Origin of the sequence: Paenibacillus sp. PastM-3 (assembly GCF_029893965.1) — a bacterium.
Taxonomy (GTDB): domain Bacteria; phylum Bacillota; class Bacilli; order Paenibacillales; family Paenibacillaceae; genus Paenibacillus_AQ.
On the sequence record NZ_JARXXP010000012.1, the window covers coordinates 115,344 to 173,014 of the forward strand.

The 57,671-nt window shown below is 49.9% G+C and carries 55 protein-coding genes and 1 pseudogene (2 of these 56 cut by a window edge); 40 read left to right on the plus strand and 16 right to left on the minus strand.

Translation table 11 applies throughout. The features are described from left to right. Positions 1–95: the end of a MetQ/NlpA family ABC transporter substrate-binding protein gene (locus M2108_RS17755; protein WP_277470675.1), read on the plus strand. 784 nt of this gene lie to the left of the window's left edge; only the last 95 of its 879 coding nucleotides appear in the window; its start codon lies beyond the left edge, outside the window; the stop codon is at positions 93–95. Between the two features lie 184 nt (positions 96–279). Here the strand turns inward: M2108_RS17755 and M2108_RS17760 are convergent, their stop codons facing one another. After that, positions 280–528: a NifU family protein gene (locus M2108_RS17760; protein WP_277470674.1), complete on the minus strand. Its 249-nt coding sequence runs from the start codon at positions 526–528 to the stop codon at positions 280–282. Between the two features lie 82 nt (positions 529–610). On the opposite strand from M2108_RS17760, the gene M2108_RS17765 reads away from it, so the two are divergent. Beyond that, positions 611–865, plus strand: a complete 255-nt coding sequence (locus M2108_RS17765) for a YuzB family protein (RefSeq protein ID WP_068726503.1) — start codon at positions 611–613, stop codon at positions 863–865. 17 nt (positions 866–882) lie between these two features. Here the strand turns inward: M2108_RS17765 and M2108_RS17770 are convergent, their stop codons facing one another. Together M2108_RS17770 and mqnE are read right to left on the minus strand one after the other, a co-directional pair. Further along, positions 883–1,944, minus strand: a complete 1,062-nt coding sequence (locus M2108_RS17770) for an NAD(P)/FAD-dependent oxidoreductase (RefSeq protein ID WP_277470673.1) — start codon at positions 1,942–1,944, stop codon at positions 883–885. 29 nt (positions 1,945–1,973) lie between these two features. After that, positions 1,974–3,080 (minus strand): aminofutalosine synthase MqnE, encoded by a 1,107-nt coding sequence (gene mqnE / locus M2108_RS17775; RefSeq protein WP_068726499.1) that lies wholly within the window; start codon positions 3,078–3,080, stop codon positions 1,974–1,976. A 267-nt stretch (positions 3,081–3,347) separates the two neighbouring features. On the opposite strand from mqnE, the gene M2108_RS17780 reads away from it, so the two are divergent. The 3 genes from M2108_RS17780 (at position 3,348) to M2108_RS17790 (ending at position 5,178) form a co-directional block, all read left to right on the plus strand. After that, a complete protein-coding gene (locus M2108_RS17780) occupies positions 3,348–3,707 on the plus strand; it encodes a HesB/IscA family protein (RefSeq protein ID WP_277470672.1) in 360 nt (119 codons plus the stop codon). Between the two features lie 119 nt (positions 3,708–3,826). After that, the gene (locus M2108_RS17785; protein ID WP_277470671.1) at positions 3,827–4,432 is read left to right on the plus strand and encodes a hypothetical protein; all 606 of its coding nucleotides are present in this window, start codon (positions 3,827–3,829) and stop codon (positions 4,430–4,432) included. A gap of 296 nt (positions 4,433–4,728) precedes the next feature. Continuing rightward, a complete protein-coding gene (locus tag M2108_RS17790) occupies positions 4,729–5,178 on the plus strand; it encodes a hypothetical protein (RefSeq protein WP_277470670.1) in 450 nt (149 codons plus the stop codon). 44 nt (positions 5,179–5,222) lie between these two features. Here M2108_RS17790 and M2108_RS17795 read toward each other — a convergent pair whose 3' ends face one another. The 3 genes and pseudogenes from M2108_RS17795 to M2108_RS17805 form a co-directional block, all read right to left on the minus strand. Next, positions 5,223–5,648, minus strand: coding sequence for a Gfo/Idh/MocA family protein (locus tag M2108_RS17795; RefSeq protein ID WP_277470669.1), 426 nt, complete (start codon positions 5,646–5,648; stop codon positions 5,223–5,225). Positions 5,649–5,680: 32 nt separating this feature from the next. Further along, positions 5,681–5,953, minus strand: a pseudogene (locus M2108_RS31440) (Gfo/Idh/MocA family oxidoreductase); the annotation flags it as partial. A 52-nt stretch (positions 5,954–6,005) separates the two neighbouring features. Beyond that, a complete protein-coding gene (locus tag M2108_RS17805; RefSeq protein ID WP_341833408.1) occupies positions 6,006–6,218 on the minus strand; it encodes a hypothetical protein in 213 nt (70 codons plus the stop codon). A gap of 295 nt (positions 6,219–6,513) precedes the next feature. Between M2108_RS17805 and M2108_RS17810 the strand changes: the two genes are divergently transcribed. Together M2108_RS17810 and sda are read left to right on the plus strand one after the other, a co-directional pair. Then, positions 6,514–7,176 (plus strand): YheC/YheD family protein, encoded by a 663-nt coding sequence (locus M2108_RS17810; protein ID WP_277470668.1) that lies wholly within the window; start codon positions 6,514–6,516, stop codon positions 7,174–7,176. A gap of 326 nt (positions 7,177–7,502) precedes the next feature. Further along, on the plus strand, positions 7,503–7,646 hold the full coding sequence (gene sda, locus M2108_RS17815; RefSeq protein WP_076112513.1) for a sporulation histidine kinase inhibitor Sda: 144 nt from the start codon (positions 7,503–7,505) through the stop codon (positions 7,644–7,646). A gap of 135 nt (positions 7,647–7,781) precedes the next feature. Here sda and M2108_RS17820 read toward each other — a convergent pair whose 3' ends face one another. Then, entirely contained in the window at positions 7,782–8,756 is a 975-nt protein-coding gene (locus tag M2108_RS17820) for an NAD(P)/FAD-dependent oxidoreductase (RefSeq protein ID WP_481856925.1), read from the minus strand. 327 nt (positions 8,757–9,083) lie between these two features. On the opposite strand from M2108_RS17820, the gene M2108_RS17825 reads away from it, so the two are divergent. Together M2108_RS17825 and M2108_RS17830 are read left to right on the plus strand one after the other, a co-directional pair. Next, complete coding sequence (locus M2108_RS17825; protein WP_277470666.1) at positions 9,084–10,277, plus strand: NAD(P)/FAD-dependent oxidoreductase; 1,194 nt, start codon at positions 9,084–9,086, stop codon at positions 10,275–10,277. A gap of 1 nt (position 10,278) precedes the next feature. Further along, positions 10,279–10,530, plus strand: a complete 252-nt coding sequence (locus M2108_RS17830) for a hypothetical protein (RefSeq protein ID WP_277470665.1) — start codon at positions 10,279–10,281, stop codon at positions 10,528–10,530. 525 nt (positions 10,531–11,055) lie between these two features. Here M2108_RS17830 and hemQ read toward each other — a convergent pair. After that, a complete protein-coding gene (gene hemQ, locus M2108_RS17835) occupies positions 11,056–11,814 on the minus strand; it encodes a hydrogen peroxide-dependent heme synthase (protein ID WP_277470664.1) in 759 nt (252 codons plus the stop codon). Between the two features lie 444 nt (positions 11,815–12,258). Between hemQ and M2108_RS17840 the strand changes: the two genes are divergently transcribed. The 3 genes from M2108_RS17840 (at position 12,259) to dnaI (ending at position 15,330) form a co-directional block, all read left to right on the plus strand. Next, positions 12,259–12,555, plus strand: coding sequence for a YuiB family protein (locus M2108_RS17840; protein WP_068726482.1), 297 nt, complete (start codon positions 12,259–12,261; stop codon positions 12,553–12,555). A gap of 252 nt (positions 12,556–12,807) precedes the next feature. Then, on the plus strand, positions 12,808–14,355 hold the full coding sequence (locus M2108_RS17845) for a replication initiation and membrane attachment family protein (protein ID WP_277470663.1): 1,548 nt from the start codon (positions 12,808–12,810) through the stop codon (positions 14,353–14,355). 18 nt (positions 14,356–14,373) lie between these two features. Beyond that, complete coding sequence (dnaI, locus tag M2108_RS17850; protein WP_277470662.1) at positions 14,374–15,330, plus strand: primosomal protein DnaI; 957 nt, start codon at positions 14,374–14,376, stop codon at positions 15,328–15,330. A gap of 70 nt (positions 15,331–15,400) precedes the next feature. Here dnaI and M2108_RS17855 read toward each other — a convergent pair whose 3' ends face one another. Beyond that, positions 15,401–15,559, minus strand: coding sequence for a YqzM family protein (locus tag M2108_RS17855; RefSeq protein ID WP_090720315.1), 159 nt, complete (start codon positions 15,557–15,559; stop codon positions 15,401–15,403). A 347-nt stretch (positions 15,560–15,906) separates the two neighbouring features. Here M2108_RS17855 and trxA point away from each other — a divergent pair, with 347 nt between their 5' ends. Continuing rightward, on the plus strand, positions 15,907–16,224 hold the full coding sequence (trxA, locus tag M2108_RS17860; protein ID WP_039876829.1) for a thioredoxin: 318 nt from the start codon (positions 15,907–15,909) through the stop codon (positions 16,222–16,224). A gap of 147 nt (positions 16,225–16,371) precedes the next feature. Continuing rightward, complete coding sequence (gene uvrC / locus M2108_RS17865) at positions 16,372–18,444, plus strand: excinuclease ABC subunit UvrC (protein ID WP_277470661.1); 2,073 nt, start codon at positions 16,372–16,374, stop codon at positions 18,442–18,444. Between the two features lie 452 nt (positions 18,445–18,896). Here the strand turns inward: uvrC and M2108_RS17870 are convergent, their stop codons facing one another. The 4 genes from M2108_RS17870 to M2108_RS17885 all read right to left on the minus strand — a co-directional run bounded on the left by M2108_RS17870 (position 18,897) and on the right by M2108_RS17885 (position 23,439). Further along, entirely contained in the window at positions 18,897–20,624 is a 1,728-nt protein-coding gene (locus M2108_RS17870; protein WP_277470659.1) for a CPBP family intramembrane glutamic endopeptidase, read from the minus strand. Between the two features lie 139 nt (positions 20,625–20,763). Further along, positions 20,764–22,329 carry a hypothetical protein gene (locus M2108_RS17875; RefSeq protein WP_277470658.1) on the minus strand — a complete coding sequence of 522 codons (1,566 nt, stop codon included), beginning with the start codon at positions 22,327–22,329 and terminating at the stop codon, positions 20,764–20,766. Further along, on the minus strand, positions 22,326–23,057 hold the full coding sequence (locus M2108_RS17880) for an ATP-binding cassette domain-containing protein (RefSeq protein WP_277470657.1): 732 nt from the start codon (positions 23,055–23,057) through the stop codon (positions 22,326–22,328). The genes M2108_RS17875 and M2108_RS17880 overlap by 4 nt, the downstream gene beginning before the upstream one ends. Next, positions 23,047–23,439, minus strand: a complete 393-nt coding sequence (locus M2108_RS17885; RefSeq protein WP_277470656.1) for a GntR family transcriptional regulator — start codon at positions 23,437–23,439, stop codon at positions 23,047–23,049. The genes M2108_RS17880 and M2108_RS17885 overlap by 11 nt, the downstream gene beginning before the upstream one ends. Before the next feature lie 229 nt (positions 23,440–23,668). Here M2108_RS17885 and M2108_RS17890 point away from each other — a divergent pair, with 229 nt between their 5' ends. The 7 genes from M2108_RS17890 to M2108_RS17920 all read left to right on the plus strand — a co-directional run bounded on the left by M2108_RS17890 (position 23,669) and on the right by M2108_RS17920 (position 33,349). Continuing rightward, entirely contained in the window at positions 23,669–25,018 is a 1,350-nt protein-coding gene (locus tag M2108_RS17890; protein WP_481857213.1) for a TrkH family potassium uptake protein, read from the plus strand. Between the two features lie 12 nt (positions 25,019–25,030). Then, entirely contained in the window at positions 25,031–25,702 is a 672-nt protein-coding gene (locus M2108_RS17895; RefSeq protein ID WP_068726465.1) for a potassium channel family protein, read from the plus strand. 408 nt (positions 25,703–26,110) lie between these two features. Beyond that, positions 26,111–27,211: a rhamnogalacturonan acetylesterase gene (locus tag M2108_RS17900; protein ID WP_277470654.1), complete on the plus strand. Its 1,101-nt coding sequence runs from the start codon at positions 26,111–26,113 to the stop codon at positions 27,209–27,211. A 45-nt stretch (positions 27,212–27,256) separates the two neighbouring features. Then, entirely contained in the window at positions 27,257–29,524 is a 2,268-nt protein-coding gene (locus M2108_RS17905; protein ID WP_277470653.1) for a helix-turn-helix domain-containing protein, read from the plus strand. Positions 29,525–29,771: 247 nt separating this feature from the next. Further along, positions 29,772–30,728, plus strand: coding sequence for an ABC transporter permease (locus tag M2108_RS17910; RefSeq protein WP_277470652.1), 957 nt, complete (start codon positions 29,772–29,774; stop codon positions 30,726–30,728). Between the two features lie 14 nt (positions 30,729–30,742). Beyond that, entirely contained in the window at positions 30,743–31,642 is a 900-nt protein-coding gene (locus M2108_RS17915; protein ID WP_068726458.1) for a carbohydrate ABC transporter permease, read from the plus strand. A gap of 57 nt (positions 31,643–31,699) precedes the next feature. Continuing rightward, entirely contained in the window at positions 31,700–33,349 is a 1,650-nt protein-coding gene (locus M2108_RS17920; protein WP_277470651.1) for a type 2 periplasmic-binding domain-containing protein, read from the plus strand. A gap of 96 nt (positions 33,350–33,445) precedes the next feature. Here M2108_RS17920 and M2108_RS17925 read toward each other — a convergent pair whose 3' ends face one another. After that, the gene (locus M2108_RS17925; protein WP_277470650.1) at positions 33,446–34,345 is read right to left on the minus strand and encodes a LysR family transcriptional regulator; all 900 of its coding nucleotides are present in this window, start codon (positions 34,343–34,345) and stop codon (positions 33,446–33,448) included. 433 nt (positions 34,346–34,778) lie between these two features. Here M2108_RS17925 and M2108_RS17930 point away from each other — a divergent pair, with 433 nt between their 5' ends. The 14 genes from M2108_RS17930 (at position 34,779) to M2108_RS17995 (ending at position 50,769) form a co-directional block, all read left to right on the plus strand. Then, a complete protein-coding gene (locus M2108_RS17930) occupies positions 34,779–35,444 on the plus strand; it encodes a succinate dehydrogenase cytochrome b558 subunit (RefSeq protein ID WP_277470649.1) in 666 nt (221 codons plus the stop codon). A gap of 80 nt (positions 35,445–35,524) precedes the next feature. Beyond that, positions 35,525–37,267 (plus strand): succinate dehydrogenase flavoprotein subunit, encoded by a 1,743-nt coding sequence (gene sdhA / locus M2108_RS17935; RefSeq protein ID WP_277470648.1) that lies wholly within the window; start codon positions 35,525–35,527, stop codon positions 37,265–37,267. A 212-nt stretch (positions 37,268–37,479) separates the two neighbouring features. Then, entirely contained in the window at positions 37,480–38,244 is a 765-nt protein-coding gene (sdhB, locus tag M2108_RS17940) for a succinate dehydrogenase iron-sulfur subunit (protein WP_277470647.1), read from the plus strand. Between the two features lie 883 nt (positions 38,245–39,127). Continuing rightward, positions 39,128–39,286 carry a hypothetical protein gene (locus M2108_RS17945; RefSeq protein WP_277470646.1) on the plus strand — a complete coding sequence of 53 codons (159 nt, stop codon included), beginning with the start codon at positions 39,128–39,130 and terminating at the stop codon, positions 39,284–39,286. 176 nt (positions 39,287–39,462) lie between these two features. After that, positions 39,463–40,842, plus strand: coding sequence for a radical SAM protein (locus tag M2108_RS17950; protein WP_277470645.1), 1,380 nt, complete (start codon positions 39,463–39,465; stop codon positions 40,840–40,842). A 21-nt stretch (positions 40,843–40,863) separates the two neighbouring features. Then, positions 40,864–42,066: a 4Fe-4S cluster-binding domain-containing protein gene (locus M2108_RS17955; RefSeq protein WP_277470644.1), complete on the plus strand. Its 1,203-nt coding sequence runs from the start codon at positions 40,864–40,866 to the stop codon at positions 42,064–42,066. Positions 42,067–42,091: 25 nt separating this feature from the next. Then, on the plus strand, positions 42,092–43,768 hold the full coding sequence (locus M2108_RS17960) for an ABC transporter ATP-binding protein (RefSeq protein WP_277470643.1): 1,677 nt from the start codon (positions 42,092–42,094) through the stop codon (positions 43,766–43,768). A 3-nt stretch (positions 43,769–43,771) separates the two neighbouring features. Then, positions 43,772–44,512 carry an ABC transporter ATP-binding protein gene (locus M2108_RS17965; protein ID WP_277470642.1) on the plus strand — a complete coding sequence of 247 codons (741 nt, stop codon included), beginning with the start codon at positions 43,772–43,774 and terminating at the stop codon, positions 44,510–44,512. Then, complete coding sequence (locus M2108_RS17970) at positions 44,490–46,127, plus strand: hypothetical protein (RefSeq protein WP_277470641.1); 1,638 nt, start codon at positions 44,490–44,492, stop codon at positions 46,125–46,127. Before M2108_RS17965 ends, M2108_RS17970 begins: the two co-directional genes overlap by 23 nt. A 366-nt stretch (positions 46,128–46,493) precedes the next feature. Further along, the gene (locus tag M2108_RS17975) at positions 46,494–47,336 is read left to right on the plus strand and encodes a DUF3891 family protein (protein ID WP_277470640.1); all 843 of its coding nucleotides are present in this window, start codon (positions 46,494–46,496) and stop codon (positions 47,334–47,336) included. A gap of 156 nt (positions 47,337–47,492) precedes the next feature. Then, on the plus strand, positions 47,493–48,227 hold the full coding sequence (locus M2108_RS17980) for a potassium channel family protein (protein WP_277470639.1): 735 nt from the start codon (positions 47,493–47,495) through the stop codon (positions 48,225–48,227). Between the two features lie 20 nt (positions 48,228–48,247). After that, positions 48,248–49,183, plus strand: a complete 936-nt coding sequence (locus M2108_RS17985; RefSeq protein ID WP_277470638.1) for a metallophosphoesterase — start codon at positions 48,248–48,250, stop codon at positions 49,181–49,183. A gap of 61 nt (positions 49,184–49,244) precedes the next feature. Further along, the gene (locus M2108_RS17990; RefSeq protein ID WP_277470636.1) at positions 49,245–49,793 is read left to right on the plus strand and encodes a GNAT family N-acetyltransferase; all 549 of its coding nucleotides are present in this window, start codon (positions 49,245–49,247) and stop codon (positions 49,791–49,793) included. Positions 49,794–50,022: 229 nt separating this feature from the next. Beyond that, complete coding sequence (locus tag M2108_RS17995) at positions 50,023–50,769, plus strand: NADPH-dependent oxidoreductase (protein ID WP_481856923.1); 747 nt, start codon at positions 50,023–50,025, stop codon at positions 50,767–50,769. A gap of 93 nt (positions 50,770–50,862) precedes the next feature. Here the strand turns inward: M2108_RS17995 and M2108_RS18000 are convergent, their stop codons facing one another. Continuing rightward, positions 50,863–51,675 (minus strand): histidinol-phosphatase, encoded by an 813-nt coding sequence (locus tag M2108_RS18000; RefSeq protein ID WP_277470635.1) that lies wholly within the window; start codon positions 51,673–51,675, stop codon positions 50,863–50,865. A gap of 57 nt (positions 51,676–51,732) precedes the next feature. Further along, entirely contained in the window at positions 51,733–52,635 is a 903-nt protein-coding gene (locus tag M2108_RS18005) for a LysR family transcriptional regulator (RefSeq protein ID WP_068726435.1), read from the minus strand. Between the two features lie 338 nt (positions 52,636–52,973). On the opposite strand from M2108_RS18005, the gene M2108_RS18010 reads away from it, so the two are divergent. From M2108_RS18010 to M2108_RS18030, 5 genes are all read left to right on the plus strand, one after another. Then, positions 52,974–53,429 carry a chemotaxis protein CheX gene (locus tag M2108_RS18010; RefSeq protein ID WP_277470634.1) on the plus strand — a complete coding sequence of 152 codons (456 nt, stop codon included), beginning with the start codon at positions 52,974–52,976 and terminating at the stop codon, positions 53,427–53,429. Positions 53,430–53,456: 27 nt separating this feature from the next. Further along, positions 53,457–54,236, plus strand: coding sequence for an SDR family NAD(P)-dependent oxidoreductase (locus M2108_RS18015; protein ID WP_277470633.1), 780 nt, complete (start codon positions 53,457–53,459; stop codon positions 54,234–54,236). 93 nt (positions 54,237–54,329) lie between these two features. Continuing rightward, positions 54,330–55,820, plus strand: a complete 1,491-nt coding sequence (locus M2108_RS18020) for a DEAD/DEAH box helicase (protein WP_277470632.1) — start codon at positions 54,330–54,332, stop codon at positions 55,818–55,820. After that, entirely contained in the window at positions 55,817–56,563 is a 747-nt protein-coding gene (locus M2108_RS18025; RefSeq protein WP_090717106.1) for an ABC transporter ATP-binding protein, read from the plus strand. Before M2108_RS18020 ends, M2108_RS18025 begins: the two co-directional genes overlap by 4 nt. A 1-nt stretch (position 56,564) precedes the next feature. Further along, a protein-coding gene (locus M2108_RS18030) for an ABC transporter permease (protein ID WP_277470631.1) crosses the window boundary here: on the plus strand, positions 56,565–57,671 show its 5' portion. Its footprint extends 114 nt past the window's final position; only the first 1,107 of its 1,221 coding nucleotides appear in the window; it begins with the start codon at positions 56,565–56,567; the stop codon falls past the right edge of the window.

The following is a 57,671-nucleotide window of genomic DNA, read 5'->3' on the forward strand; positions in this document are numbered from 1 at the left end:
ATGCAATCCAGAAGCTGGCTGCTGCCCTGAACTCTGCAGAAGCTAAGGCATTCATCGAAGAGAAATACCAAGGTTCAATTATCCCTGCATTTTAAGCTGCTGAATCACGCGGCTTCTGAATGAACAAGAGGCTGTTCCGGACAGGTCATCTGATGACCTGCGGGACAGCCTTTTTTGTACTTTGCCAGGAGTATGCGGGTTGTGGCTCGGGATGAAATCCTCTATAATAGAAAAAATCCCGCCCCCCTATTCAGGGAGACGGGACGGTATAGAACGGGATTAGAATACTTGGATAACTTCTTCCACGCCTTCTACTTCTTCAATCAGGGCGCGTTCGATCCCGGCTTTCAGCGTGATAGTGGAGCTCGGGCAGCTGCCGCAGGCACCCATAAGCTTCAGCTTGACGATGCCGTCTTCAACGTCGATCAATTCCACGTCGCCGCCATCGCGCTGCAGAAACGGACGAAGTTTATCGAGCACTTCCAGAACCTCATCATACATGGTGGTGCTTTGTACATTCTCACTCATTTCTCAATCACTCCTTTCGTAAGCTTATTATAGTACAAAAAGTTAAAAAATAAAATGGTTAGCACAGAATAAGGAGAACAACATGAGGCCAATTATTGAATTTTGTGCCAGTAATATCGGGCACGGCACAGGTCCGCTTATGAACAAGCTGGAACAGAATCCCGAATATGACGTTGTTGAATACGGCTGTCTGAATAACTGCGGAGAATGCTATCTCAGACCGTTCGCCATGGTTGACGGTGAGATCATTGAAGCCGATTCCCCGGAGGAGCTGGAGCAGGCCATTGAGGCTGCCATCAAGGAACAGGAGGCCTGGGACAGCCTCGAAATCGACTAAGCGGCCTGGCAGTCAGCTTAGCCGAAGTGCCGCTTGGACATCCAGAGCACACCGCTCTTGAGCAGGCGGGGAACCCGTCCCATTACAGAGCGGCGGCCCATCAGGCCGAACCCGGCATTCTTGCCCAGCGAGCCCAGTGTTCCCTTCAGCTTAATGGCTTGCAGTCTGGGGGTATCCCCCCGCCAGAGTGAACGGAGCACGTCTGCCACCTGTTCTCCCTGCGCGCCTGCAGCCTGTGCGCTCGGTGCAAATGGCAGGCTGGCGCAGTCACCGATCACGTATACCTCAGGATAATCAGCCAGGTTGGAGTACGGGCCGACAATAAGCCGTCCGCTGCGGTCTTTAGGCAGCTCCAGCTGCTGCACCACCTTGACCGGCTGGATGCCTGCAGTCCATACCGTTACATCCGCTGCAATCGCCTGGGTGCCGTTAAAGACGGCATCCTTTTCGACGTGGGACACCGAGATCTGCCCCAGCGTCTTAACCTGGTGCTCGCTGAACCATTCCTCTACATACCGGGACAGCTTGGCCGGAAAAGCGGACAGAACACGCTCCCCGCGGTCCAGAATGCTGATGTTCAGATCCGGACGGCTCTCGCGTAGCTCTGCAGCGATTTCAACCCCGCTCAGTCCTCCGCCCACGATACTGACTGTTCCGTAAGGCTTGATATCATTCAGGCGGCGGTAGGTTTCACGGGTGGCGGAGAAGCTCTGGATGCTGCAGGTATACTCCTCTGCTCCCGGGATACCATGGTAATTATCCGTGCACCCGAGGGCAATTGCCAGAATATCATAGGGAAGCGGCTCTCCTGATTCCAGGAAGACCAGCCGGTTGTCCAGATCAATCGAGCTGACCTCCCCGTAGCGTACAGTCAGGCGCGGATGAACCGGGAATTGGACTCGCAGATGATAGTCGTTCACAGTACCTGCGGCAAGCGCATAATATTCGGTCTTGATTCCCTGATAAGGCATCCGGTCAATCAAAACAATCTCCACATCGTGGGGCAGATGGTGGCCCAGCAATTCCTGGATCAGGGCAAGGCCGCCGTAGCCGCCGCCAAGGACAAGTAGTGTTCTCATGGGACCAGTCTTCCTTTCACATATGGCTACTATTCGTACACTTTAATTTCGTTGTAGAAGGTATCCCGTTCAACCGGAATACGGCCCGCGCCTTTGACCAGCCAGATCAGCTCTTCACGGGTCATACCCTCCGGCGTCAATGCTCCGGCGGCGTGGCTGATCCGCTCCTTCAGGATCGTTCCGTGCACATCGGATGCGCCGAAGCTCATGGCAACCTGGGTCAGCTGCACACCTATATTAATGAAGTAAGCCTTGATATGGTCAAAATTATCGAGCATCAGCCGGCTGACTGCAATGGTCTTGAGATCCTCGTAAGCAGAGTTGCGGCGCATAATACCGGCATTGCGGTTCTTCGGCTGCATGGACAGCGGAATGAACACCATGAAGCCGTTCGTTTCGTCCTGCAGCTCGCGGATCTGCAGCATATGGCGGATGCGGTCCTCCCGGGATTCAATCGAGCCGTACAGCATCGTAGTGTGTGTTCTCATGCCCATTTTGTGGGCGGTCCGGTGAACCTCCAGATATTCTTCAACATTCGCTTTATCGACCCGCATTTTTTTGCGGTATTGGTCAGACAGGATTTCCGCTCCCCCGCCGGTCAGCGACTTTAGCCCTGCCGCGCGCAGCTGTTCCAGCACCTCGCGGATGCTGAGTCCGCTGATGCGGGTGAAGAAATCAATCTCTGCTGCTGTATAAGCCTTGAGCGTTACCTCAGGGAACCGTTCGTTCAGCGCTTTGAGTGAATCAACGTAATACTGGAAGGGCACCTTATCATTATGGCCGCCGACAATGTGGAATTCGCGGACGCCCGGATGAATATGCTGTTCGACATATTGCACCATTTCCGGACCGGACAGGGTGTAGGCCCCTTCTTCGCCGTCGTCTTTGCGGAAATTGCAGAATGCGCAACGGGATTCGCAGACATTGGTGAAATACAGGCTCATATTTTCGATAAAATAAACCTTTTTCCCGTTTTTACGCAGATTAACCTCATTGGCGAGTTGACCGATCGTGAGCAAATCATCGCTTTCATATAAATAAACGCCATCTTCCAGATTTAACCGTTCTCCGCCGCGAACCTTCTCAATAATATGCGCCATTCTGGCATCGGTGTGTGGGGTTATAAGTGTAGACATATGAATTCCTCCTGAAGGTTAGACTTTCTGAACCGGCGGTTCATGAACATAAATAAAGAGGCAACCAGCCTCCGTGACAAATTTCCGAATTTTACAGATCATCGCTTAACCTATTATAAACCTCTCTCCAAAGGTGAGCAACCGCGGCGGCAGCAGTATAGTTATGACTTGAGCGAAGGGGCGGAGTGGAGTATACTGAATTTTATATAGAGTATAACTTTTAGCCGGAAGGCTTGTGACATCATATATCTTTTAGGAGGCTAGACCATGATCACAATCAGTGAAACAGCTGCAGGGCAGCTGAAGGTAATGCTGGCAGAACAGGAAGTACCGAATATGTTTCTCCGTCTTGGCGTAACAGCTGGCGGCTGCAGCGGATTTTCTTACGCAATGGGCTTTGACGATAACGAGACCGAGCAGGATGTCTACATGGATGTTGAAGGGCTCAAGGTAGTAGTCAGCAAGGACGATATCCGTTATCTGAACGGACTCGAGATCGATTTCGAAGAATCCGGCATGACGGGCGGGTTCACGATTCATAATCCGAACGCGAGTGTTACCTGCGGCTGCGGTTCATCGTTCCGTACGAAGGAAGAAGCGGGGAATCCGAGCGCGGAGCCTTGCTAAGCAAGGTATAAGAAGCCGAATAGCTTTAACACAATAATCTACAATCAGAACCTCTTGGAATGTGTACATTGCAGAATACACTTTCAGGAGGTTTTTTATTTTAAGGAGGAGATATAACGATGAGAATGCTGCCCTATGAACGGCCGACTGAGCACTATGATGAACGGATTATTGAATTGGATGAGCAAATATGTTCGTTGATCCGGCAGCGGAAGGAAGCTTCAGACAATAATCCAGGTTTTCCGCCGTTTGAGCGGATTGCTGAGTGGGCCAGACGTTATGGACTCCACGATGCGTTTCTGAAATCCTTGTTTGGCACTATGCTGAACGAGGAGCATTTCCGGCCTATGGTTGAACCTTTAGATTTCAGAAAACATATTCCCGTCCTGAGGTCAGTGGAGCAGAGGGAGCGTTTCTACACGCTGACTTCTATCCGTCAATACAGTAATGCCAGTGTAATTATCCTTAATATAGACTGGGAGGCCCCGGAGCAGACATTCGAGCGTCATGAGATCAGACAGCATTACAGCTACGAGCTGTTTATAGCGGAGGGGTATGACTGCCGGATGATGAACGGCGGTAGCAGATCGGATCACGCCTCCTACAGATTTGTGGTGTCACCGCCGTTGCCTGATGATCTGTCAGGAGTAGTATTCAGGTTTCAAGAAAGCAGTGGCCCGTTTGATAAAATGGAGGCGGGTGAAGAGGTTGTTTTTAAGATATAAGCAAGGCTGAGGATTGCCGGTCTGCGGTTTCCTTGTGCGGCAAAAAGCTGGCTGCAGATTTTAACGGACCGTAGCGGTCTTAATTTCCTGACCATAAGGTATTACACCGGGCTAACGGACCGTATTGCTTTTACTACCGGAAAATGACGCTTATCGGGACCTGTTCTATGTAAATAAAGGCGCTGCAGTCCGTTAGCCTGGCAAAATAGCCATTTTGGCGGAAATAGGATCATCTGGGTCCGTTAGCCGAAATCCGGCGGTTATGCAGCTACTGTACAACTCAGGGAGATGATGAGATGCTGACATTCAGGTACTTTAAGCGAAGCAAGGCCCGTAAGGAGCTGATGGAGCTGCAGAGAGATTTGCTTTTTTATGAGCCTCTCTATCTAGCGGTACATCCATTCCATGAATGGTTCAAAGAAAAATGGGAGCTGTTGCGTGCCAGGAGTAAAATGAAGCTGGAAACTGATTTTGACCTCTACAGAGAAGTGATATTGCATATCCCGCTGCATTTGAAGGTGTTTAAGCAGGTTATTAGGGATTACGGGGATAAGGCAGACACCAGTTATTTTGAAGAAACAATCGAATATATAGAACATTTGCTGGATACAGGCGATGAAAAACATCATTTTATGATTTTATTTGATCAAATGCAGATATTTGAGCGGGCGGAGTTTTATTTATATTTGAAAAAAAGGGAAGCAGAGCTGCAAACCCTATTGGGCATTAAAGGGGATGAAAACTAATGATTATTTAGGGGCGTCAGCGCTCGTAATCGTTCTTTACCAGTTCATCCATAACACGGCTGGTGCGGGTAGCGGTTAGGCCCGTGCTTAGAGCGGTACCGTGTCCAAGAAGCTTGTCGGTAATGGACTGGATCAGCGGCTCCCAGGCTGGAGGCATGTCCATCCGCATCCTTGACCGGGCCGAGCAGGAAATCCAGCAAATCTAGGGCATGGCTGCCCAGGTCCATAAACAGGCCGCCGCCTGAAATGGCTGGATTTAACCGCCAGTAATGCCCGTCTACAGCTTTGAGCGGTTTGGTCATATGCAGAGTGCGGACAAACCGGGGTTCGCCGATTGCACCCGAATTCAGCCACTCCTTAACCTTGCGAAAACGCGGTAGTCCTCTACGGTAATAAGCCACATACAGCGGAACACCGGCCTTCTCGCAGGCAGCCAGCATGGTCTCGCACTCTGAAGTGTCAAGACCCATGGCTTCTCGACATAGACGGGTTTACCGGCCCTTGCCGCAGCCAGTGTGTATTCCTTATGCGTAGAGGGCGGTGTGGCTATATACACGGCGTCGACGCCGGGATGGGCGATCAGCTCAGATGCACTAGAATACCAGCGGGACACGCCGTGCCGCCGTGAATAATCTGCGCATGACAGCAACAAGCTGGGAGCCTTCCGCCTTCTGGAGGCCCGGCAACTAAGGCTGACCTCCTGATACAGGTAATATAAATAAATAGTATATATAGTAGAAAAAGTTTTTGAGCGGATTAACCAGTCTATCTGCACAAGCCATCCGCCGGATTTTTCATAGAGTATATAGTGTTCTCTTAGCAGCAGGTTAAGCGGGGATAATGAATTTGAAGTTGATCATAAATACAATCAGGGCTGCGGCAAAAAGGGAAAAAGCAATACAGCCAGCCCCCAGAATCCGGCGGCGGTCGCGGATAAATCTGATGCCGAGTGCACAGACAAGGATAGTAGTACCTGCCAGAACGACAGACATGCCGACCATTGCGAACCAGTACAATACCTCGAATAATTGAGCCATCATGAAGCCCCCTCTCACATGGTAATAATACAGTTAATTATTAGGGATTTCCAGTGAAAAGGGCAGTCGGAAGCGGATGAATTTCAGATTTTGATACCAGTGAACTAATACTTGGGGCTTGGCCCGTACTGCGAATGTGTTTTTATCAAAGAATAGTACATATGCCACGGACATAAGGCCTGCAGCCATATGCCCTTTTTTGCTGTGAGCGGGCTTTACACGGACAATCATACAGGAGGGCGGCTCCTTTTTTGAGTAATCTATAGGGTAGGCTGGGATTGCGAAAGGAGAGGGGAAAATGGCGGGAAGACAACTGGCCAGCAAGTGGCTGAAAACCGAGGCGCTGCTCAGCGATTCACGGGTTGCCGGTTACATTCCGAGAACGAAAGGATATAACGCTGCCGGACTGTCAGCTATGCTGAAAGCGTATGGGAATGTTGTAATTAAGCCGATTGTAGGCGGCGGGGGGCATGGTGTGATAAAAGTGTTTCGGGACCGCCGGGGCTACGGGTTCACCTACAATCACAGCACCCGGGTATACGGCGATTTCGGATCGATGAAGCTCGCGCTTGACCGGGTGAAGCTGAGACGGCGCTATATGATCCAGCAGGGGATCTCGCTTGCCCGGATTGCCGGACGTCCGATCGACTACCGGGTTAAGGTTGTGAAAAACGGCGATCACTGGGAATTCCGATCCATGGTGGGAAGACTGGCGCGCCCGGGTTTGTTTGTCACCAATCTGTGTAAAGGCGGTACGATGATGAGCTGCCGGCATGGTCTGCGCCTTTCACTTCCAAGAATCAGTACGTCGGCCAAAAAAGCGGAAATGCGCCGGCTGACACATGTCTGCATCGAGCTGCTGGAAAGACATTTTCCGGGCATCGGCGAGCTGGGGTTTGACTATGCAGTTGATCACCGGGGCAAGATCTGGATTCTGGAGGTAAATACAAGACCGAAGTAATTAACATTTTTTTTGGGAATTGACGATAATGATAACTATAGGCTAAAATTGCGTTTAGCTATGTTGTTTATGAGGTAATATGAGGTGGAAAATTCTAATTTCTGTGAACATTTTGGATTTTTTTTACTAGCTGACCGTGTGGAAATCTCCTGTGCATAACTATTATCCCCATATTCCACTGTGTAGGAAATGGCTTTATTATCCTTACTAACAAATTATGCACAGGATTTCCACAGTAGCTTGTGGATATTAGGAACGCTTGTTCGATTTATGATAGTTTGCTATGATAGATTCAGATTCAAACAAAGGAAAGGTAGGTGAACGTTGTGGTTGAATTGTCGGATGAGATGCTGCTCGACTCTTACCAAAGAGCGATAGAGCTACAATTGGAGCATGATTTCATCGCTCTGTTGCTCGCTGAAATTCGCAAACGGAACTTACACTCTCCAGTACATGCGGTTCTACACTAGGACACATTGATTTATTTTCTGCAGCAGCTGCTTTGACTAACCGCAAGCGGCACAAAATAGGGTATCTTTTCAAGTTGAAGTGGAATCAACCTGAAAGGATACCCTTTTATTTGTTATAAAGATTACGGTTATGTGCTAAAGCTTGAGGTTGCTGCTGTGTCCCGGTGAGAGCTTGGCATCCGGATCAAGGTATACCTTGGCATTGTTGACAGCCGTAGGCGCTTCCCCGAATCCGACCGCGATCAGCTTTAGCTTGCCCGGGTAAGTAGTGATATCGCCGGCAGCGAAGATACCTGGAATATTTGTCTCCATGCGCGAGTCTACCACGATGGAATTGCTCTCGATCTTAATGCCCCAATCTGCAATCGGCCCCAGTGAGGATACAAAGCCGAAGTTGACAATTACACTGTCCACTTCAATTTCCTGTGTCTCCTTGGTTTTGATGTGGGACAGGGTCACTTTGGTGATAAATTCTTCCCCGTGCAGCTCGGTAATCTCCGTAGGGGTAATCACATTTACCTTGGAAGCCATCAGCTGCTCCACACTATGCTCATGCGCGCGGAACTTGTCGCGGCGGTGAATCAGCGTAACCTGCTCAGCGATCGGCTCAAGCATAAGGGCCCAGTCTACAGCGGAGTCTCCGCCGCCGCTGATCAGTACCTTCTTGCCCTGGAAAGCATTCAAATCACTCACAAAGTAATGCAGGTTGGCTTTCTCGAACCGGTGTGCTTCAGGAAGCTCCAGACGACGTGGTTCAAAGGCGCCAACACCCGCAGTAATAATAACAGCCTTGCTGTGGTATTCCGCCTTGTCAGTAGTTGTTACGAAGTGGCGCTCGTCCCGCTTCTCAACAGATACAACCTTCTCTTCGAGGCAGATATTGGACTGGAACAGATCCATTTGCCGGGACAGGTTGTCTACCAGCTCCTGTGCGGTGATTTTCGGGAAACCAGCCACATCATAGATATATTTTTCAGGATAGAGAGCGGCGAGCTGCCCCCCCAGCTGGGGCATGCTTTCAATAAGGGTTACCGACGCCTGGCGCATACCGCCGTAGAAGGCGGCAAACATGCCAGCAGGACCGCCGCCTATAATTAACAGGTCGCTCATAGGAACGCCGGATTGCTCTAGTGTCACGTAATATTACACCTCCGAGTGATAGTTTCAAAATGCCATACTTAACTTACCTACTCATTATAAACATTGTGGGACTGCCCTGCAAAGGCTTAAAATGGCCGGATAAGTGTGACTTTTTTTTGTATGATTATATTTGATTAAAACGATACTAAGGTTTACAATGGATATGGTTATTTTAGAAATCCTTTAAGTTTTATTGGAAATTCTCCTGAATTTAAGTGTATAAATTCACAAAAGACACTAAAATATTTTACAAAAAATAACACATAGACAGATTCACCTGTTGGAAGGAGCCGGAACATGAGCAGTATTCCCAAAATTGTCATCCTAGGCGCGGGATATGGAGGTATATTGACCGCCCAGCGGCTACAGAAAGCTTTGAATTACAATGAAGCTGATGTGACGCTGGTGAACCGCCATGAATATCATTATTTCACTACCCATCTGCATATGCCAGCTGCGGGAACGGACAGCATTGAACATACACGCGTATCTATTTCCAAGCTGATAGACGAATTCAAGATCGACCTCGTGAAATCTTCCGTGCAGGAAATCCGCACCCAACAGAAAAAAGTAATTCTTGAAGACGGCACGCTTTCTTATGACTATCTTGTTATTGCCCTCGGCGGCGAGCCGGAGACCTTCGGTATTCCGGGACTTGATAAATACGCGCTGACCATCCGCAGCATTAATTCCGTGCGGCTGATCCGCGAGCATATTGAATATCAGTTTGCCAAATACAAAAATGAAAACAACGCGCAGGAGCATATTAATTTTGTAATAGGCGGAGCGGGCTTCAGCGGCATTGAATTTGTAGCAGAGCTTGCTGACCGTATTCCTGCCCTCTGCAAGGAATATGACGTAGACCCGAGCCTGGTGAATATCTACAACGTAGAAGCTGCCCCTACGGCGCTGCCCGGATTTGCGCCTGAGCTGGTTGAGCATGCGATGTCTGTGCTGACCAAGAAAGGGGTTACCTTCAAAATCGGCGTAGCGATCAAGGAATGCCTGCCGGGCGGTGTCATTCTCGCAACCGGTGAAGAGATCAAAGCCTCCACCATTGTCTGGACCGGCGGTATCCGCGGCAACCGGCTGATTGAAGCCGCAGGGTTTGAAGCGATGCGCGGACGGGTGAAGGTGGACGAATACCTACGCGTTCCGGGGCATGACAATATCTTTATCATCGGAGACGGTTCTCTGATGATTAACCCGGAAGGGCGGCCGTACCCGCCGACAGCACAAATCGCCATGCAGCAGGGCGAATGCTGTGCCCATAATCTGGTGGCAGCGATCCGCAGCCAGCAGCCGAAGAAGTTTGTCTTCAGCAACAAGGGAACTGTAGCCTCGCTCGGCAAAGGCCAGGGTATTGCCGTAGTGGGTGACAAGACATATAAGGGCTGGACGGCAGCACAGCTCAAAAAAGTAGTCGATATGCGCTACCTGTTCATCATCGGCGGCATTCCGCTGGTGCTGAGGAAGGGAAGATTCTTCTAGGATGCGCCACTGCAGTGTACAAGTCCGCGGGCTGTTGACGCGTGAGGAGCTCGACCGCTATAATGCCCTGATTGAGGTAGGCTCCTACCTGGAGGACCAGAGCCGGTACGATCTGGCTTACCCGGTTCAGAAGGAGATAGATCTGCTTATCCAGCCGGCCATTGAACGGCTGAAGGACAAGAGCCGGGCCCGTGACCGGGCTACGGCAGAGTATCTGGAGAGCTTGCACGGAGAGAACGGCGAGGACGAATAACGTTACACGGTAGGGGGAGCCAAGCTGCTAACATGGCTCTCCCTTTACAATAGCCGCCCTTAAGGGGGGGCTTAATTCCTAACAGCAGAGAAAAAGACAACCCGCTATCCTTGACCAGGGCGGTCTTTTTTTGCGGCGGAACGGGTTTTAGAACTGTGAGGCTGAGGCATCTCCCCTTGATAGCTTTTTGAAGAAACGTCCCCTAACGAAGCGAAAGTTGTTTGCGGGATTGGGCTAAGTGTAAAAAGGTCATCTATTTCTTGGGGATACCATATAGAGGATAGGGCTAGTTGGAAAAATGCTACTTAATTTTGCTGTTCTTGCGTCCAAAGATGATTTTGGGCTGAATTAAGTGTCGATATTACAACTAATCATAAGAAATCCTGTGAAATCGAAGAATTAAGTGTCTAAAATCCAATTAGTCGTTGAGGGACATAGTACAGGAGTATTGATGAGGATCAGCCTGCGCCAGCACAAACAAAAGGATGGTCTCCCGCAGGAAACCATCCTTTTGTTTATAATAAATTACAGCTTGAGCATCTCTTCGAACGTCTCCGGTGTCAGCAGGTTGCCGACATAGAACGGGCCGAACTCACCGTAGCGGGCGCTGACCTCGTCAAAGCGCATCTCGTACACCAGCTTCTTGAACTGCAGCGCATCCTCGGCAAAAAGGGTTACGCCCCATTCCCAGTCATCGAAGCCGACGGAGCCGGTGATGATCTGTTTCACTTTGCCGGCATAGCCGCGGCCGATCAGGCCGTGCGAGTGCATCAGCTCCCGGCGTTTATCCATATCGAGCATATACCAGTTATCGGCCAGCTCGCGCTTCTTGTTCATCGGGTAGAAGCAGATATGCTTCGCCTGCGGCAGAACCGGCTTCAGGCGTGCCGCCACATGCGGGTTCTGCATCGGATCACTGCCGTCTCCGGCACTTCCGCCTGCAGCGTAGTTGCTCAGCTCGACGATACTGACGTAAGAATAAGCTTTTGTGGTATATTGGGCGAATGCAATTTTGTTAAACGCGGTTTCAAGGGCGTTCAGCGCTTCCAGGCTTTCCCGCAGAAACATCATCACGAAATCGGCCTTCTGGCCGATAATGGAATATACTGCAGTGCTTCCTTCTTTGGCTTCCTCAACCGGTCCCCATTCCTCCATGAAGGCATGCAGCTCTTCCAGGGCTACTGCGCGCTCCTCGTCATCGGCGGCTGTCCACGCCTTCCAGTCCAGTGAGCGAAAGTCATGCAGGGCATACCAGCCTTCCAGGGTCAAAGCGGCTTCGTTCATGTTCTCACTCCTTAAAAGTTTTACGAAGCATAGGCTCCGTAGAATGTACTTCGTGTAAAACTTGCTTCGAAAGCATACGCTTAGTTTTACGAAGCATAGGCTCCGTAGAATGTACTTCGTGTAAAACTCGCTTCGAAAGCATACGCTTAGTTTTACGAAGCATAGGCTCCGTAGAATGTACTACGCATAAAACTTTCATTGGAATCATTACAGCATTAGTGTTAAATCCGGTTCCAAAGCATACGCTTCTATGTATGATCCGGTTAATCTATATGCATTGTATCGCAAGCAGACGGCCAAGAGCAAACGCTGAGCCGCGGATTTGCCTGAAAGCGGATTCGAATGGCAATAATGTTCATTGCTTCGCTACATTTTTTCTAGTAAACTTACTATTAATCAGGTTTTGGTGTGCGGTTCTTTATAGAGAGAGGGGATGGCGGTACGATGGGGTTTATTCCTGTATTTGTTCTGGCCGTGTTGTTCTTTGTCATGATGTTTGGCATCGGCTTTATCCTTAATATGTTAATGAAGACCACGTGGTTTCCCGCCTACCTGTTCGTAATTGTGATCTTGCCCGTAGTGGTCTATTCTATCTGGGACAGGAACGCCATGACCCTCTGGGAGCATCTGGGCAGCTTCCATATTGTTGATTACCTGACCGGGATTGCCGGGCTCGGCGGCGCAGTGCTCAGCGGCTGGACGATCCAGAAGCTGCGTCTGGGCGGCTATAAGATGTTCTAAGTATCGAGATTATGCTGAAAACGGCTGCTATTCCTGCTAGGGGACGGCGAAGCCGTTTTTTCTATTACTGGATCAGAAAGGGAGCCGGACTTTTTTTCTTATTTTTCGCTACAGTCAGCAAGATTTCAAAAGTTGTCGATTATAGGCTGAAAACCGGGTTATTTGGTTCTTTTTTTACATTTCCGGCCGGGTGTTTTGTGATAGAATAGAAATCTGCATGAATTCGTGTAAAAAAGGGGGAGTTAACCGCAGATGCGCATGAGTAACCTGCATCATTTCACCGAACATCACCGGTACTGCGTTTCCCGCGAATTCGGTCTTAGCCATGTAGATTCACGTATGCTGGGTTCCGTCTATCAGCCGATGGTAGGAGCCTTTGCGATCAGCCTGTACAGGCTGCTGTTTGAGCATATTCCGGCTGAATCGATCGGCTATTCTGCTGTAGAGCAGCAGCGCAGGCTGTTTATGACGCTTGGCGTTGAACCGAACGAGAAAGGCCGTAAATATTTAGTGGACCAGGCTTCCCTGCTTGAGGCGGTAGGCCTGCTTGCAACCTGCCGGATGTATACGCCGGAGAATGATGATTACCTGTATGAATATGAGCTGCTGCCGCCGTTGTCACCGGCTGACTTTTTTGCGACCCAGCACCTGACACTGCTGCTGCGTGACAAAATCGGCAAGTTTGCCGTCCTGTCGCTCCGGGAGCAGTTCTGGAACCGGGAACCGGAGGACTGGAGCCACCGCTTAGCCCATAAAGAGAATATTTCCCTGCCCTTTTATGATATCTTCCAGTTAAATACGCATGTGATCGATTATGAGCTGGAGCAGGCTCTGGCTGAAGTCGCTACGGTGAAGCAGCCGGGCATCAGTCAAAGCAATGAAACGGCTATCGGGTATAGCGACATTATTCTGCGCTTTCCGCGCGAGTCGGTGAACCGGATGCACGTCGAGAAGCTGCGCTTTGACCATACCCAAATGGGTGTTATTAACTATGTGGCCCGCAAATATGATCTGGGACCGCAGGATTTATGCCGTCTGCTGGATGAGGACGGAATGTTCACGCCGGACGGCGAGGTGATTCTGGATACGCTGCAGTACAGGGCAAGCCAGCATTTCCGCCAGGATATGAAGCGCCAGGAGAAGCGGGAGATCGCTGCGGCCAAGGTTGTGTCGCTGCGTGCAGCGGCGTCGGGTGACCATGAAGAACCGGTGATTCCGCAGGAGCAGCCGGTGGAGATGGAATATTACGTTGAGGTCCCTCCGCAGTTCCTGTCCAAATGCGATATTCACCAATATAATATGATGCTGCGCAACGAGCCTTATACACGGCTGCTGCAAACCTTTTTTCCGGGAACGGTTCCGGGCCAGCTGATGGATATATTCGAGAAAATTGATCTGAACTACAAGCTGAGCGGTGAAGTCATCAATGTGCTGATCCATTATCTGATGACAATGGTGGCTTCAGGCGGAGAACAGCGGATGAACCGCAATTTTGTGGAGGCGATTGCCTCCAACATGCTGGTCAAGCAGGTCAATACCTACGAGAAGGCCGTACGGTACATCCGTGACCAGTCCAAGGTCAAAGGCAAGAGCGCTGCCTCCGGCACGGCCGGAGCAGCTTCCGGAACGCGTCAGCGTTCGTATAATAAAGGCGGCGGCCGGGCCGCGAAGCCGGAGATTCCGATTGTGACCGATGACGGAAGCGCCGGTGCCGTATCGGAAGAAGAATTCGCGGCGATGATGAAGAAAGCGGCCGAAATTAAGGCCAGCAAGAAGAAGGGCGCCCTGAGGACGCCGTAAAGAAAGCGAGGTGCAGCAATGGAGTCGATGGGCGAAGTGCTGCGTTCGATGAACAATCCAGCCCTGCGCCAGCGTTCCCGCGATCTTCAGCAGAACCTGCTGAATGATCCGCTGGTGAAGCAGCTTCAGACAGAGCACCCGGAGCTGGATGATTCGCGGCTGAAGCTTCACATGAGCCGGCTGTTCCAGTATGTGCGGGAGAGCCGGAACTGCGCGAACTGTCCGGGCCTCGAGCATTGCCCGAATGATTTTCAGGGCCATTACAGCAAGCTTACGGTGGAGAATGTAAACGGCTCGCCGGATTTGTTCGAGCGCAAGACAGCCTGTAACCTGAAGATCGCCCAGGACAGCCAGGACAGCATCCGCAGACGGATCCGCAGCTTTTACGTGGATGAACGCGTGCTGAACGGCGGTTATGATGAGATGGATATTATGGGCAAGGACCCGCGCCGGGCTTCTGCCGTAAATAAAATTTTTGATTATATTACCGGGGTAAAGGAAGACGGTCTGAGTCCGCAGGGAATCTATCTGCACGGCACCTTCGGCACAGGCAAAACCTTTCTGATGTGCTACCTGCTCCACGAGCTGGCGGTTGCCGGGTACAGCGGCGTCATTGTCTATATGCCTGATTTCATTGAGGACCTGAAGTCGATTATGCTGGACGGGCAGAAGCTGAAGGAAACCGTGGACACGCTGAAGAACTGCGATCTGCTGATTTTTGACGATATCGGTGCGGAGAATCTCAACCCGTGGGCGCGTGACCATGTGCTGGGGGCGATTCTGAATTACCGGATGAACCGCAAGCCGACCTTCTATACCTCCAATTATCCGCTGGACGGTTTGGAGAAGCATCTCAGCTTCACCAGCAAGGATGGCGAGGAGCTGTACAAGGGGCAGCGCCTGATGGACCGGATTGCTCCGTTTGTGGACGTGATTCCGCTGCACGGGGAGAATCAGCGCGGCAGAAACCGGTAGGCATTTAACAAATAAACAGCGGTGCAGGGACGGAGAGTCCCTGGCACCGCTGTTTATTGTGCCAGCCTGTTTAATCGAGAAAGACAAACTTGACTATCACCATTCCAAAGAAAACCAGAGTCATGAAGCCGGTCATTCCGAAAAAGCCGGTCATCAAATCACCCAGATCGTTGCGGGGCTCCTCATTAACATGCTCCCGCGGGTCCCGTGCCTTGGCATTGATCTCCATTGTTTCCTCCTCCTTGCCTTGCAAGACTGCACTGCAATAGGTTACAGTAGTACATGTGAGAGAAGTCATTGACAATAAATGCGTTTTCTTAAAGTATACGAACTCTCATGAGCGTTGTAAAGAAGCGATATCTGTTAAATAATTGATTTTATACAATGTAATTGTCTAAAACATTTCCCAAAAGTACTGTATCTATGTTATACTGTGGATGTGTCGGTAAATGGTAATCTGGTTATCATATTACATGAAACATTTTTTCCAGCTAACATTACGGAGTGAATTCGTTTCGGCTAGCGCACGCTATAGAGGCGTATGCAGCTCCGCAAAATTAAAGGAGGAACAATATCATGGCTATCGTAAACGTGTCTGACCAGTCCTTTGTAGGCGAAGTTGAAGGTCAGGGTACTGTAGTAGTAGATTTCTGGGCACCTTGGTGCGGCCCTTGCAAAATGCTTTCCCCGATCCTCGAGGAATTGTCCGCCGAGCTGGGAGACAGCGTAAAAATTGCCAAGCTGAATGTTGACGAGAATCCGGAAACGGCTTCCCGCTTCGGCGTTATGAGCATTCCTACCCTGATCTTCTTCAAAGACGGTCAGCCGGTGGATAAGGTTGTCGGCCTGAACTCCAAGGATTCCCTGAAGAACATCGTAGCTAAACACCAATAATAAGTAGATAACCCTACTGAATAAGATCTGATTACAAGCGCCTTCGGTTTATCCGGGGGCGTTTTGTGTGTTAAAATTACTGTAGTAAGCAGTCCCGCTGACCGGGGAAGCTTCATGAATGTGCAAGTGACAGGTGGGGGAGAAATTATGGATTATAGCGATAATATCCGCAACAAGCTGGCGCTGCTGCCGGATCTGCCCGGGTGCTACCTGATGAAGAATGAAGAGGGCACCATTATTTACGTGGGCAAGGCGAAAGTGCTGAAGAACCGCGTCCGCTCTTATTTTACAGGCAGTCATAACGGCAAGACCCAGCGGTTGGTGGCCAACATTGTTGATTTTGAATATATAGTTACTTCAAGCAATATGGAAGCGCTCATTCTGGAGTGCAATCTGATCAAAAAGCATATGCCGCGTTATAACGTGCTTTTGAAGGATGACAAGACGTTTCCATATTTAAAAATAACGAACGAAGCCCATCCGCGCCTTGAGGTGACCCGCAGGGTGCTTAAAGATAAAGCCAAATATTTCGGGCCGTATCCGAACTCTTATGCCGCCCAGCAGACCAAGAAGCTGCTTGACCGGATGTATCCGCTGCGCAAGTGCGGTGTGATGCCGAAGGAAGTGTGCCTCTATTACCATATGGGCCAGTGTCTCGCCCCGTGCGAAAAGGAAGTGCCAAAGTCGTCTTATGATGAGATTATCCGCGATATTTCGTCTTTCTTAAGCGGCGGGCATGAGGCAGTCAAAAGGGATCTGCAGCAAAAGATGCAGGAGGCGGCAGAGGAGCTGTACTTCGAGCGCGCCAAGGAGCTGCGTGACCAGATCATGCACATCGATGCCCTGATGGAGAAGCAGAAAATCAATACGGCTGATACGAAGGACCGCGATGTGTTCGGTTATGCCGTGGACAAGGGCTGGATGTGTGTGCAGATTCTATATATGCGCCAGGGGAAAATGATCCAGCGGCACTCGTCTGCATTCCCGTTCTACGGGGATGCTTACAGCGACTTCATGTCGTATGTAACGCAGTACTACAGTGAGAATCCGGCGCTGCCGCAGGAAATTCTGCTGCCGGAGCTGGTAAGCGAGGGCACCGAGAAGCCTTCGGCTGCATCCGCAGGAGCTGCAGTAGCCGCCAGCAGGCTGGCGGCGGCTGTAGGCGAGGAGGATGAAGCGTTAGCTGACGGGGCAGAGGCTGTGTCGGCTGCGGAGTATGAAGGCGGACGGGCTCTAGCCGCCTCGGAAACCGGTGAAGCCGGGACTGCGGAGGAGGCTGCTGCGCGCGAAGCTGCGGCGGCTGAGGCTACCGCAGTCGGTATGGTGGACCCGGCCGGCGGGGCGGCTGCCCTGCAGGAATGGCTGGGCCTCAAAGTGCTGGTGCCGCAGCGCGGGCTGAAGAAGCAGATGGTCGGCATGGCCTGCCAGAACAGCCGGGTAGCGCTTGATGAGAAGTTCCGGCTGATCGAGCGGGACGAGGAGCGGACCTCGGGCGCCGCATTCAGCCTCGGCCAGAGCCTGGGGCTGGAATCGCTGAACCGGATTGAAGCGTTCGATAACTCGAACATCCAGGGTGCCAATCCGGTCTCGGCGATGGTCGTGTTCATTGACGGCAAGCCTGCGCGCAAGGAATACCGCAAGTATAAGGTCCGCACCGTACAGGGTCCGGACGACTACGAAACGATGCGCGAGGTTATCCGGCGGCGGTACGAGCGGGTGCTGAAGGAAGACCTGCCTCAGCCGGACCTGATTGTGGTCGACGGCGGCAAAGGGCAGATTTCCTCGGCGATTGATATTCTGCAGAATGAGCTGGGGCTGTACATCCCGGTCTGCGGTCTGGTCAAGGATGACAAGCATAAGACCGCGCAGCTTCTGATCGGCGACTCCGCCGAGCCGGTGCCCTTGGCGCGGGACAGCCAGGAATTCTACCTGCTGCAGCGTATCCAGGATGAGGTTCACCGCTTCGCAATCACATTCCACCGCGAGCAGCGCGGCAAATCAATGGTGACCTCGAAGCTGGATTCGATCCCGGGCATCGGAGAGAAGCGCCGGAAGGCGCTGCTGAAGCATTTCGGCTCGCTGAAGAAGATCAAGGAGGCCTCCATCGAGGACTTCCGCGTACTCTCCATAGGCGAGAAGCTGGCCGGGCAGATCCTGGCTGCGCTTAATGATGAGGAACCGGCCGTAGAGGCTGTTTCGCTCAGCGAGGATGAGCAATAATATGTATTTTCGGGCTGGCCCTACGGGGCCGGCCTTTTATGATCTGCGGCTGGCGGAGGGGCAGAATGCAGGACAGTGCCCTTGATTCAGCCAAATCCCGGCTGAGCGGCAAACTGAAAGGGGAATAAAGGATAATGCAAATTGAGCGGAAATACTTATATATACAAAAAATAATCATATCAGGAGGTTGATTATGGAATACATATTGCTGCTTCCCAACTTTTTGATGGAGGTATTTACGATCGTGGTTGCGCTGGTGATTTATGACCGGTTTTTCAAGAGCAGATAAACGGAGGGTCCTGCAAACAAACAGTATCCCGCAAACAAAGAGTATTCCGCAAACAAAGAGTATTCGGCAAACAAACAGTATCCCGCAAGCAAAGAGTATCCCGCAACCAAAAAAAGGTGCTCCCGGCTGCCGTATATCAGCAGACTGCGGAGCACCTTATTTATTAACGGGAATCTAGCCCTGCGGGCTGGAGCGGCTCGTCAGGACCTTGAGAGTCCTTGCGGCCGGTCCGGTCCGGCGGATTGAACCGGTACACGATATAGCCGACAATGAGCGGCAGGAGGATGGTGACAGTACCGGCGGCTACATTTACACTCTCCCGCATGAAGATCAGGGTCATGCCGATCAGGATGCTGTCAAATACGACGTGGGCGAACATGACGGCGATAAAGCCGTAACGCAGAAAAATATAGCTGAACAGCAGCCCGATGACGGTCAGCTCAATCGGTCTTGAGATAACCGGGTAGATCGGGTACAGGGTATGCCCGAAAGCCCAGATCAGAGTCGTGATCAGGGAGGCGATCAGGGTGTTTTTGACGAGCTTTTTGAGCATCCGGATGCCGAACAGGCGGTAGACCGCTTCCTCGGATAAGCCGGCAAGCCAGGCAACAATCGGCATCAGCAGGGCGTACCTCATATTATAAGGAGACTGGCTGGCATCTGTTGTTGACCAGTTATCCAGGGTGAACGTCAAGATGATAAACATAATGGTCTGCACGCCAAGCAGGATAAGGGCCCAGATATAACCGGCGGACATGCTGTCCAGCACATATTTGCCGTACCCCGGCTCTTTGGCGCGCGGCCACGGGTTCAGCCCTTCCTCCTTGCGCCACAGCCCGTTGCCTCCGACGAGGGAGAAATAGAGCAGCGACGACATCAGCAGGCTGTAAAGGGCATAGATGATAAACATAATTACAGAGGTTACACGGGCCTCTGCGCTGTCAGAAACAGGCTCAGGCAGCATATTGTAGGTGCTGATCATCATGATGGTGAAATGGATCAAGCTTAAAGTGATGCCGCGTACAAAAGAAGTATGACTGCGCCGCAGAATGCTGAAGATCAGCGCCAGCAGGCCGAGTGCCAGCGTCGGCAGGGCATAGCCGAACAGGGTCAGCTTCGTAGCCAGCGATTTCTGGTCCTCCACGTAGGAGTCGTGCCAGGCCGGGGCGGAGAATCCGGCACGGAAATAAGACAGCTCCCCGTCCAGAAAATGAAACTGGTATTGCAGAGCAGCTTCTCCTACTTTGACGGAGCTGTCGGAATAGGCAAGACCGTAACCATCGGAATCTGCTTCAATCTGCAGCCTGGCGGGATTTGCTCCCCATAACTGCAGCCAGGGTCTGGCGAGGGTTTCCTTTTGCTGCAGGCTGAGTCCGCCGTTCACGCTGCTGTCCAGATAGACGCCTTTCGAATTCCCGGGTGCCGGCGGGTCGCCATAGTCCCATCCGTCACTTGCTTGGGCATATCCGCCCAGGGCAAAGGCGGAAACCTCGCCTGTATACATATTGAGGTCAACGGCAAGAACAGGATCGGCTTCACCGTCAGTATAAAGAACCGCATGATAGACGTCGAACGGATACCGCTGATCCAGCTTATTGTCTTTGTAGCTCTGCAAGAGCTTTTCCTGTGACATATAGCCGTAAAAGGAGGAATCGGTCTGGTAGCTTACTGTCCAGTGATCCTGGTCTGTCTCCGGATGGCCGAGCTGCTGTGCTGCGAATGCGGCCGCTTTGTCGCGGGCATCAGTCTTGCTGATCATGGATGCCGATCCCCCGCTGTAAAGCTGGGGTACAACCTGAAACATAAGGAAAACGATAAGACCGATTATACCGGCGAAAATAAGTCTTTTGGTAAGGGGCCGCTGCTGTAAAGGCTGGCCGACGGAATTCATGAAACGCCTCCTTGCATGGATTCATTTGTAGTATGCATATCTGTTTCATTATACGGGACAGGCCAGGCAGTTACAAAAAATACCTGTGCTATAGAATGCCGGCGTATCTAACTTTACATTTACGTAAACGAGCCCCGGCTTATGCCTGCTTTTTCCCGGCAGGCCGGCTCAAGCTGAGGTGATAATATCTGGCGCCTGCCGGAATACAGCAAAGTGCTGCAGGCAATCCGATCAGAGCGATCCAGCCCAGAATACTCCAGTCGGGCAAAATCCCGGTGTGCAGTTCAGCAGGCAGCGAAAAGAATTTATTCAGGAAAACACCGCCCATAAGCCCTAATAAAGATACCGGGAACATTAGAATGCCCAGCACCGGTGCTTTCATCGTATAGTATTCCAGCTGCAGCAGACACAGCATGACAGTTAACGCCAATACATAAAACAGGAAGAAATATAGCAGCCAGATCAAGGTATGAGACCAGTCCTGCAGCCCGGTTTGGCCGGCAATCAGGGCGGCAACGCTGCCGGCAACGGCCGAGAGCAACAGGATACCCATAATCCGTATTGCAGTAGTCCATACCACGGCAACACCGCTTAGCAGCAGAGCCAGCCGGCTCTGCGGAAAGCTCAGCAGCCATGGTAATTGTTTGCGCTCGCTGCTGCTGCGCAGGAGAACCCAGACGCTGCTGAAGGTAATCACCAGCCCAAACAGTGATCTCATGAGGGACAGAACTACGGATTCCACATTTGAGGTTATGCCGAAGTAAGCACCGGCTGCTACCATGGGCGGAACAGCGAGCTTCAGGCTGAGTACAGCCGGATGCTTCTCTGTCCGGCGCGTCCGGCCGGCATAGAGCCGGTACAGCATCATGAATGTGGAGGTATCCTTCTGCAGACCGGCATTCCGGCTAATCCGGAGCGTCCCGGATCCGAAACGGCGTGAAGTGCCGGAAGGATTGGAAGAAGGGACTTCCTGCCCTTCCGCTCCCAGGCCTCTGGCGGCAACCAGCAGCATCAGCAGGTGGCCAAGCGGCCAGCCGGCAGCGGCTACTGCAAGTGAAGCATACAGCATAAAACCGGGTGAGCCGGGGGCTGCTGCCTGCGCACCGGAGTACCCGGTGCCATAAATGCCGTCAGCTATAAACGGTGACATCCATAATGCAGTGTACGGAATGAAGAGCAGCAACGCTAATTTGCCCGGATGAAGAAACAGGCTGATTGCGAGTCCGAATACCACGGCAAGCGGCAGAAAAATCAGAATGAACAGTGTATATGCCGCAACCAAATAGAGAAGTTCAGCCATGGATAACGGCGGATACCAGCCACTGCGGACAGAATGAAGATACAGCATAACGGCGGCGAGGAGAACCGCAAGCGTTAACTGAAGGCTATGTCCGAGCAGACTGATCATTTTGGCATACAGCAGCTTCAATCTGGAATGGGGAAAGGAGAGCATCCAGTCGCGGGAGCCAGCGTTCATAAAGCTCACTATACTGACTGCCGAAAGGGCTGTCACAGCTGACCATACCAGCAAAGCGGCATAGATGAAGGGGATGCGTTCCGATGATCTGGAGCCGGGAAGGTAGATGCCGATTAACACTGTACCAATGACCAGAATCAGGGCTGTAAGCAGCCTGGAATATTTACCAAGTCTTGAAAGGTTATAACGGCTGTACTCCAGCCGGACCAGCGTCTTCATCGCGCTCATACGAACACTTCCCTGTAATGAGATTCGACCGATTTCCCGGAGCAGCGCAGCCTATCTACATCTTCAATGCTGCGGATCGTTCCATCGCCGATCAGGATCAGCCGGTCGAACAGCAGTTCCATTTCCCGGATGTCGTGAGTGGCAATCAGAAAGGTCCGCCGGCCGTCAGCAAGCTCGCCGACTACAGCGGAAGCAATCCGTTCGCGGGAGAGAAGATCAACACCGGTGAACGGTTCGTCGAGGATAATCAGCGGTGCTTTACGTGACAGGCAGGTCAGCAGCTGCAGCCTGGCCTCCTCGCCGCGGGACAGTGAGGAGATGCCCGGCTCCATGGAGACACTGAGCTCTGCCTGCAGCTCCTGCGCCTTGACCGGGTCCCAGTCCGGATAGATTCCGGCGGCAAAATTCAGCCATTCCCTGACGCTCAGCCAGCCGGGCAGATTGCTGCGGTCCGGCAGAAGTGACAGCATGCCGAGCTGCTCAATGCCCGCCGGCTGGCCGAAAATCCGTGCAGAGCCGGTATCCGGGGCGGCCAGTCCAGCAATAATCCGCAGCAATGAGGATTTGCCGGCCCCGTTAGGGCCAAGCAGGCCGGTCAGGCTGCCCTGGGGAATATCGAAGCTGATGCCCTGGAGAATGCTCTTTTTTCTTCGCGTAAGCCCGATTCCCCGGCACTCTACCGCCGCAGGCCCTGCAGCCGTCTCCATACTGTAATGATTAGCTGTCATGTGAATCCTCCTTATCAAATTCCAGCAATTGCGCGGCCGTGAGGCCGAGCTTTCCGGCAGCCGCCTTAAATTCCTGGATTGCCTTGCGCATAATATCTTTACGTGCCTCGCCAATCACAGCTGCATCCCTGGTGACAAAGGTTCCCTGCCCGCGGTAGGTAACAATCAGGCCCATGCGCTCCAGCTCCTGATACGTTCTGGCTGCGGTGGTAGGGTTGACGCCCCTGCCTGCGGCAAGCTCTCTTACGGAGGGCAGCCGCGAGCCGGGCGGTATATGTCCGCTGACAATTCTTCCTTGTATAGCCCAGGCAAACTGTTCGTAGATTGGCAGTGAGGGGTTGATCTGAAACGGTTCCGGCAAAAGCTCAAAGGACTGATCCATGGAATACCCCTTCCTTCTCTGACTGATTCCTGAGGTCATGTGTATGGAGGATAACCATACACTTTGTAATCGAAGTGTACCACTACACACCATACAATTTCAAGCGAGATTAATCACATTGAAAAATCAAGCTTTGTGCTGTTGGACAATAACGTATATAATTTGTATGTTTATCGGATCACAAAACAATTATTATTGCTGTCATGAAGCAAGTGAAAGGATGAGCCGTTTGGCCTCGCCATTTACCGAATTCAGATTTTTCAAGCTGTCCCCGCCTCAGATTCTGGTGGGGGGATTTGCCGCAGTCATCCTGATTGGAACACTGCTTCTGATGCTGCCCTTTGCCAGTACATCCGGCCATTCCCTGAGATTTATAGATGCGCTGTTTACGGCAACCTCCGCAACCTGCGTAACCGGGCTGGTTGTAGTGGATACCGGCTCCCATTTCAGCCTTTTCGGCCAGATTGTTATTCTGGTGCTGATTCAGATCGGCGGTCTCGGCTTTATGACGATGGCTACTCTGTTCGCGCTGCTGCTCAGACGCAAAATCTCGCTGCGCGACCGGCTGATTCTCCAGGAGGCGATGAATCAGAGCTCAATGGAGGGAATTGTACGGCTGATCCGCAGGGTGCTTGTCTATTCACTCGTTATTGAAGCAGGCGGTGCGGTTCTGCTGGCGCTCCGCTGGGCGGCGGATATGCCGCTTGGCCGTGCGTTGTATTACGGTGTGTTTCATGCCGTTTCCATGTTCAACAACGCCGGATTCGATCTGTTCGGCGATTACCGCAGCCTGACCGCTTATGCCAGTGATTCTGTAGTGAATCTGGTTGTCATGCTGCTGATTGTATCAGGCGGTATCGGGTTCATTGTGATGGCCGATCTGATTGAATACCGCAAAAGCCGCCGGCTGCAACTGCACAGCAAGGTCGTTCTGTCGATGACAGGGGCGCTGATCCTTATCGGTGCAGCAGTGATTTTTGTGTTCGAGTTCACCAACACCCGTACACTCGGTCCTCTTAACTTCGGCGGCAAACTCTGGGCCTCATTCTTTCAGGCGGTAACACCGCGCACAGCCGGTCCCAATACGGTGGACATCGCCGGCATGCGTCAGGCCACACAGTTTTTTATCATCATCCTGATGTTTATCGGCGCCTCCCCGGGCTCGACCGGCGGAGGGATCAAGACGACTACCTTTACGCTGATGATCGGGGCAGTTGTCTCCATGCTGCGTGGACGGGAAGATATTGTGCTGTTCCGTTACCGGCTTGCCCAGGAGCGGGTATTTAAGGCGCTGACGATTACGCTGCTCGCCCTGCTGCTGATTGTCACTGTGTCGATGGTACTCTCAACTACAGAAGGGCGCCCGTTCCTGATGATTCTGTTTGAGACGACATCGGCGTTTGCGACCGTCGGGCTGACGATGGGGCTGACACCGGAGCTGTCTGATGCCGGGAAAATACTGCTCTGCCTGACGATGTTTGCCGGAAGGCTTGGTCTTTTGACACTGGCCTATGCACTCGGTCCGAAACAGGGTAAACCATTGTATAAGTATCCGGAAGGTAAAATGATCATTGGATAAGGGGTAAAAGTGATGTTAAAAGCACAGCAGTTTGTTGTGATTGGCCTCGGCCGTTTCGGCTCCAGTCTGGCGCTTGAGCTGATGGCTATGGGCTATGAGGTGCTCGGAATCGACCATCTGGAAGATCGTGTAGAGGAAATGAACGGGCAGCTGACCCATGCGGTCATGGCGGATGCAACGGATGAAGGTATCATGCGTTCTTTGGGTGTGCGCAATTTCGATTGCGGGATTGTTGCCATCGGGGACAATATGGAGCGGAGTATTTTGACGGCAATTCTGCTGAAGGAATTGGGAGTAAAGCAAGTGGTTGCTAAGGCGATTACGATCCTCCATGGACGCGCGTTATCCAAGCTTGGCGTGGACCGGGTTATTTTTCCGGAAAGGGATATGGGTATCCGTGTAGCGCATCAGCTGGTTACTCCCCATCTGCTGGATTATATCGAGATTTCCAAGGACTACAAAATCGTCGAGCTGACCGTTCCCTCCTGTATGGACGGAAAAAGCCTCTCTGAGCTGAACACCCGCGCCAAGTACGGCTGCAGCATTATCGCCCTCAACCGCAAAGACGGAATTATCGTTGCCCCTACGGCCCATGATTATGTAAGCCAGGGAGATATTATGGTTGTCATCGGCTCCAATGAGAGTATCGAGGAGTTTGAAGATGGGGCGGTTAACGCGGACTAAAAGAAGGATAGAACAATAGCGAGGTTATTGTATATACTGTAAGCCCGGACGGGAGTCCGGGCCTTTTTATTTTACCGGCCAATTATTAATGGCTTCGAATACCGGCGAATAGGCAGATTTGATAGTAGTGCTGTTGACCTTGTCATTGTAGAGTCCGGTGGCCCAGATCTGGGCTTTGCCTTATAATATCTATTATTTCGGAGGATGTCCGTTTCCAACATATTAACAATTTTATAATTGGTATTTATTTGTTTTTACAAAATTTTTTTGGGAAAATTCACTGAAGATATATATTAACTGATTCTTGTAATGTTAAAATAACTGTAAGCTTGCCAATGTTTAACGGTTTCCACAATATAACTTGTAAGCGTTTAAAATTTCATCTAAATTAAAGTAGGGGGATGCAACATGAGCTTGCGTTTTGATTTTGGACCTGCCGGAGCAGCAGAAGGATACACCAAAGTATCGTCTGCAGACAGATATGATGCCGGTAAAGGATATGGTTTTACAGAGGTATCACAGGTAACGGAGCATGTCCGGGGAGAGGAGCCGCTTGCCGGGGATTTTGTTATACCTTTTAACACGGCTTTTGTTGCGGATGTGGAGGACGGGAACTATATTGTCTCTATTCTTACAGGGGATGAAGCCGCACCGTCCTGCACCACACTGAAGACCAACGGGGAAAGGCTGATTCTTAACAATTACCGGACGGTAACCGGCCAGGTCTCCCGTGAGCTGTTCGGCGTGAACGTGCGCGGCGGCCAGCTGAGGCTCCGATTCGGTGGGGTTGCCCCGCGGATTAATGCGCTGGAAATCACGAAGACGAGCGAACAGATTACGGTGTATCTGGCCGGTGATTCAACAGTAACGGATGTCGGCGATGAAAAAGGATTCCCGTTCTCGGGCTGGGGGCAGATGCTCCAATACTTTTTCAAGCATGATGTCGCGGTTGCTAATCATGCTGTGGGAGGCCGCAGCTCCAAAAGCTTCATCGGGGAAAACCGGCTTCAGCCGATTCTGGACGAGATCAAGGAAGGCGATTATTTATTCATCCAGTTCGGCCATAACGACCAGAAATGGGATGAGGCCCGCCATACGGATCCGCTCACAACCTATCCGGAGCATCTGCGCCGGTATATTGAAGGTGCGCGAGCCAAGCAGGCGATCCCTGTGCTGGTCACTTCTGTGCACCGCCGGTATTTCGATGCTGCAGGCAAGCTGACAGACACACACGGAGCCTATCTGGAAGCCGTAAGAAAGCTGGCTGAAGAGGAAGAGGTTCCGCTGATTGACCTGGCCGAGAAGAGCAGACGCCTGTTTGAAGAGGCTGGACCGGAAGCAACCAAGTCGATTTTTCTGTGGGGAGCGCCCGGGGAATGGATGAACCATCCCGGGGGTACCGTTGACAATACACATTTCCAGGAGCGCGGCAGCCTGCGCATAGCTGAACTGGTGGTTCAGGGAATAAGGGAGCTTGGACTGCAAAAGCTCATTATGTTCCTCAGATAGCTGCTGTGATCATCTGCAGGGATTAGAGATTAAGGGGGGCACACTATGAAAAAAATACCGATGATGCTGCAGCTAGCGTTAATTCTGTTCTGTATCATGGCTATTCCGACGGCCGTCCTTACCTGGTACAGCGGATCGCAGATTATTGAAAACTCAGAGGCAGCCATCGGGGAATCAACGCTTGCCGGACTTAATGCCAACCGCAAGCTGAATGAAAATGCACTGGCCAACCTGGCACAGGACACGTCACGTCTGGCGGCGACGAGTGTTTTTGACGGAATACGCAGCTTCGAGACGTACGACGAAATCAATTCCAGCTTTAATAATTACAGCCGCGGCAAGGCTGTAACAAACGAACTGCTCAATCTGAACCGCCGGGTAGACGGCGTAGCTTCTTCTTACTTTTATCTGGACGGCTCAGATTATGTAGTCTCTACGGACAAAAGTGTGACCAAGCTGGAGCGCTATGAACCGATGGATTGGGTGACCGCGGCCCTGGAGAATCAGCGGGGAATCAGCGGCGTATGGGTGCCCCGCAAGCTGGATACCGGCGAAAATGTCGTCTCCTATGTATATCCGCTTAATCGGCTGTCCTCCAACACACATGGAATCATCGTAGTGAATATGAAGGAAAGCCAGATTTTCAAATACCTGAATGCCACAGAGGTCGGTAACAGCAATAATCTGCTGCTGGACTCTGATGGCAGGGTGATTTCCTTCAATGACAAATCGCTGCTGCTGTCAGACGGTTATGAGCTGCCGTTTCTGGGTGAATTGCTGAAGCAGAATATAAATGAAGGCTACGCGTTCCGTGAACTGGACGGCAAGCGGATGGTGTATGCCTGGACCCGTTCGGCGTTATCCGGATGGTGGAACGTCAGCTGGAGCTCGCTGGATGAGATGATGGCCGATTCCCGGGAGATGCAGGGAAATATTATTCTGCTTACCGGTGCTATTATTTTGCTTGGAACCTTATTGGCTATCTTTTTTGCCACCTGGCTGTCCAGACCCCTCCGGCAGCTGGTGCGGACCATACGTTCCAAAAGCGATTTGAACGTGGCAGGCAAAAATGAGCTGGCCTTCCTGGACATGGCCTTTAAACGGATGCAGGAGGAGGAGGAGAGCCTGTTCCAGCTGCTGCAGGAGCGTGAGCAGGATACCCGGAGTCTTGCAGTTCACCGTCTGCTGCGCGGCGAAATTCCGCCGCGGATTAACGAAATTTTTCCTGAAGCTTACTACCGGGTAGTTGTTGTCTCGATCGACCGTTACAGGGTGTATGTCGGCAATACCAATGTGGAGACCCGCAGCTATCACCGTTATCTGCTCAATACAAAGTATGAGAGTCTGTTTCCGGAGCGTATTCTGGCCAGTTCTGTATACCATAACGACGGCTGTATGGTGATCGTGATGAATTTTGCGCCGGATGAGGATGGAACGGGCAGAGAACAGATCCAGCAGGTGCTGGAAACGATCCGGGACGAATCGCTTGCGCTGCTGGAGCATACTGTCACGATCGGGGTAAGCGATGTGGCGGATGCGCCTGAAATGGTGGCCGAGCGGCTGTTTGAGGCAATGGAGCTGATCAAGCAGCGGATGATCAACGGGTCTGGAAGCATTATGTACTGGGAGGATGAGGAGGAGCACAGCCGCAAATATATCGACTTTGACTGCAGTGAGCGGCGGATTCTCAATTTCCTGGATGCCGGCAACCTGGACGGGATCTTTAAGGAGCTGCAGACGATCCGCAGCCAGATCAGCGCAGAAGAGAATATTTCGTACGATAATATTATGTTCATCTATCACCAGCTGATGGGAGCGACGATCAAGCATCTGCGCGAGAATCATATCGGTACCGGAAGAATGATTGTGGGGAAGGGGAACATCTATAGCATTCTGGCTGCGATGGATACACTGGAGGAACTGGAAGAGTACCTGCATGAAATGTTCCGCGAAATCGTTCAGAGCCTCGACCACAGCCCGGGCGAAACGAATCACGGGGAACGGATCGTTCAATATTTGAAGGAGCATTACCGTGAAGAAATTGTTTTCGAGGATATGGCAAAAGAAATCGGAATCAGCTACTCCTATATGCGCAAGATTGTGTATGAGCAGACCGGTAAAAGCATGATCGATTTCCTGAACCAGCTCCGCATCGAGAAGGCCAAGGAGCTGCTGCTGGATACCGACCTGACCATTAAACAGATTGCCGCAGAGGTAGGATACTATAATCTGCAGAGCTTTAACCGCTTTTTCCGTAAATATGAAGGTATGCCGCCGAGCAGCTACAAGTCGGCCAAGAGCAAGGGCTCCTAGGAGCCCTCTCGGGGCCGGCAGCCGGCGGTTTTATTTGTTTACCTGTTAATGAAAGCGTTTTATTTTTGGGAATGCCTATCATATTTGATTATGAACAAGCTGTAAAAGCCGATAATACCGCGCTCTAATCAAATTTGATGGGGATCATCAATACTCATGATTTTCAAAACCGGATAATCGGGATACATTGGATTCACGCCGGATCACACAGCCGGCCACAAGATAAAATGTTGCAGGGGGTGAGACTTTGAAAGCTGCAAGCGCTTCACAAACCAATCAGGCCCTTTTATTAAGAAAAAAATACGGGCCGCTCTATTACTTACGCCGTGACTGGCAGCTGTATCTGCTGGTATTATTTCCGCTAGCTTTTGTAATCGTTTTCAAATACATGCCGATGACCGGGCTTGTAATCGCTTTTAAAGACTACAAAATTGCCAGAGGCTTCTGGGGCAGTGAATGGGCAGGGTTTGAAATCTTCCAGCAGATCTTCTCCAAGCCTGACTTCACACGGGCTGTGCGCAATACGCTGCTGCTCAATGTGCTTGACCTTGTATTCAGCTTCACGATGCCGATCATTCTGGCGCTGATGCTGAACGAGGTAAAGAGCATCAGGTTTAAAAGGGTAAACCAGACGCTGCTGTATCTGCCGCACTTTCTGTCCTGGGTTATTATCGGAGCGATTGCGTACCAGTTGCTCAGCGAAGGAAGCGGTGCCGTCAATAATGTCATTGAATTGATGGGCGGGACCCGCGTGCCGTTCCTGCAGGAGGATACGAACTGGCTGGTCAGCTATCTGGCCATCGGAGTATGGCACAGCATGGGCTGGGGAACGATCATCTATCTGGCCGCAATCAGCGGCATCAATCCGGAAATGTATGAGGCGGCAACCGTGGACGGGGCCGGACGCTGGAGAAAGGTATGGAATATTACGCTTCCTTCCATCCGGGCTACGATTGTAACGCTGCTGATCATGAGTCTGGGGAAAGTGATGGACGGCTCGTTCGAACGGATCTGGTCCCTGCAGAATAAGGCGACTACTGAATTCACGACCACCATACCTGTTCTAGTATACCGTTGGGGGATTGAATCGGGTAACTTCAGCCGGGCGACGGCAATCGGGCTGTTCCAGTCCGTCATCGGGATTATTCTGGTCATATCAGCTGACCGCCTGGCCAAAAAGCTTGGCGAGGACGGAATACTATAGAAAGGAGAGGAACCATGAAAGCATCAACCGTAACTCCTGCCGCAACCGGCAAATGGCGTATAGATATCTATGATCTGCTGATCAAATTCGGGCTGATCGTTGCTTCGCTGGTGTGTCTGCTGCCGTTCGTGCATGTGGCCTCCAAATCCCTTAGTTCAGATTCCTACGTTATAGCCAATAAGGTTTTTCTGTGGCCTAAAGGCTTTACCCTGGAAGCTTACAGCAAAATTTTTGCCGATGCCAGTATCCTCCGGTCCTTGTACATCTCGGTTATCGTAACCGTACTGTTCACGATTCTGGGAATGATCCTGACTATCTGCGCAGCTTATCCGCTGTCCAGAGCCCAGTTCAAGGGCCGCCGGGTCATTACCTTCATCTTCCTGTTCACGATGTATTTCAGCGGTGGGATTATTCCGGATTACATGAACATCAATAATCTGGGACTGATGGATACGATCTGGTCACTGGTTTTGCCGCTATCCTTCAGTGCATTTAACCTGCTGATCATGAAAACCTCTCTGACGAGCAGTATTCCGGTCAGCCTGGAGGAATCTGCACGGATTGACGGTGCCGGACATTTCCGGATTCTCTGGAACATTGTTATTCCGCTTTCCAAGCCGATTATCGCGACCCTGTCACTCTTTTATGCGGTTGGACGCTGGAACGCCTATCAGGACGCCTTGTTCTATATCAAGCATGCGACCGATCTGCGGCCGCTGCAGCTCAAGCTGTATTATCTGGTCATTCAGGCCAGTGAGAGCTTCCAGCTCGAAGCCACTACGGTCACGCTGAGTAATCCTGAAGTTCTGAAAGCCTCAGTCGTTGTGTTTGCTACTTTGCCTATTCTCTGCATCTATCCCTTTGTCCAGAAATACTTTGTACAGGGTGTAATGCTCGGAGCAGTCAAAGAGTAATTATATGTTTCACAGCAGTACTACTTCAATACGAAAACTATAATTGGGGGAATTGCGATGAACAAAAAAGGGTATGTATCATTATTGATGGCCTCGGTCATGACGGCCGGCATGCTGGCCGGATGCTCCGGCAACAACAATAAACAGAATGCCGCAGCCACTAACAGCCCTGCAGAGACAGCGGCAGCTACAAACGCTGCTGCCGAAGGGAAGTACCCGGATTATTCACAAGGCTTCAAAGACAAGGTTACCCTTGATATCCCGGTCTATGAGCGTGCCTTCGAAGGCTGGAATGTAACCGACAACTATTACACCCGCTGGGTGCAAAAGGAATTCGGCGACAAGTACAACATCGACGTTAACTACATTCCGATTACCCGCAAGAGCGAAGTTATCGATTATGAACAGCTGCTGGCGTCACACAAAGCTCCGGATATTATTTTCCACTACGATATGCCGCAAGCGCTTACTTACTACGGTGAAGATGTTATGCAGGAGCTGGACTGGGCTGAAATTGAAAACTATGCCCCGACTTACTGGTCTAGCATGGGTGAGACCATCAAGCAGTACGGTATTGTTGACGACAAAAACATCTTCTTCTATGCAGCCCGTCCTGAAGCCGATAACTTCACTACTATCATCCGTAAGGACTGGGTAGAGAAGGTGGGTATGAAGGTTGAGGATCTGACCTCCCTTGAGAAGTACAATGAGATGCTCGTGAAATGGAAGGAAGCCGGACTCGGTGTAACCGGAGGCAGCCTGACTGCCAACAGCTTCAACTATAACTATGCCTTCCGTGACTGGCCGATTGATGCAAACTATCGTGCGCTGTATTCCGACCTGAGCGTAGCTGACTTCACTACTAAGGAAACAGAGTTATGGCTGCGTAATCTGAACTATCAATACAATAACGGACTCATTGATAAAGAATTCTATCTGCGCACTGACGAGCAGAAAATCAAATCGGAATTCGTTTCCGGCAAAACAGGAACCTTCGGCCTCTATCTGACCAACAATACGGATGTCATTAGTGCCACACTGGCGAACAACCCGGATGCGGAATTTGCGATCGTGCCTCCTTACGCTGGTGTTCCGGAAGGCAAGCAACCGCAAGGGCGTGCCTACTGGCCATTCGGCTTCATCATGGGGATCAACTATGAAACTACCGACGAAGAACGCGCTGCAGTCTGGATGTACCTGGAATGGCTGAGCCAACCGGAGAACCTGTTCAAGTTCCAGAATGGTGTTGAAGGCGAGAACTACACGCTTGATGCAGAAGGTATTGCAGTTAAGAATCCGGATTTCAAAGGTGAGTCTGTACTGTCCCAGAACAATAACAAAGACTACTGGGGTCTTGTAACAGAAATCGCCCAGTATCCTGATCCTGAGAAAACACTCAAAGCGAACCTGCGCAACTGGGCACCTGCCGGCTATGAATATCTGGCTGATGATCTGGTGAAATACTATAATGAAGTAGCTGAATTCCGTACACCGGATGCTATGTTCACTACTGTACTGGAGAAAGTTAATGAATACAAAGCAGACCTTAATACTCTCTTCCAGGAGCTGTATGTGAAGATTGTACTGGCTCCGGAAGCTGAATTTGACGCCAACTATGAAGCAGCGAAGAAGACCTACCTGGATGCAGGCTACCAGGAAATCCTCGACGAGAAGCAAAAGGCAATTGATGCAGGCCAGTTCCGTTAATCCGGGAGCACCCCTGTATAACTGAACAGCGCCACAGTTAAACCGTCCCCGGCGGGCCGATCCATAGCGATATGGAGGCCTGCCGGGGATTTGTTGTTATTCGCGGCCGGCGAGGAACACTTCCTCTGTAACCTGTACCAGGCAGCGGGCAGCTGTGCTCAGCCCGCCGCTGCTCGGATAGATCAGGCAGGTAGTGCGCTGGGTCTGCTCCAGCTCTTTAATGTGCAGGGAGACCAGTCCGCCGCCGTTCAGCAGCTCCGGGCGCAGATAGGACTTGGGCAGGAGCGCGGCGGCCTTGATCGTCGGCAGCAGCCGGACGATCGCCTCGAAGGAGTCAATCTCCATCCGCACATCAGGATCGGTCCCGCAGCGCTGGAACAGCTCGTCGGTCATACGGCGGTACCAGGTGCCCTTGGAGAAGAGAATCATCGGCAGCCGGCTGAGATCATCCATCGTCAGCTTGGCGTTCAGGGTCAGCGGATGATGCTCGGAGACAACGAGCCGGAGCTGGTCCTCAAACAGCGGGATGCAGCGCAGGCCCGGCTCCTGGATGGAGGAGGCGACAATGCCGACATCGCTCCGGCCTTCGCTGACCGAGGAGACGATCTCATGCGTCCGGCCGGTGATCAGCTTCAGCTCGGCAGCCGGATATTTCTCCATGTAGGCGTTAACAAGCGGCGGCAGCGTTGTCTGCAGGGTGGTAAGGCTGGCCCCCAGGGTGACGAGCTGCGGCTCGCCTTCTTTGAATTTGGACAGGGCTTCAAGAAATTTGGAACGCTGCTGGCGCTGTTCAAGCGCATAAGTATAAGTAAGTCGTCCCACCTCAGTCAGCTCCAGCCGTTTGCCAAACCGGTTGAACAGGGTAACGCCGAGGCGTTCCTCCAGCTTGGAAATTTTGCGGGACAGGGCAGGCTGGGACAGATTGAGCTGGCGCGAGGCCCGGTTGAGGCTAGAATGCTCTACAACCGCGGCAAAAATGTCCAAATCATCGAACATAAGGGTTCTCCTTTGACCAATCTAGGGTAATGCTGATACTGTACGCTCATTGTCTATGGATGAAAGTGACAATACTCATAGCATAGCTGCCATTAAAAGCTTGTCCTGAATAGCAAAAAGGCAGTATACCCGGGAAATTCCTGCGCTAAATGAGAATTATTATCATATTAAAAATATTCTTATGCAAATATAGTATAACGATTAATAATTAGATTGCAATTCCCTTATAAGAGAAAAAAGAGTAACATAAAAAGTGACACAAGATATTCACATATTGTGAATGTTAGAGCAAAGTCCGGGAAAACAATGGATAGCGGTGAAAATAGATGTCTGGTGAGCTGACGAGGCCTTTCTTCCCCTGTTTCAACTGTACTCCCGGCGGTGTATGCTCATTAATGAAAACGCTGTTTTAATCGGAAAGGGGACACTTTGCATGAGAGGATTTTATTCCAGAAAGATTCATTCCTTGCTCGGCGTTATCCCGCTCGGATTCTTCTTCATTGAACACATGATGACGAATTTCGCGGCAGTAGAGGGTGGCGCTTCAGGCTTCACCGACAGTGTGCTATGGCTGAACAGCCTGCCGCTTGTCTTCTTCCTGGAATTGTTCGGGATCTGGCTTCCGCTGCTGTATCACGGGGTCTACGGATTGTATATCGCATACCAGTCCAAGCCGAACCTGAGCCGCTTTAACCTGGAAAGAAACTGGCGCTATACCCTGCAGCGGATCAGCGGCGTCATTACCTTTGTCTTCATTGTCTGGCATATGTTCGAGACGCGTTTTCAGGTTGCCGTAGGCAATGTTGAACACGAGGAGCTTGGCGGCGTCATGCATGATATCGTGACCCAGCCGCTGATGCTGGCGATTTATGTGATCGCTATTATTGCAGCCTGCTTCCACTTCTCCAACGGCCTGTGGTCCTTCCTCATCAGCTGGGGAATTACCGTCGGCCCGCGCTCGCAAAGAGTGTCCTCAATACTCTGTCTCGGTCTTTTCGTCATCGTAACCTTTATGTTCCTGATCTCGCTGTTCACGTTCCGTGACAGTGAATTCCAGACTGCGGCCAGTGCCGCACAGCATCTCCGCACCCTGCTGTAAGCGGCGATGTCTGTTTCAGGAGACGGTTTTGTATGAACCTATATTAATTGTATCCCTACAAAACTTTAGGAGGAACTCTCATGGCATCAGCCGATATCATTATCGTGGGCGGCGGGCTGGCAGGCCTGATGGCTACCATCAAGGCAGCGGAAGCCGGCGCACATGTTCATCTATTCTCTCTCGTTCCGGTCAAAAGATCGCACTCGGTCTGCGCACAGGGCGGCATCAACGGGGCCGTCAATACGAAGGGCGAGGGTGACTCGCCCTGGGAGCATTTTGACGATACCGTCTACGGCGGTGACTTCCTGGCGAACCAGCCTCCGGTCAAGGCGATGTGTGAGGCGGCGCCGGGTATAATCCACCTGATGGACCGGATGGGCGTCATGTTCAACCGCACGCCGGAGGGGCTGCTCGATTTCCGCCGGTTCGGGGGAACGAAGCGCCACCGGACGGCTTTTGCCGGGGCAACCACCGGCCAACAGCTGCTGTACGCGCTTGATGAGCAGGTACGCCGCTGGGAGGCGGAAGGCCTCGTAACCAAGAGCGAGAACTGGGAGTTCCTCTCGGTTATTCTCGACGACGCGGGCGTCTGCCGCGGAATCAGCGCACAGAATCTGAAGACGATGGAAATTCAGACCTTCCCGTCCGATGCGGTTATTCTGGCCAGCGGTGGTCCGGGGATTATTTTTGGCAAAACAACCAACTCGGTTATCAATACAGGAACTGCCGCCAGTGCGGTATACCAGCAGGGTGTGCATTATGCTAACGGTGAGTTCATTCAGATTCACCCGACGGCGATTCCCGGCGATGACAAGCTGCGGCTGATGTCGGAATCGGCGCGCGGCGAAGGCGGACGCATCTGGACCTACAAGGACGGCAAGCCATGGTACTTCCTGGAAGAGAAATATCCGTCCTACGGAAACCTGGTGCCGCGTGATATTGCGACCCGTGAGATTTTCAACGTGTGTGTGGATCAGGGCCTGGGCATTAACGGCGAAAATATGGTCTATCTCGATCTGTCGCACAAGGACCCGAAGGAGCTTGACGTTAAGCTCGGCGGTATCATCGAAATCTATGAAAAATTCATGGGGGATGACCCGCGCAAGATTCCAATGAAGATTTTCCCGGCGGTCCACTACTCCATGGGCGGCATGTGGGTTGACTACAACCAGATGACCAACATTCCGGGACTATTCGCCGCGGGTGAATGTGAATACCAGTATCACGGCGCGAACCGTCTTGGCGCGAACTCGCTCGTCTCGGCGATTTACGGCGGTATGGTATCGGGGCCGAAGGCCGTGGAATATATTAAAGGGCTTAAGAAGTCCGTACAGGATATTCCGTCCAGTGTATTCGACAGCTTCCATAAGCAGCAGGTTGGCAAATACGAGTCCCTGCTGAGCATGTCCGGTACAGAAAATGCCTATGTGATCCACAAAGAGCTGGGCGAATGGATGACTGCCAACATGACCGTGGTGCGCGAGAACAAACGGCTGGAGGCGACCATCGGCAAAATCAAAGAGCTCAAGGAGCGTTACGGCCGTATTAACATGAGTGATACTTCGCGCTGGAACAACCAGGGCGTAGCCTTCACCCGCCAGCTGTGGAACATGCTGGAGCTGGCCGAGGCGATGACGCTGGGGGCGCTGCTTCGCAATGAGAGCCGCGGAGCCCACTACAAGCCGGAATTCCCGAACCGCAACGATGAGGAGTTCCTCAAGACGACCAAAGCAACCTGGACACCGGACGGCCCGCAGATTTCCTACGAGGAAGTGGATGTTTCGCTGATCCCGCCGCGGGTGCGTGATTATTCCAAGGACTAAATATAATGGCGTATGCTTTCGAAGCCAGTTTTGTACGAAGGAAATCAGAGGAGTAACGCTCACAAAACTAAGCGTATGCTTCCGAAGCGAGTTTTGTACGAAGGAAATCAGAGGAGTAACGCTCACAAAACTAAGCGTATGCTTCCGAAGCGAGTTTTGTACGAAGGATACCAGAGGAGTAACGCTCACAAAACTTTTAGGAGGTAACCGATATGGCGGAAACAGCTACAGCTCCCAAAAACGTGAAATTTATCATTACCCGCCAGGACGAACCGGAGAGCTCGCCCTATACAGAGGAATTTGAGCTGGCCTACCGGCCGGGGATGAACGTAATCAGCGCTTTAATGGAAATCCAGCGTAACCCGGTTAACGCAAGCGGCAACAGTACGGTGCCGGTCTGCTGGGACTCCAACTGTCTGGAGGAAGTGTGCGGGGCCTGCTCGATGGTAATCAACGGCAAGCCGCGCCAGGCCTGCGCCGCTCTGATCGACAATCTGGAGCAGCCGGTGCGGATTGAGCCGATGAAGACCTTCCCGGTAGTGCGCGACCTTGTTATCGACCGCAGCCGGATGTTTAATGCACTGAAACGGGTCAAGGCGTGGATTCCGATTGACGGTACGTATGATCTGGGTCCGGGACCGCGGATGGCCGAGAAAAAACGCCAGTGGGCTTATGAACTGTCCAAGTGCATGACCTGCGGCGTCTGCCTGGAGGCCTGCCCGAACGTTAACGAGAAGACGAATTTCATCGGGCCGGCTGCGATTTCCCAGGTGCGGCTGTTCAACGCCCATCCTACGGGCGAAATGAACGCTGACGACCGCCTGGAAGCGCTGATGGAGGACGGCGGGATCGACGGCTGCGGTAACTCGCAGAACTGCGTACGCGCTTGTCCGAAGGGCATTCCGCTGACCACCTCGATTGCCGAGATCAACAAACAGACCACGAAGCATATGTTCAAGCGCTGGCTTGGTGTGTAGCTTGAACAAAATGAACTGAAACGGGAGTGTTCTACAAGTCTCTATGGCTTGTGGGATGCTCCTTTTTTATGTGCTCTCGGCATGGGAGATAACTCGGCGGTGAAAGTCTGCTACAGGCTTGGCAGTAGGAACTGTTGGCGAAAGGAAAGTTAGGGGTGTCCTCCGTGAGTCGGAATCGTAGAAAGCCGGAGGCAAAACCTAGGTCTGCCGAACGTAAAAAGGGTGTATATTCGCATCCATGGTCAATCTCTCACCAAAGTAAAGAAGAAGTTGAAAACACTCACAAGCCGCGATCAGGACAGGAATGTTTGACATGTGATGGAGAAAGTAAAAGTCTAAACTCGCGACAAAATCGGCTACTTCTACAGAACTGAACTGGTAAAAAATATATTTTACAAATTTGGGTGTGTAGAAGGCCCTGAATGTACATCTGGAAAAAGTGAAAGAAGCCTAAACCAAAGGTGAAGATCCTGAGAAAACCGGAAATACCGGAGTGGAAGGCCTATCAATGGGGGGAACCTCAGCCTGGCCACTGGAGAATGGTTTGGAGCTCGGTGCTGTCCCATTCCATAACAAACGAAAAGCTCACACAGGGTCGGGTATTATGGTTTCCCTACTACTAAAATTGCACTTATGCAGTTTAACTGACGTATACCGAACTGTACTACGGTGGTGTGAGAGATCGGCTGCTCAGTTAATGAGCAGTCTCCTACTTGTTTAATTCCGAATTGGCCTTGTGGATAAAATGAACACTTTTATTGAACACGGAAAAATCTTTGTATTGGTAATTAATCGATTTTGACAAAAATATGTATATTAAAAGAATCTATTGATTTAAATGTAATTAAACACTAAAATAAGGAAAAAAAGGAGGTGGGAAAAAATGGAACAAATGAATAATGTTACACCACAAAGTGGCTGGACTTGCTCTATTAGTTGTTCAGGACCATGTTTCGTAGCTTGTGCTGCTGGAGCAGCGACTGGACCAGCAGCCTTGGCAATTGTTACCGGCTCATTCTATTACACTTACTATGCAAGTTAAGGAATTATGTAATTTTACTTAGAAGGATTTTTAATCAGTTATCGCTAAATTGATTTCTGTAATTACAGGAGACATATAGAACTGAACTAGGAGATAGACCCTTTTTTGGGGCGGCGGCTTGGTTCTATATGTCTACTAAATTATTGTAACCAGTAACAAAATTGAGGAGGATTTAAATGAGTGATAGAGGATTTTTTTTTACTACAGCTCAGGGAAACACTTATTATTATGACGACTATTCAAGCAATGTAAGATTCCAGGGGAAAAATGGAGGGGATAATTTCAATTTTGGAGATATGCAATTACAAGGGAATTTACCGAATAAGAAAAGCTTAGAGAATTATTTAAATAACAATAGTGGAAGCCAACTTATTCTTTTAACCACTGAAGCTTGCAATATAAGATGTACATATTGTGTATACTCTGGAAATTATGAGAATCAGAGAAGTCATAATCGTGAAAACATGAGTGTAGATACGGCAAAAAAGGCTGTAGATAAGTATTTAAGCAATTTTAAACAAAGAAAGTTCAAAAATCCTTTCGATAACCCTCTTATTGCTTTTTATGGGGGAGAGGCTTTTCTTAATTATGAATTAATGAAAGAAATTGTAGTTTTTTCAGAGGAGAAGTATAGCGGTAAAATTCAGTTTTCCACGACAACTAATGCCATACTGCTAAACGATGAAAAAATTCACTTTTTGGCGAAACATTCATTTATTCTATCAGTCAGTTTAAACGGCGATAGAGATGAGCACGACAGAATGAGAGTATTTAAAGATGGGGCAGGTACTTTTGATCTTGTAATGAAGAACCTACTTAGAATTAGAGAATTGTATCCAGACTATTATAAAGAATACTGTCAGTTATTAATAACTATTGATACAGGTACGAATTTGATGAGAATGAGAGAATTTCTTAAAGAAAATGAAAAAGTTCTTCCTAAAATAGCCAGGGTTTCGCAAGTAGGAGCATCTTTTACTGATTGGTATGACCGCTACTCTACAGAAGAAAAAGAGATTTTCATGCATTCATTCGATGAATTAAAGTCAGTTTATGTTAGTCAAGTCAGATCTCCGGAGGGGATTGAGGCAGAAACATTTTTGAAAATATTATTTAGTGTTCCAATGTTTTCGATACTGAATCGTTCCAGAAATATTCCTTTTCAGAATAGACGTCCTGATTTTCTACCGTACACTGGAGCTTGTGTGCCAGGAGAAAAAATTGCCGTAGATACAAATGGTAATCTTCATGTATGTGAACGAGTAAATCAAAGCAGACCCATTGGCGATGTTGAAAGCTGGCTAAGCATACCTTCTATTTCAAAAATGCTGGAAGACTATCAGGCCAAGATAACAAAGAATTGTCCGAATTGTCCTGTTCAAAGTCTTTGTGATATATGCTACGCAGGAGTATTGGACGGTACAGGGGAATTTGACAAATCTAATATGAAACCTAATTGTCAAGAAATTAGAAAGCATGTTCAAAAACAGTTCGCGGAAATCTGGAGTATTATGGAGGAAGGTGTGCTGGCAGAAGAATTAATTCCAAATTTTTAATTATTGAATAGGGGTGCTTAAATGAAATTTCTTATACTTAAAAGTAATTGTGCAGTTGTTACAGGCGAGAATGGTTCGTTCATGTATGATTTGAGTCATAAAAATTATTATTCACTCGATTTGTTGCACACTGAAATTCTTAATAATATTAAAAAGGGAAAATGCATTGAAGAACTAAATAACCTTTTTGATCAGAATATTGTGAACAGCTTCACTAATAAATTGATTGAAGGTAATCTTGCAGAATTGTCTGATTACTTTTACATAGAGGAAATATCCCGTGTTGGACATGCAAGACCAGTTAATAATATTCAATTGAATACCTGCTATATTGAACTGCCTTCCTCATGTGCAATGAGTTGTAAAAGTTGTAAGAGCTTAAAATTATTCAGCTGCCTTACGTGTAGTAGCCCCACTGTAACCAGTGCTGAGTTAGATATGAAATTTTATAGAGGGCTGTTGTCTGATGTATTAAAAATGTCGGTACAAACACTGATTTTTCATGGTGGGGATCCATTGACTTACGGGGATAAATTCTTAGAACTACTTCAATATGCTCGGGAAAATGCGGATGAGAATGTTAGAATTATAGTAAAAACGAATGGTGAAATTCTGAATGACAAGATGATGAGCCACTTTATTGAATTTAAGATTAATCCTCTATTTGTTTTGAGATATTCAAAAGAAAACGAATACCAAAATAACTTGCCGCTGAAATTATCCGAGATTTTTCAAGGATTCTTTAATCATAAACTTCAGTATTCCTGTAATATTGTTCTGGATTCTCCAGCCCAATTGGAAGCAGCAATTCAAAAGTTAAGCGATTACAATTTTAGTGATATTTCAACAAGTATACTGATTAATGAACACAATTCTTTGAGAAGCTACGCTAGTATTCAATTCTCTGAAAAGCTTTTTCATAATTTTATGCTCAATAAAGATTTACATCCTTGCCTAATGGGTGTAATAGCTATTACAGCTGACAGAAAGGTTATTCCATGCCCTACAATGGTAAATCATCCGTTATTAGATTTGGAACAATCACATCTTTTAGAATTATTCGAGGATCCAGAAATAATAAATCAATTTTGGCGGTTTTCACTTGGAAAAATTGAGAAGTGCAAAGCATGTAAAATTAAATATTCCTGTGTGGATTGCAGATCTGTAGAAGAAGCATTAAGTAAAGATCTGTATAAGAAAGAAATTTGTTATCTAGGAAATTAAAACCTGAATGCGGAGCTTGATAACGATGTTAAAGAATTATGTGAGATTTCTGATCAAATATTTATGTAGATTTAAATTAATGTTATTGGGGATACTGCTATTATCAGTTTTATCGAGTGCGATTAATTTATTGATCCCTTATACTAGTAGTTTGCTTTTTGATTCAGGAATAATACCCGGTAATATCTCAATTATTATTAAGATCTCTATAGTGATGGCACTACTCAGTATAATTAAATTCATTGTCAAATATTATGGCCAAGTTGCACACGCTCAGCTTTCAGTTAAATTTACAACATCAATAAAAAAGGATATGTACTCGCATCTTCTCCGTTTGCCAATGAAATATTTTGATAAAAACCATAAGGGCTATCTCCTTTCAAGAATTGACGAAGTTGATGCCTTGTCTGTTTTGTTTTCATCGGCAATCTTTGACTTTTTTGCGGCCATGGTAACTGCGACAGGTGCGTTTGTATATATTCTCAATAAAAGTTGGATGCTACTAATCATTTCATTCGTTTTTTTACCATTTTTTTATTTTTTAACGCGAGCTTCGCTAAATAGAATTCATATAACTTCCAGAGAAATATATGAAGTGAATGCAACAACAAAAGGAAAACTGCAAGAGTCAATTGAGGGGATACAGGAATTAAAGCAACTGAACAACGAAGAAAAAACATTTAAAGAGCTGACAAATCAGGTGAACAGGATAGCGCGAAAAATCATACAGCAAAGTAAATTTGCTGCTATGGGAACAGAGGGCGTTTCATTACTACTAAACATTTCTCAAATAATAATCACCTTAACGATTGGGTTGCTTATAGTAAGGAACCGTTTGTCAATCGGGGATTATGTAGCCCTAACTCAGTACATTTTACTGTTATATGCACCAGTTCAGTTAATTGCCGCTTTCAGTATGACGATTCAACCGGGATTAGTAGCATTAGATCGTGTAAGTTCGATTCTCCAAGTAGATATAGAGGAGAATGAAACAGGCATTAAAATCGATGCAATTAGATCAGTGGAGTTTAAAGACGTATCTTTCAAATATGAAGAGTCGGAAAATAAAATATTTCAGAAAATTAATTTTATTGTGGAGAAAAATGAAAATGTAGCTATTCAAGGTATAAATGGTTCAGGAAAGACAACGATAATCAAAATTTTATTAGGTTTGTACAGGGATTATGAGGGCGATATAGAGATAAATGGGATTAATCTCAAAGAAATAAATATATCGTCTCTCAGGGAATCTGTAGGGATTGTTTCCCAAAATGTTATATTGTTCTCTGGCACATTATTAGAAAATATAAAAATGTCAAATCCCAATATAAGTGAATTACATTTGGAAAATTTGATGGATATTTTCCAAGATAAAATGTTTAAGGATATAGATCCATACTCGCTAGTTCTCAATGAAAAGGCTAATAATCTTTCAGGAGGTCAAAAACAAAAAGTTGCAATATTAAGGGCATTTGCCAAGAATCCAGATCTTTTAATTTTTGATGAAGCGACTTCCAATTTAGATTTAGCATCTAAAGCTTTTTTGGAAGAAGCAATTAAAAAATTTTTTAATAATAAAATATGTATTATTATAACTCATGAGGAGGAAATAAGTAGAATTGCAGATAGAATACTAGAAATAGTGGATGGTGTAATAATTGAAAAAAAATATGACAAGGTAATATCTGGGGGGAGGAGCTGATAATTGCTTAGCTTAACGGAGGTTTACAAAACCTACAATCATTCGGAAAAGGCTGTATCAAATTTGAATCTACATGTAAATGCTGGCGAAGTTTTTGGATTTTTAGGCCCGAATGGAGCTGGAAAGTCGACTACTATTAAATTGATTACAGGAATACTTCCCTTAGATTCCGGAATTATTAAGATAAACAACATTAATATCGAACAAGCCCCCTTAGAAGCGAAAAAGCACCTTGGTTATGTGGCGGATGTTGCTGAATTTTTTCTGCATTTTAAGGGGATTGAATATTTGAATTTTTTAAGGGATATTTATAAACTTCCTGTTGAAATTACTGAAAATAAAATTAAAGAAACTGCTTCAAGATTAAATATGGTTCATGCTTTGGAGGGATACATCAAAAATTACTCATACGGAATGAAAAAAAAACTATTCATCATAGGTTCTCTTCTTCACGATCCGAAAGTGTGGATTCTGGACGAGCCGTTGAACGGACTTGATCCAAGGTCCTCGTATATGATAAAGGAATTAATGAAGGAACATGCAAGCCAAGGGAATACGGTTTTTTTTTCAACACATATGCTGGCTGTAGCAGAAGAAGTCTGTAATAGGGTGGGGATTATAAAACAAGGGGAGAAGTTATTCGAAGGAACGATTGAAGAAATTAAGCTTGCTATGCAAAAGCACCATACCTCGCTGGAAAATTTATTTCTGGAGTTAACCGATGACAATTATAACTCTTATTAGAGGCATGCTTTCTCTTCACTTAAGGACAACATTTGAAAAGAATAAAAAGCTCTCGTTTCGAATCATAGGAAGTTTGTATTTTTTTTGTATATACTTTTTTGTATGCAGACAAGTAGTTGAATATATGTATGGACAAGCTGGACAAGACAGCATTCCAATAATAATCACCGGCTTTTTTATCCTCTCCAGTTCCATTATTCTCCTGTTTGGAACCTTGCCAGTCATATCTATGTTTTGCTTTTCAAATGATATATTGGGTTATTTTCATTTGCCTGTAAAAAAACAGAACATTATTTTTTCAAAATTAATTGTATTACTTCTCCTTGAATACTTTATCATAGCGGCACTTTATATTCCAATATTCTGGGGCATTATTCAGGTAGAGCGTCTGCCGATATTTTTCTATATCAATTCACTAATTGTTATACTCATTATTCCGATTATTCCTAACACTGTTCATTTAACAATTACAATGTTATTCATGAAATTATTAATACGCCATAAGAAAAAGATTACTATTACTTTTCATTTGATGATTTATGTAGTTGGCACAATATTTTTTCTATATATACTTTTTATAAACAATAAAAAAAATATAATGGAGAACGTTGGGATATTCGAGTTTTGGAATGGGTATATTAATATGCATAATTTAGGTTTTGAATTAATATTCCATAATAAGAGTTCTTACTATTCTTTAGGGGGATTAATTTTTGTTCTAATATTTTTAATTTCGATTCTGTACTTAGCTGTTTACATATTGGCTGTTTTCTATTGGCCTCAAAATTATGAATTTCTTAATGCTGGCATTAAAGTTAATGTTAAAAGTGAAATCAAAATTTTGCTGACATCAAGAAAAGAACTTGAAAGTTTAATTAACTTGGAGTTTAAATCTCTCTTGCGAAGACCCGTGCTATTCATCAAGGGAGTGACAAGTTCATTTTTATTCCCCATATTATGTACATTTCTTTTTGTATTTAACAATCAGCTTGAAGGGATTAAAGTGTTTATTGAACAACAATTCACGTATTCTTTTATATTTATAGTGGCTTATACAGTTCTAATTTTAGGCTGGAACATTATCGCTATTACATCGTTTTCCCGAGACAAAAAAGATTTAGGCTATAAATTAACTATGCCAATCTCAATAAATAAATTAATTTTTGCTAAAATTATAGTAGCATGGGTTTATTATTTTCCTGCTATAGTCATTAATGCATTGACTTTTTATTTTGTTTTTAATTTATCACCCGAATTTTTGATTATATGGTTTTTTATTGCGGTATTAATTTCTTTAAATGGTGTAATGCTGTGTATTATCTTTGACATTTGGTTTCCAACAGTGATTTGGAACGATGAACATCAGCTGTTGAAGGAAAGGACCGCAATAACGGTCTTTCATGTTGTTAATTTGATTATTACTTTGCTTATATTCTTAATCGGATATGCATGCAATAATTACTCTACTGAGAACATATTACTTATAGTGATAGTTTATTTTGCCGTGTTTTTTTTATCTATAATTACTCAGGTTTGTTTTTTCATCCAAAAACAAAATCTCATACTTCAAAATATAATAAATAATGATAAAATAAGGAAGAGGAAGGTGGGATAAAATGAATGACAGGCTGATTCTCATCATTGGAGTAGTACTTTGTGCTATAAGTGTTGTAAGTTCTTTGTTATCAGGTTATCAGCTTTGGCAGCTTATTCCTGTGTTTTTTGTGTTATGGTGTTCGTATGTAATTATCAAGAATAGACAAAAAAACAAAAACAATAAGTAAACTCGAAATTAGTTGTGCAGATAAAAGATCTGTTGCTGTGAAACATTAATCAGCCATTTTCCAAGGTGTTTGCTGCCAAGGGAGATGGCTCTTTTTACAGAGAATGATATACAAAACATTGTTTCTTTTGTCCGGGAAAATGGGTACAGTGTATACATTCGGTAATATACATAAGGAAGAACCGGGGAGGAATGACGTTGATTTGTAGAGAGCAGGATGGATACATTGTAATGGTGAAGCAGCATGATCACGGACGGCTGGCCGGGGAGCTTGCGGCTTGGTTCAAAGAGGAGCAGGTGCCGGAATCCGTACGCCGGGATGAGGTGCTGTGGGCTATCGCCAACCACGACCGCGGCTGGATTGATCTGGATGAGACCCCTTTCTGGAATGATGCGGAGGACGCGCCTTACAGCTTTATTGATTTTCCCGTTGTACCCAAGCTGACCTTTTACCGGCGCGGGCTGAATGAGATTGAAGCTGTATCCTCCTATGGCGCGCTGCTGTGCAGCCTGCATTTTGAACGGCTGATTGAAGTGTCCGGAGAGGAGGATCCGGAGCTTGCGGAATATCAGAAGGACGAGGCGGAGCGCAGGGCCCGCATTCACCGGGAGCTGGAGCAGCGTAATGTGCCGATTGGCGAGGATGAGCTGTTCTATGACGCCAGGCTGCTGCAGTTCTGCGACGATCTGTCGCTGTATATGGCACTCAACAGGCCGGGAAGCCCCAAATCCGAGGAGCATCCCTGGTGGACGGACGGATTCTCGGGCAGCGAGGATTTCAAGTTTACTTCAGGCCGGACCATTACCGCAGAGTGGAAGGATGAATCGGCGCTGATGCTTGAGCCGTTCCCGTTCACCCGGGAGGTTGAGTGTGTCTTCAAGCTGCGTAAGGTCAGCCGGCAGGAGATTGCAGACAAGGGTATTGCCCGCGCTTATCGTGAGACACCGGAGGAGGAATGCCGGATTATGGTGATTGCTAGGCCGGAGGAGGAAGCTGCTGATGCAGAGGGCAGTGCGGAACAAGGAACCGGCGGACAGTGATTTATTGTAAATAACGGTGCTATCTGTGAGGAGCTAAATGGATTTTCTCCACCTAATGCTAACAATTCTCAGCTTTTATACAGAGTCAAATGAAGATATTAAGTGTTGAATTTCCACTAAGCTTTGGCACTGCCGAAGGACAGGAGTGTGACCGCAATGAGCTCGTGGATGTGGACCCTTAACGCCGCTGTGATTACACTGCTGTCCTTGCTGTTTTACCGGCTCAGAAAGAAATGGGTGGGAAAGGCGGTTCTGCTCGTTCCGGTGCTGATCTATGCGCTGGTGTCGGCAGAGGATCTGCTGAATTGGATTGATCTGGGTTCGATTGTACCGGGTCAGCGCGGGCTGCGGGCACTGATTCTGCTGTTTGTGCTGGCTTCGGTGCTGTTCTACATCCTGTTCATCTTTCATGAAATCAAGTTATCCAATGACAAGGAGGTCAGGCTGCAGCAGACGCTGGTCCGCATCAGTATCGCCGCCTTGACCTGCATTCTTTTCTTTACGATCGTATATACATCCATATATAAGCTGTTTGGACAGTCCTCCTTTCAGGGAAAGGGCCTGGGAGAGGATTTGCTCAGCCAGTTGATCACCTTCCTGTATTTTAGCGTTGCTACTTTTACAACGGTGGGTTACGGGGATGTGGCACCGAGTGACAATACTTCGCGGCTTGCTGTCATTATGCAGATCAGCTTCAGCTTCATCACTGTGGCTTATGCCCTGTCCATGCTGGGGCTATTCCGCAAAATTCTCGGGCCGGGTACGGAAGAAGAAATTGAAGCTGAAATAGACTTGAAAATTGATGATGCAGTCGAAGACTATGAAGACGAGAAAAGTGAAAAGGAATCAGGGCAGGCTGCAGCAGCAGAAGATACACCGTCCACCAAATAGTACGAAAGGAGAATCTCCCTATGAATAGAGACTCGTCCGGGGCTTCTCCCAATATAATAAAAGATCCTTCGGGCGCCGGCCGCCGCTCAGGTGCTCCGGAACCCGGCAAGGCCGGGAGCCGCAAAATCACCCGCCGCCAGTTCCTGGCCCGGGGAACCGCGACCCTGTTCGGGGCAGGGCTGCTTACAGGCGGATATGTTTGGCAGGGGGAGCCTAACTGGCTCGAGGTTACGGAGCTGGAGCTGCCGCTGGGCAAGCTTCCTTCCGCTTTTTCCGGTACCCGGCTTGTTCACTTCAGCGATGTCCATCTGGGCTTCAATAAAGATGCCGGTGATGTGAAACGGCTGGTGAAGCATATTAAAGAGGCCAGGCCGGATATGATCTGCTTTACCGGGGATATTGTGGACAGTGAAGCCGAGGATCTGACCGATTCGGTAGCCCTGCTGGCGGAATTAACCGCTCCCCTGGGTAAATACGCGATTTTTGGCAATCATGATTATAAAAATACAGAGCTGCTTACCCGCCTGCTGCAGACTGCCGGTTTTGTTGTCCTCCGGAACCAGGCCTATGTGGTCAGCCTGGGCGGCGCGCGGATTGCGGTGGCCGGACTGGAGGACATGCTCAAGGGCACTCCCGATCCTGCCGCTGCGCTGAAGGACATCCCTGAGGATATGTTCACGGTGCTGCTCATGCATGAGCCCGATTATGCCGACACGGCGGAGGGTTATCCCTTTCATCTCCAGTTATCGGGACACAGCCATGGCGGCCAGATCCGCATGCCGTTCATTGGAGCACCGTATACGCCTTACGGTTCGCTTAAATACATAAGCGGTTTATATTACACCGCAGCAAAAGCCATGCCGGTCTATGTGAACAGAGGCTTCGGCGAAACCTATATGCCCTTTCGGCTGCTGTGCAGGCCGGAGCTGACGGTACTCACCCTGCGTCAAGCTTAGCGGAGAACGAATCAGGCCGAAGCTGCTGAACCGCCATTAACTGCAGAGGAGAGGGAACTATATGATTACTTATGAAACGGTATCATTCACCGCCCGGCAAGGAACAGCAGTTGAACTTAGGCAGATACAGCCCGCTGAAGCCGGCAGGCTGAAGGCTCTTCTCTCGCATCCGGAGGTTCAGCCGCATATTGTGATGCGCTGCGGAGCCGGATCACAGCAGGCGGTTCTGGACAAACTGGCCCAGCGGATGATTCATGCCCATGATCCTTGTGCCCTGCATGCCGGCATTTATGCCATAGGCGGGCAGGAGCTGATCGGAACAGTGTCCCTGCAGAACTGGAACCGGCATGAAGGCAAAGCTGTGTTAGGTTACATGCTGCATCCGGACTGGTGGGGGGCAGGGTTCACCACTGAGGCTGTCGGGCTGATGCTGAGCTATGCGGTGCAGGAGCTGGGCCTGCTTAAGGCGGAGGGGCGCTGCCGCGGCAGCAACCTGAGAAGCGAGCGGGTCATGCTCAAAAACGGGCTTGTCCTGGACCGGATTCTTCCGGTGGCAGACGGCTCGGGCGATGTCATAAAAGTGTTCAGCATTGTTACACAATTGAAATAAAGCCGTTATCAAACTCTAACAGTGTCCGGTTAAACTAAGTACATGACCCCCTTTTGAAAATATAACTGCTGTTGGGACCCGGTGCTCCGGGTCCATTTTTTGTGTGCGTACAGCCGCGGCAGGGCTGAGCTGCCAGCTTTATGCCCGGAAAACTGGCGGCTGCCGATGCTGCCGGGTTATGATAAGGAACAAGAATAATGTTCATTACAGCCTTAGGAGGAATCAACCATTGAATGAAGTGCTGAACACCCTAAAGAATCACCGTTCGTTCCGGAAATATGCGGATAAGCCTGTGGAGCCCGACAAGCTGCGGATGATTATCGAAGCTGCGCAGGCGGCCCCTTCCTGGGTTAACGGACAACAGGTCACTATAATTGCTGTGCAGAACAAGGAGCGCAGGGAGAAGTTTGCAGCGCTGAGCGGCAATCAGAAGCATGTGGCGGAGGCACCGGTCTTCCTGGTATTCTGTATGGATTTTTACCGCACCAAGCTGGCGGCCGGGCTGGAGGGTCAACCGTTTGAGGCAGCGGCGGATGCTGATGCCCTGCTTGTCGGGGCCGTCGATGCAGGAATTGCGCTGGAAAGTGCAGTGGCTGCTGCCGAATCAATGGGGCTTGGCATTATTCCGATCGGCGGCATCCGCCGTAATACCGCGCAGGTTATTGAGCTGCTGGAGCTGCCGGAGTATGTATTCCCGGTAGTCGGCCTGTGCATCGGCTATCCCGGTGAGGAGCTGCCGAAGAAGCCGCGCCTGCCGCTGGAGGCTGTGTACCATGAAGAACGTTATAACCGCGAGCTTGAGGGCAGCATCCGGCAGTACAATGCGGAATTCCGGGAGTATTTGAAGTCGGTTGGCCAGACGGAGCGGGACTGGAGCGCGGTCATCGCCCACTTCTATGCGCTGAATCCGCAGTACGGGGATGCCGGAAAGACCCTTCCACGGCAGGGCTTTACCTGCAGCAATCTGCAACAATAAACAGAGCACCGCAGCATAAAAGGACAGTCAGGGAAGCAGGTACACTGCCCTGAAGCCTTTGTTGCTGCGGTGCTTTTTATCAGATGCGGTCAATTATTCAATAGGTACAGCGACCCGCTCGCGCCGCTTGTAATACACCCACTCTTTAAAGCCGATCTCCTTCAGGCGGGCCTCTACCGCATCCCGCTGGTCGGCAACCCGGGAAGGCTTATGCGCATCGGAACCGAAGCTGACTTCCACGCCATAGTGCAGGGCACGTTCAAGAATGTCATCTGACGGATACCAGCCGCCGCACAGCTTTGTGCCGCCGGAGGTATTGATTTCGATTGCGGTTCCGCATTCACCGATAACGCGTAAGGCTTCATCAATCTCGGCGGCAGCCGGGATATCACAGAACTGGGGATAGTTGCCCTTCATCGCATCGATATGGCCGAGAATCTGGAACATGCCGCTGCGGGCGGAGTCCGCGATCAGCCGGTAATATTCCGCTTTGACGGCTTGCATCTGCTGCGGATTAAGCCTCTTCCAGCGGCTCTTGTTAAAGATACTGTCACCGCCCACGCTATGTACGGAGCCGATTACATAGTCAAAAGGATAGGCAGCCAGCGTGGCCCGGTACAGCTCGGCATGTTCAGGGAAGTAATCGGATTCAATGCCGAGCAGGACATCGATTTTGCCGGCGTATTCTTTTTGCAGGGACAGCACTTCCTCAACATAGTTCACAATCTCCGATTTAGCCATGGCGATATGGGGAAAAGCCTGCTCCGCCTTGTGGCCGAAGTATGGTGTATGGTCGGAAATGCCTATAACGCTAAGACCCGCGGCAATTCCTGCCTCTATATAATCTCTGATGGTTCCGTCGGCATGGCCGCAGCGGAAATGATGGGTGTGCAGGTCGAACTTCATATGTGTGGACATCTCCTTTGGCCATAGTGTGTGTACGCCAGCAGTACATCATACCGGTTATTCCGAACCGATGAACTGGGTTTCCGGCATACCCTTCAGATCGCTTAGAAACTGGCGCATGGCAGAATTGACATATTTGCCTGATTTGGTTATGACACCTACGGGATGGGTAACCTCCAGCTCGATAATGGGAACGATTTTGAGTGTTCCATTGCGGACCTCGGCCGTTACAGACTGCTTGGAAATAACGGCTGCGCCAAGATCAAGCTCGACCATCCGCTTCACTTCCTCGCTGCTCGTCAGCTCCATGATAACCTGAGGCTGGATGCCGTGCCTGGCCAGTACATCATCGACAAATCTGCGGCCTACCGTATCGGGGGAGAGCAGAATAAGGGGTGTCGTGCCGAGCGCTTCAATGCCCGCTGTTTTCATCTGGGCCAGCGGATGCCTTGGTGATACAACCAGCTCAAAGGTGTCGTAATACAGCACGGAAGTCGTCATTCCCGGATTTTGCCCGATCAGGTAGCCGATGCCGACATCGACAATCCCGTTCTCCACCTGCTGATAGATCTGCGATGAGGACATGGAGGAAATCGAGGTTTTGATATGCGGGAACTGGTCCTGGAAATAGGACAGGATGCGCGGCAGAATCTGTATTGCTATCGAGGTGGTCGTTCCGAGAATAATATGCCCCTGGGGATTCTCATCCAGATCGGCAAGCCGCTGCTTCAGCTCCTCCACAATGCCTACAATCTTCTCTGCATGCGTAAGGAATACTTTGCCCCTGTCCGTCAGGGTAACCGGCTGGTTCCGGTCTACAAGCTGTGTTTTGAACTCTTCCTCCAGACTTTTGATCTGTGCCGAAACTGCCGGCTGGGTCAGGTTAAGCAGTTCGCCTGCCTTGCGAAAGCTCATCGTCTTGGAGATTGTGATCAGTGTCTCCAGCTGGCTAATGTTCATAGATGTGCCCCCTTTTGCCTACCGAATCGTTCGCCGAATAGCTGAATTGTTATATAGTGTGGAAACCGGGCGTTCTCGCAGGATAATTAATCTGAAATGCTGCACAGGAAAATAGATGGTTAAAACAGGCTTATCTCACGCGGAGTGTTGGCATTTGATTAAATTATAGGAGATTACATCCGGCAGGGCAATGCGGGGCATAAAACAATCTTTTGAATTCCTTCGACAGAAGCATTAATTTTTGGTGAATAATGCCGATATATGAAGTATAATTAATCATTATCACTTAGGACTTTTGGTATATGACTAAAGCCAGGTAGAGGGGGGACAGCACTTTCATGAAAGCAGAAGTAATCAATCCATTTCTAGAGTCTGCACGCATTGTAATTGAGCAGTTGGTTCAGGTCTCGCCATCCACCGGAAATCTGGGCATCAAGGATATCGAACTGATCGATAATCATATATGGATTCAGGTAGGAATGACGGGGCAGCTCAGCGGGGATATTATTTTCGGGCTTAAGGAGCAGGTGGCGCTGAAGATGGTATCCGCAATGATGGGCGGCTATCCGATCGCAGAAATGGATGAAATGGGGCAGAGTGCCATTTCAGAGCTGGGCAATATGATCAGCGGAAATGCCAGTACGATTCTTTCCAATCAGGGGGTATCCGTTGATATTACGCCGCCAAAGCTGATGAAGCTGGAGAGCATGGCCGTTTTCCCGCGTAAAGCACTCAGCATCCCGCTGCTGATGGAAGGCATTGGAGAACTCGATATTCAAGTGATGATTTCTTAGGCGGACTTTAGGAGCTGAAAGATATTCATGCAACAGCTTAAAGACAAGATTGTTGTAATTACAGGAGCATCAAGCGGGATAGGAGCCATTACTGCTCGGATGCTCAGCGCCAAGGGAGCGGTTCCCGTTCTGCTGGCCCGTTCGGAGAAGAAGCTGAAAGAAACGGCGGCCGGAATTCCGGGCGTTTTTGGACTGTATACCTGCGATGTTACTGATGAATCTGAAGTGGCACGGGTGTTCACTGAAATTCTGGCGGCATACGGCAGAATTGATATTCTGCTGAACAACGCCGGCTACGGCAAATTCGCCGGATTCACCGAGATGGAGCCGCAGGAGTTCGATGATATGATGGACGTCAACTACATGGGCATCGTCCGATGTACCAAGGCGGTTGTTCCTCATATGCTGCAGCGGGGCAGCGGGCAGATTGTCAATGTAGCCTCAATGGCCGGCAAAATCGGCACAGCCCGGTCGGTTGCCTACACGGCGACCAAGCATGCCGTGCTGGGCTTCACCAATGCCCTGCGCCAGGAGCTGAGGGGGAGCGGAATCACCGTATCTGCGGTCAATCCGGGACCGATTGCCACCGATTTCTTCAAGACGGCAGATCCCTCCGGCAATTACCAGAAGAATGTGGCCCGGATGATGATGACCCCCGAGTATGTCTCCGCCAGAATCATCAAGCTGATGGAGAAGCGCAAGGAAGAAATCGATCTTCCCGGAATTGCCGGCTTCGGCATCCGGCTGTACGGTTTGTTCCCCCGCTTGGCGGACAAGCTGACTTATAATACAATGAACCGTAAATAGAGGTATTTACAAGAAAATGGCCTTCCATTTGGTGGAGAGGCCTTTTTGGCATATAATGAAGATATTACTTAGCGAAAAGGATGAAACCTACTTATGACTAACGCTTCTTTTGCGGCCATCGGCATCCAGGAGGACCTTGTTGCCCGATTGTCGGAATTCGGCATTACCGCCCCGTCTCCCGTCCAGGAGCAGACGATCCCGCTGCTGCTGGAGGGCAGGGACGTGCTTGCCGCTTCCCAGACCGGAACAGGCAAGACGCTGGCTTACCTGCTGCCGCTGCTTCAAGGAATTAACCCGGAGCAGAGAGTGGTGCAAAAGCTGGTGCTGGCTCCGACCCAGGAGCTGGCCATGCAGATTCTCCGCGAGGCGGAGCGGTACGGCGATCACCGCGGCATCAAGGTGATGGGGCTGATCGGCGGAGCGGCGATCAAACGCCAGATTGACAAGCTGCGCGAGCATCCCCAGCTTGTTGTCGGCACACCGGGACGCATCCGCGAGCTGATCGGCCTGCGCAAGCTCAAGATGCACGAGGTCAGCACGATTGTCATTGACGAGGCCGACCAGATGTTCCAGCTCAGCGGAGCCGGCGAGGTGGCCAAGATTGTCAGCAGCGCGCTGCGTACCCGCCAGCTGGTCATGTTGTCTGCGACCATTGGCCCGGAGACGAAAGCACTGGCCGCGCGGGAGATGAAGAACCCGGCCGAGATCGGCATTGACCCGGGTGTAATGACCGCCCGGACGCTGGAACATCATTATGTGGTGACAGAAGAACGGAACAAGGTGGATATGCTGCGCCGGATTATCCGCCACTACAATCCGAAACGGGCGATTGTGTTTGTTAATGCAACGGAGGACATAGCCGAGGTGGAGGCCAAGCTGAACCATCTTGGCCTTACGGCAGCGGCGCTGTACGGCGATGCCGACAAGGTTACGCGAAGCAACGTGCTGGCCAAATTCCGTGACGGCAAGTTCCGCGTGCTGGTCGCCAGCGACGTGGCGGCAAGAGGGCTCGACATCGAAGATCTGACGCTTGTCGTCAGCTTCGATCCGGCCTTTGACGCCGAGCACTATGTGCACCGGGCCGGCCGTACCGGGCGCATGGGCAAACGCGGGCTGTCGGTGACGATCGTCACCGAGCAGCAGACGTTTATCATGCGCAAGTTCGCCCGCGAGCTGGATATTCAGCTCGAGGAACGGGCCCTGTCCGCCGGCAAGGTGCTGCCGGCGGATGAAGCCCGCAGACCGGCGCCCGGCCAAGGCAGCGGGGGTTCGGGCGGCCAGCGCGGGGAGAGCGCGGCGCCGCGGGGCAGCAAGCCGGTGCGGACGGCAGCGGCGCGGCCGGATGGGGCAGGCGCAAGGCCGGCGGCAGCGCGGCCTGACGGCACGGGCTCCGGCGCGGCTGTGCGGCGGGAGCCGCAGCCCGGGGCCGGCCGGGCCCCGGGCGGACGCAGCGGGGCGGGAGCAGCCCCTGCTGCGGGCGGAGGCAAAGCCCGCAGCAGCAGTGCGGAACGCGAGAAGAACCGCAAGAATAAAGGAGCGCCAAAGTGGCTCAAGAACAAAACCACGGGAGGTGACGGTCAATGAATAGTGCCCCCGTACTGCAAATTACGGGATTAAGCGGAGGATACAGCCTGAACAAGCCGGTACTGCATGATATCGGCCTGCAGGTGAAGCCCGGTGAAATGGTCGGGCTGATCGGACTGAACGGAGCAGGCAAGAGCACAACCATGAAGCATATCCTGGGGCTGATGTCGCCGCACAAGGGCGAAATCACCGTCCAGGGCAAGACCCGCAGCAGCGACCCGGAAGGGTATCACAGCGCGCTGACGTTCGTGCCGGAATCGCCTCTCTTGTATGAGGAAATGACGGTCCGCGAGCATGTTGAATTTACGGCCAGGGCTTACGGCGTGGAGCGCAGTGATTATGAGACCCGCAGCCTGCAGCTGGCCGCACTCTTTAATATGGAGGACAAGATGGATACGCTGTCCTCCCATTTATCCAAGGGGATGAAGCAGAAGGTCATGATTATGTGTGCCTTTGTGGCAAGGCCGGCACTCTATGTGATTGACGAGCCCTTTCTGGGGCTTGATCCGCTCGGTATCCGCTCCCTGCTTGATTTCATGCTGGAGCTGAAACAATCAGGCGCTTCCATTCTGCTCAGCTCCCACATCCTTTCCACGATTGAGAATTATTGCGACCGCTTCATCGTGCTGCACCGCGGCAAGGTTATCGCCCAGGGCACGCTTGCCGAGATGACTGAAGCTGCCGGCCTGCGCGGCCTGAACCTGGAGCAGCTGTTCTACGAACTGGTGCAGGGAGGGAAATGATATGGATTTGAAAGAGCTGCGCCGGCAGCGGCGCAGCCGGTTCATGGGCAGCATGATCCCCTATGCGGGATATGTAATCAGAAGCGGTGTAGCCATGGTGCTCCTTCTTGTGCTGATCGCTTTCTCAGCCTGGTATACCGCGCTGCTGCGCGATACGCCGGCCGATCTGCCGATCCGCTGGATTATGCTGGTGCTGCTGCTGCCTGCAGCGGTGCACAGCAGCTTCCGGACTTATTTGCGGAGCCCGGACACGATCTTTCTCCTGCCGCAGGGCCACCGGATGAAGGAGTATTTTGCACCGGCCTGGGTGAGCGGAAACGTCTGGAAAATTCTTCGGCTGGCCTTCATTCTCATTACATTATGGCCGCTGTACATACGTACGGATGCTGCGCACGGGTCCTTGCTGCTTACAGCCCTGGTGCTGATTGCAGTGAAGCTGCTGTCCAGCTACGGGCTGTGGCGGGAGATCGCGATGCTCTCCCGTCCTGCAGCAGCGGGATATCAGCTGCTGCGCTGGGCGGTAGGCGGACTTATGATCGCGGCATGGCTATGGCAGCCGCCGCTGCGGGCATTGATCTTTATCGTTATTCTGGCTGCAGCCTATTTCGCGGCGCTCCGTGTTCCTAACCGGCATGCCGTTCCCTGGGAGCGGCTGATTGCCACCGAGAAGAACCAGGGCACCAGAGCCCTGATGATGCTCGGCTGGTTCGTGGATGTGCCGGGACGCGAGCAGCGGGTCTATGCCCGGCGTTATCTGGCACGCTGGGGCGGCGGCATCCCCTGGCGTCGGGACAGCGCCTTCCGCTTCCTGCTGACCAAAAGCTTCGCCCGCGGCGATGTCTTCGGCATTGTGCTGCGGATAGCCGTTCTGGGTATGCTGCTGGTCCTCTGGAACCGCAGCAGCTATGCCGGAACCGGCATCTACCTGTTTTTCCTGTTCATCACCGGCATCCAGCTGTCGTCGCTGCGCAAGCTGCATAGTGAGTCGTTCTGGCTGACGGTGTATCCGCTGCCCGCAGGCAGCAGGGCAGACAGCACAACACAATTCATCTTCCGCACCCTGCTGATGCTCGTGCTGATCCTTGGCTGGCCTTTTCTGCTCACCCTG

Coding starts and splice junctions, on each gene's coding strand:
- M2108_RS17760 (WP_277470674.1), bottom strand. CDS start 528: ATGAGTGAGAATGTACAAAGCACCACCATGTATGATGAGGTTCTGGAA.
- M2108_RS17765 (WP_068726503.1), top strand. CDS start 611: ATGAGGCCAATTATTGAATTTTGTGCCAGTAATATCGGGCACGGCACA.
- M2108_RS17770 (WP_277470673.1), bottom strand. CDS start 1,944: ATGAGAACACTACTTGTCCTTGGCGGCGGCTACGGCGGCCTTGCCCTG.
- mqnE (WP_068726499.1), bottom strand. CDS start 3,080: ATGTCTACACTTATAACCCCACACACCGATGCCAGAATGGCGCATATT.
- M2108_RS17780 (WP_277470672.1), top strand. CDS start 3,348: ATGATCACAATCAGTGAAACAGCTGCAGGGCAGCTGAAGGTAATGCTG.
- M2108_RS17785 (WP_277470671.1), top strand. CDS start 3,827: ATGAGAATGCTGCCCTATGAACGGCCGACTGAGCACTATGATGAACGG.
- M2108_RS17790 (WP_277470670.1), top strand. CDS start 4,729: ATGCTGACATTCAGGTACTTTAAGCGAAGCAAGGCCCGTAAGGAGCTG.
- M2108_RS17795 (WP_277470669.1), bottom strand. CDS start 5,648: ATGGGTCTTGACACTTCAGAGTGCGAGACCATGCTGGCTGCCTGCGAG.
- M2108_RS17805 (WP_341833408.1), bottom strand. CDS start 6,218: ATGATGGCTCAATTATTCGAGGTATTGTACTGGTTCGCAATGGTCGGC.
- M2108_RS17810 (WP_277470668.1), top strand. CDS start 6,514: ATGGCGGGAAGACAACTGGCCAGCAAGTGGCTGAAAACCGAGGCGCTG.
- M2108_RS17820 (WP_481856925.1), bottom strand. CDS start 8,756: ATGAGCGACCTGTTAATTATAGGCGGCGGTCCTGCTGGCATGTTTGCC.
- M2108_RS17825 (WP_277470666.1), top strand. CDS start 9,084: ATGAGCAGTATTCCCAAAATTGTCATCCTAGGCGCGGGATATGGAGGT.
- M2108_RS17830 (WP_277470665.1), top strand. CDS start 10,279: ATGCGCCACTGCAGTGTACAAGTCCGCGGGCTGTTGACGCGTGAGGAG.
- hemQ (WP_277470664.1), bottom strand. CDS start 11,814: ATGAACGAAGCCGCTTTGACCCTGGAAGGCTGGTATGCCCTGCATGAC.
- M2108_RS17840 (WP_068726482.1), top strand. CDS start 12,259: ATGGGGTTTATTCCTGTATTTGTTCTGGCCGTGTTGTTCTTTGTCATG.
- M2108_RS17845 (WP_277470663.1), top strand. CDS start 12,808: ATGCGCATGAGTAACCTGCATCATTTCACCGAACATCACCGGTACTGC.
- dnaI (WP_277470662.1), top strand. CDS start 14,374: ATGGAGTCGATGGGCGAAGTGCTGCGTTCGATGAACAATCCAGCCCTG.
- M2108_RS17855 (WP_090720315.1), bottom strand. CDS start 15,559: ATGGAGATCAATGCCAAGGCACGGGACCCGCGGGAGCATGTTAATGAG.
- trxA (WP_039876829.1), top strand. CDS start 15,907: ATGGCTATCGTAAACGTGTCTGACCAGTCCTTTGTAGGCGAAGTTGAA.
- uvrC (WP_277470661.1), top strand. CDS start 16,372: ATGGATTATAGCGATAATATCCGCAACAAGCTGGCGCTGCTGCCGGAT.
- M2108_RS17870 (WP_277470659.1), bottom strand. CDS start 20,624: ATGAATTCCGTCGGCCAGCCTTTACAGCAGCGGCCCCTTACCAAAAGA.
- M2108_RS17875 (WP_277470658.1), bottom strand. CDS start 22,329: ATGAGCGCGATGAAGACGCTGGTCCGGCTGGAGTACAGCCGTTATAAC.
- M2108_RS17880 (WP_277470657.1), bottom strand. CDS start 23,057: ATGACAGCTAATCATTACAGTATGGAGACGGCTGCAGGGCCTGCGGCG.
- M2108_RS17885 (WP_277470656.1), bottom strand. CDS start 23,439: ATGGATCAGTCCTTTGAGCTTTTGCCGGAACCGTTTCAGATCAACCCC.
- M2108_RS17895 (WP_068726465.1), top strand. CDS start 25,031: ATGTTAAAAGCACAGCAGTTTGTTGTGATTGGCCTCGGCCGTTTCGGC.
- M2108_RS17900 (WP_277470654.1), top strand. CDS start 26,111: ATGAGCTTGCGTTTTGATTTTGGACCTGCCGGAGCAGCAGAAGGATAC.
- M2108_RS17905 (WP_277470653.1), top strand. CDS start 27,257: ATGAAAAAAATACCGATGATGCTGCAGCTAGCGTTAATTCTGTTCTGT.
- M2108_RS17915 (WP_068726458.1), top strand. CDS start 30,743: ATGAAAGCATCAACCGTAACTCCTGCCGCAACCGGCAAATGGCGTATA.
- M2108_RS17920 (WP_277470651.1), top strand. CDS start 31,700: ATGAACAAAAAAGGGTATGTATCATTATTGATGGCCTCGGTCATGACG.
- M2108_RS17925 (WP_277470650.1), bottom strand. CDS start 34,345: ATGTTCGATGATTTGGACATTTTTGCCGCGGTTGTAGAGCATTCTAGC.
- M2108_RS17930 (WP_277470649.1), top strand. CDS start 34,779: ATGAGAGGATTTTATTCCAGAAAGATTCATTCCTTGCTCGGCGTTATC.
- sdhA (WP_277470648.1), top strand. CDS start 35,525: ATGGCATCAGCCGATATCATTATCGTGGGCGGCGGGCTGGCAGGCCTG.
- sdhB (WP_277470647.1), top strand. CDS start 37,480: ATGGCGGAAACAGCTACAGCTCCCAAAAACGTGAAATTTATCATTACC.
- M2108_RS17945 (WP_277470646.1), top strand. CDS start 39,128: ATGGAACAAATGAATAATGTTACACCACAAAGTGGCTGGACTTGCTCT.
- M2108_RS17950 (WP_277470645.1), top strand. CDS start 39,463: ATGAGTGATAGAGGATTTTTTTTTACTACAGCTCAGGGAAACACTTAT.
- M2108_RS17955 (WP_277470644.1), top strand. CDS start 40,864: ATGAAATTTCTTATACTTAAAAGTAATTGTGCAGTTGTTACAGGCGAG.
- M2108_RS17960 (WP_277470643.1), top strand. CDS start 42,092: ATGTTAAAGAATTATGTGAGATTTCTGATCAAATATTTATGTAGATTT.
- M2108_RS17970 (WP_277470641.1), top strand. CDS start 44,490: ATGACAATTATAACTCTTATTAGAGGCATGCTTTCTCTTCACTTAAGG.
- M2108_RS17980 (WP_277470639.1), top strand. CDS start 47,493: ATGAGCTCGTGGATGTGGACCCTTAACGCCGCTGTGATTACACTGCTG.
- M2108_RS17985 (WP_277470638.1), top strand. CDS start 48,248: ATGAATAGAGACTCGTCCGGGGCTTCTCCCAATATAATAAAAGATCCT.
- M2108_RS17990 (WP_277470636.1), top strand. CDS start 49,245: ATGATTACTTATGAAACGGTATCATTCACCGCCCGGCAAGGAACAGCA.
- M2108_RS18000 (WP_277470635.1), bottom strand. CDS start 51,675: ATGAAGTTCGACCTGCACACCCATCATTTCCGCTGCGGCCATGCCGAC.
- M2108_RS18005 (WP_068726435.1), bottom strand. CDS start 52,635: ATGAACATTAGCCAGCTGGAGACACTGATCACAATCTCCAAGACGATG.
- M2108_RS18010 (WP_277470634.1), top strand. CDS start 52,974: ATGAAAGCAGAAGTAATCAATCCATTTCTAGAGTCTGCACGCATTGTA.
- M2108_RS18015 (WP_277470633.1), top strand. CDS start 53,457: ATGCAACAGCTTAAAGACAAGATTGTTGTAATTACAGGAGCATCAAGC.
- M2108_RS18020 (WP_277470632.1), top strand. CDS start 54,330: ATGACTAACGCTTCTTTTGCGGCCATCGGCATCCAGGAGGACCTTGTT.
- M2108_RS18025 (WP_090717106.1), top strand. CDS start 55,817: ATGAATAGTGCCCCCGTACTGCAAATTACGGGATTAAGCGGAGGATAC.